This is a genomic window from Streptomyces sp. NPDC050121, assembly GCF_044460385.1.
Taxonomy (GTDB): domain Bacteria; phylum Actinomycetota; class Actinomycetes; order Streptomycetales; family Streptomycetaceae; genus Streptomyces; species Streptomyces soliscabiei.
Genome location: NZ_JBITJV010000008.1, coordinates 115,344 through 173,014, shown reverse-complemented (window position 1 = coordinate 173,014; position 57,671 = coordinate 115,344). Strand labels below are relative to the sequence as shown.

Sequence of the window (57,671 nt, the reverse complement as noted above, 5' to 3'; positions counted from 1 at the left end):
ATCGGGATGCGGGTGCCCGGGGTGAACCGGCCGTGCTTGTAGGGGTTGCGGTCGACCGTGTACGCGAGCAGGTCGGGCCGGATGCCGCAGTGGTTGAGCAGGGTGTTGCCCTTGCCCGGGGCGCCGTAGCCGACGACCGTCTCACCGCGCTCGGCCGCCTCGATGAGGAACCTGAGCAGGTCCCGGCGCACCTTGGCCACCCGGGCGGAGAACTCGGCGTACCCCGACAGCTCCTGAAGACCGGCGGCCTTCTCCCGGGCCAGCACGTCGGCCACCCGCTGCGTCGGCTCGCCGGCCGCCTCGGCCGGCCGGGCCCACAGCCGGATGGAGCCGCCGTGCGTGGGCAGCAGCTCGACGTCCACGAGCGCGAGCCCGCCGCTGGCAAGGGCCCGGATCGCGGACGCGACCGTGTAGTACTGGAAGTGCTCGTGGTAGATCGTGTCGTACTGGTTCTCCTCGATGAGGGTCAGCAGATGCTGCACCTCGATGGAGACCCAGCCGTCGTCGGCGACCAGCGCGCGCAGCCCCTGGGTGAACCCGACCACGTCGGGGATGTGCGCGTACACGTTGTTGGCCACGACCAGGTTCGCCGGGCCGTGCTCTTCGCGGACGGCCGAGCCGGTCTGAGGGCTCAGGAACTCCGTGAGCGTGGGCACGCCCGCGTCCCGCGCCGCGGCGCCGACGTTCACCGACGGCTCGATGCCCAGGCAGCGGATCCCCCGGTCCACCACGTGCCGCAGCAGATATCCGTCGTTGCTCGCGACCTCGACCACGAAGGCGTCGGTGCCGAGAGCAAGGCGCTCTGCGGCGTCGGCGACGAACGTACGCGCGTGCTCCACCCAGGACGTCGAGTACGAGGAGAAGTACGCGTACTCCTTGAACGTCTCCTCCGGCGTGATCAGCGGCGGGAGCTGCGCCAGCCAGCAGTCGGTGCAGACCCGCAGGTGCAGCGGGTACGCGGGTTCCGGCCGGTCCAGTTGGTCCGCGGCGAGAAAGCTCTCACATGGCGGCGTCGCCCCGAGGTCGACGACGCTCGCCATCGCTTCCGAGCCGCAGAGTCGGCATCGTGTCATCTACTGTCCCCATCCCCCCTGCTCGCGCGGGTGTCCCTGCCGCGAGCCGGTGCTGACCGACCCGCGATCGCGGTGCGGTACTCGTCAACCAGGCGGTCAAGGCCGACCGCCGGGCTGAAACCCTGTTCGTAACGGAGCCGGGCCGCCCGGCCCATCTCCCGGTTGTGGTCCGGTTCGGCCGCGATCCGGCGCAGGCAGGACGCGAGCGAGGCGGCCTCGCCCGGCCGGTGCAGCAGCCCGGTCACCCCGTCCTCGACGAGTTCGACGAAGGCGCCGTGACCGGCGGCGACGACCGGAACCCCGGCCGCCATCGCCTCCACGACCACCAGGCCGAACGCCTCCAGCCACGTCGAGGGAGCCACCACGGCGACCGACCGCGCGATGGCCTTCTGGCACTCCGCGGTGTCGTACAGGCCGACGTGGCGCACGTCGTCCCGGCCCGCCGCCCAGGCGGTCACCTCCGGCTCCAGCGGCCCCGTGCCGGCGATCACGAGCGGCACGCCCACACCGCCGCTCGCCGCGAGCTCGTCCCACGCCGCCATGAGCAGCCGCACGCCCTTGGCCTCCGCGAGCCGGCCGAGATAGAGCAGATGCTCGCCGGCGCCCTCACGGCGGGCGTCCGGGTCGGGCACGAAGTTGTGCTTCACCGCCAGTCGCTCGGCCGGCATGCCGGCCCGCACCAGTACGTCGCGCTGCGCCGCGGAGATGCAGAAGAACCGCTCCACACCGGACCACCACCGCCGCCGGTTGACCGCCAGGCTCACCGCGAGCGGCACCGTCGCCAGGCGGGAGTTCCGGTAGCAGCCGTGCCGGACGGCGGGCAACGGCGTCGACCCGACGCACTCGGTGCAGGGCCGGCCGTCGCGCTGCAGCGTGCCGGGCGGGCAGACCTGGGTGTAGTTGTGCAGTGTGGCGACGGCGGGCACGCCGGCGTCGGCGCAGGCGGCAAGGACCGCCGGCGACAGCAGCGGGAAGACGTTGTGGACGTGCACCACGTCCGGCCGCTCGGCGCGCAGCCGGGCGGCGAGCTCCGTGCGGACCGCCGGGTTCCACGGCACCAGCAGCGGCACCGCGACCTTGCCCGGCAGGGACCGGGCGGCGATGTCGTCGCTGCGCCGCTCGAACAGCTCGACCCGGTGGCCTGCCTCGCGCAGCAGCGCCACCTCCTGGTCGACGACCTTGTTCTCCCCGCTCGGCTGCGCCGAGGCGTAGCGGTTGTGCACCACGAGGACGTGCATGTTCAGGCCACCTCCGATCTCTGGGCCCATCGCGGGCCGCGTCGTCGAGGCATGTCGGGTGTCGAGGGGGCAGTGGCCGCCGCAGGCGTCGCCAGCAGCGAGGCGGCCACGGCCAGATGGAGCAGATACGGCGAGGCGTCGCCCAGCCCGGCCTCGGTGTACGAGGCGATCGCGCAATAGCTGATCAGGAAGATCGCGCAGGCCCTCGACAGCGACGGCGGCCGCAGCAACGCGACGCCGCCCAGCACGATGATGATCGCCGCCACCAGCGCGACGCCGGTCATGCCCTGCTCGTTGTAGACGGCCAGCCAGCTGTTGTCGATCGGCAGCCCGCCGAACGACTTGTCGCCCAGGCCCGCGCCGAACAGGTACTCCGAAGTCGTCCGGGGCGCTGCCAGCAGGGCGTGCCAGACCTTCTCCCGACCGGTGAGACTGCTGAAGTTCTCCTGGCTCTGCCCGCGCAGGAACCACGCCTGTAGCGCGGAGCCGAACCCCACCGCGGCCACCGCGGCGCACACCACCGCCCAGGAGAAGAACCGGCGGGCGGCGGCGCTGGTCAGGATGAGCGACGAAATCGCCAGCGCCAGCCCGATGAGCAGGCCCAGCGTGGCGGTGCGGGTATGGGTCAGCGCGAGCAGGACGAGTGACGGCACGATGACCACCGCCGCGCTGGTCCTGTCGGTGCGGCGGCCCAGCAGGAGCAGCACGGTGAGCCCGATGATCACCGCCGCGTACTGTCCGATCTGCGGCGGGGTGAGCGGCCACAACGCGCCGACCAGCCGCCCGCCGTAGAGGTCGGGCAGGGCCGCGCCCGGTGAGACGACAAGGCCGGCGGCCACCGACCCGAGGACCGCGAAGTACATCCGGATGTGGTGCCGGACGAACGTCGGGCCGCCGTCCCACCAGCGGCTGAGCAGCCACAGCGTGCCGACGAAGAGAGCCAGCCGGGCGCACCGGAACAGCGCCCCGAAACCCGACTCCAGGTTCGCGCTGGAGATCACGCTCAGCACCAGCAGCAGGGTGAGCAGGAACAGGAAGGCACTGGCCCGGATGCGCAGCCGGAGATTGACCGCGAGCGCCAGGGCGAACGCGGCGACCAGCGCGCCCATGGTGACCATCTGGATGAGGGAGCGGGGCAGCGGGACGATGGTCTTCGCCCCGGCGGAGCCGAGCGTGTTGAGGACCAGCAGCCCCCAGACTGTCCCGACGATCTTCGGCGTGTGGTCCGTGCCCATCTCAACCACCGTCCCCTGCGCGGAAGGTGCTGCCGGCGTCCTGCTGGTACGGCGCGGCCTGCCACTGCGCGGAGTCGAGTGTCCGGCTCGGGTCGTGGGCGACGAACGTCCACGGTCCGACGTAGACGTTGTCGTGCCAGTGGTTGTCCTGCTTGCGGGTGATCGCCTCGGCCACCCGCTCGCCCTGGTACGGCGACCAGTCCGGATAGGTGCCGTAGTTGGCCAGCACCGCCATGCGGTCGCACTTGACCGTGCAGTCGACGACGGACTTGTCCAGCACGAAGCGGTTGCCGTTAATGTCCACCCGCTGGGTCTTCCACCGGCAGTCGGCGTAGAGCGGTGCGGTGGCGATCGCCGGCCGTGCGCAGCTGCCGGTCTTCTTCACCAGCAACGTGCAGTCACCCGAGGAGGTGTTGGCCGGGCTGTTGCAGAACCGGTCGGCGTTCTCCCACAGGGTGATCCCGGACCAGTTGTTCTCCAGCACGTTCCCGTAGATCTCGATCCTGTCCGTGCGGGCCCGGATCCGCGGTTCGCCGCCGGACTCGGACAGGTAGACGGTCGCGAACGGGAAGTTGTCGCCCTTGTCTGCGTACCGGCGGCCCTCCACCCAGTTGTTCCGGCGGATCGTGTTCTTCCGGATGATCGCGTTGTAGCTGGTCTCGTAGATCAGCGCGGCACCGTCGTTGGCCTCGAGCACGTTGTCCTCGATGAGGAAGTCGTTGTTGTTGGTGTCCGCCCACAACCCGGGCCCGCGGTTGTCGTGCACCCAGTTGCCGCGTACGTCGGCGCCGTCGACGGCCCAGAACTTGACGCCTCCGGTGCAGCCGCAGCCCGGTCGCCGCCGCTCCCAGTCGCCGGTGTTGTTGCCCACGATCTCGTTGCCCTCGACCACCAGAGCGGTGACACGGCCGCCGCTCTTGTACGCGTTCATGCCGTACTGCCCGTTGGCGCGCAGACAGTTGGCGCGGACCTGCTGGTGGGCGCCGGCCATCAGTCCGGCGCCGGAGTTGTTCTGGATCGTCGAGTGCTCAATCACCCACCCGTCGGCCGAGTCATGGTTGACCACACCCTCGTCCTGCGGCGCGACGAAACCCTGCACGGTGAGGTGGCCGATGGTGACGCTCCTGGCGGTGCCGCCGAACGCGTACTGGTTGGTCTTGCGGCCGTCGAGCACCGCGCCCGGCGCGCCCAGGTAGCTGTCCCCCTCCTTGGGGATGACCTGGGCGTAGCGGTCCGGCTCGAGCGTGTGCCTGCCCGGTCGAAGCCAGAACGTGGTGTGCGGGGGGCTGCTCCTGGTCTTCGCCGCCAGGTCACCGACCACCGCGGGGTCGACCGGCACCGCGCCCTTCGGCGCCTTCGCCGGCCCGGCCGCGGGCTTGGCGCACACCCGGGCCACGGACGTGGCCACGGACGCGGAGGGCGCGGCGGTGTTCGGCTTCGGCGCCGCGCCCGGCGTGCTGCTCTCACAGCCGGTCGCCGTCGGCAGGACCAGCGCCAGCAGTGCCGCCGGCACCGCCCGGTGCCCCCACTTGATCCCCACACGTCCTCCCTAGCCGTGGAACCTGAGTACGGTGGTGAACCCCTGCGCGCCGTCGACGAAGCCGGTGCCGATGAGCGTGGTGGCGGGTTCCTTGCGCCCGAAGCCGGGGGAGTACCAGCCCAGCGGCGGGTCGCTCTCGCCGCGATGCGCCCGCCAGGACAGCTGCCCGGGCAGGTCGAGAGTCGCGGAGCGGTCCTCGCCGTCCCGGGTCCAGGTGAGCACCGCCCGGTGTCCTGCCAGCTCGGCGACGATCGCCGGGCCGAGGTGGAACGCCAGTCGCGCGGCCCGGCGCGGGCCGCGCACCTCGTCGACCACCGTCAGCTCCTGGCTCGCGGCCGACAGTTCCACCCGGCGGCGGTGCACGGAGCGCTGGTAGCCGTCGTGCTCGGCGCACCAGCGGGCCGTCCCCCCGTCGAAGGCGCCGGAGGCGTCCGCGACCAGGACGCGGCTGCGGGCCTGCCGGGTCCACAGGAACGGGCCGCCGGAGACGGACTGGTCACCGCCGTCCAGTTGCAGGGTGTTGTGGCCGAGGGTCGACCGGAAGTACTGCCGCCACTCGGGCTGCCCGTGGTAGCAGTACGTCCCCGGGTCGGCGAGCACGTCGACCCCGTCGTGCCGGACCTCCACGGCCAGCGCGTCCGCGTGGGCATGCGCGGCGATGGACAGGAACCCGTGCGGACCACCGTCGCAGCGGCACCAGATCTCCGCCGTGTCCGTCGTCTCTGTCGGACCACGCAGGATGGTCATGCCCGCGTCGGCGAAATGACCCGGTCGGCTTGCCGGGCGGGACACGGCCGGTGCGGTTCCGTTGCGCGGGTACGGCCGGATGAGCGCGGTCAGCAGCGGGGTGCGCACATCGGTGCCGGTCACCGTCGGCCACCAGGCGAGCCGGCCGAACACGGCGTCCCCGGTGGCCAGCAGCGAGCCCCAGCGGTCGGTGCCCGCACCGTCCACGACCAGACCGTGCCCGTCGTCCGAGTCCCCCTGACGCGGCGGCCGCAGCCGGCTGTCCACGACGGCCGCGAGCGCGTCGGTCATCCGCAGCAGCACCAGCCGGATCGACGCGGGCACCGGCACGCCTGCCGCATCCGCCTCGGCCAGCGCGGCCAGGCCGAGCTCCAGCACCAGTCCGTGGTACTCGGTGGCCAGCTCACGGTTGAGGCCGGAGAGGAAGGTGTTGCCGCGCAGGTGCCGCTCCAGCGACCGCAGGGCGTCGGCCCGCCAGCGCTCCGAGGAGGGGAACCAGCCGAACGCGCAGGCCGCCGCGAACTGTCCGGCGGCCTCGGCGATGACGTGGTTGTTCGCCGAAGACCCCCGGCTGGGGAAGGCGGCCAGCCACCGCTGGTGGTGCCAGATCTGGTTCAGCGCCACCGGGTTGCCCTCGAACAGAGCGCCCACGCCCGGCCAGCCGTCGAGCAGCCGGCGGATCCACACCCACGACAGCAGCCGGATCCCCAGCTCGATGCCGCTGGTCCAGTGCACCCCGCGCAGCGGCGCGTTGCCCGCCCACCACGACCGCAGGTGCTCGGCCACTCGCTCGGCGTACCGCTCGTCCTCGCTGATCGCGTAGGCGGCGGCGAGCACGGTGAGGTACTGATGCCGGGACAGCTCCCAGATCTGCTTGACGTCCCCGACCGCGTCCTCGTTCCGGTACGGCACGTCGAAGGCGTAGCCCCACGGAGCCCGCCGCCCGGTCTTCGGGTCGTACCACCAGTCCGGGTCGGTCAGGTCGTCGCGGACCACCCCGAAATACTCGGCGTGCCCGGCCATCAGCCGGTCCGCCTCGGCGAGGAGACGTTTCGCGGCGTCCGGCGGCACCGCCTCGATCGTCCCCGCGGGCAGCACCGCGGTGAACCGGGAGCTGGTCACGCTCGGGCAGTCCGGCCGCGCCGACCGCCAGCGCCGCCTGCGCACCGTGTCGCCCACCCGGCCGCCGACCTCCCGCGGTCCCATCCGGGACAGCCGCCGCAGATACCAGCCCGGACTCCCCGAGTTCACAGTCATCGCGTTCTCGCCAACGTCACCGGCGCTCCGCCGACCAGGCCGGCCTGCACGGCGAGGGTGGCCGCCGTGGTGGCGACCAGCGACTCCAGCGGCACCGGCATCGGCCCCCCGGTCCGCACGGCCTTGACGAACGCCGCCAGTTGGGCGTTCTGGCCCTTGTCCCGGGCCTTGGGCAGCCGCGAACTGACCCACCGCTTACGGCCGGCTGTGCTCTTTTCGAAATACAGCGAGGCACGGACGAAGTCGTCGAGCCGGAGCACTCTGCCGTCCGCGATCAGGTCCAGCGTCTCCTTGGGGAAGCCGGCCGAGCCGGTGGTGACATAGCTGATGGTGGCGGTGGACCCGTCCGGGTAGCGCAGCACGATCTGCAGGTCCTCGTTGCCGGACGTGGCGGCCGCGTACACCGAGACCGGGTCGGCTTCGAGCAGCCAGCTCGCCGTGTCGATGAAGTGCCCGCCCTCGCCGGCGAACCGCGAGCCCTCGGTGCCCTGTCGCAGGTACCAGCTGCCGTGATCGAGCCGGCCCGCGTTGACCAGGTAGCGCAGGCTCGCCGGCCCGGTCCGGGCACCGAACTGCTTCCTGGCCTCCTGCAGCAGCGGCGCGAACCGACGGTTGAAGCCCACCTGCAGCCGGTCGTTGCCGGACTCCTCCACCGCCGCGAGCACGCCGGCCAGCTCGTCCTGGTCAAGCGCCAACGGCTTCTCCACGAACACCGTCTTGCCGGCCAGCAGCGCCTTTCGGGTCAGCTCGGCGTGCGAGCTGTGGCGGGTGACGACGAACACCGCGTCGATGGACTTGTCGCCAAGCACGGCGTCGAGGTCGGTGGTCGCCTCGGCGAAGCCGAACTTGCGCTGTGCGTTGGCCGCGGACAGCGCCGTCGTGGTGACGACCGTCGACAGCTCGACGCCCTCACGCTGTGCCAGGTGCGGCAGCAGCATCGACGTCGCGTAGTTTCCCGCGCCGACGAACGCCAGCCGCACCGGCGAGTTGGCGGCCCGGGCCGACGCGGGCACTGCGCCGCTGGACCGCTTCACCGCGGGCACGGCCACCGCCGGGGCCGCCGTTCCCGCCGTTTCCCCCGTTTCCTCCGCTTCCTGCACGTGTTCGGGGTAGCGGAACAGCACGGCCACGGCCTTCAACTCGCCGTCCTTGAGGCGCTGGTACGTCTCGACGGCGTCGTCGAAGTCCGCGATGTGGGAGACCAGGGGCTCCACGTCGACGCGGCCGCGGGCGAGGAGATCGAGGAAGCAGGCCAGGTTGCGGCGCTCGGTCCAGCGCACATAGCCGATCGGGTAGTCCCGCCCCTCGAGCTCGTACTCCGGGTCGTAGCGCCCGGGGCCGTAACTGCGGGAGAACCGGACGTCGAGCTCCTTCTCGTAGTACGCGTTCCACGGCAGGTCCAGGCGGCACTTTCCGATGTCGACGACCCGGCCGCGGTCCCGGCTCAGCCGGGCGGCCAGCTCGACGGGCTGGTTGCTGCCGCCGCCGGCGGCCAGGTACACCTGGTCCACGCCCAGGCCGCCGGTGAGCTCGGCGACGGCGCTCTCCACGGCCGCGGAGCCGGGATCGCCGCAGGCCGCCGCGCCCAGGCGCTCGGCGAGCTCGCAGCGCGCCGGGTCGGGGTCGACCCCGACGACCAGGACTCCCGAGGCGGCCAGCAGCTGCACCACCAGCTGCCCGATCAGCCCGAGGCCGATGACCAGCGCCACCTCGCCGAGCCGTGACTCGCCCTGGCGGACGCCCTGCAACGCGATCGACCCGACGGTGCCGAAGGCCGCGTGCCGCGGCGCGAGGCCGTCCGGCACCCGGGCGTAGAGGTTCTTCGGCACCCAGTTCAGCTCGGCGTGCAACGCGTGCTCGTTGCCGGCGCAGGCCACGAGGTCGCCGACCTTCACCTCGTCGATCCCCGCGCCGACCTGCTCGACCACCCCGCACAGCGAGTAACCCAGCGGCGTGTAGGAGTCCAGCTTGCCCATCACCTTGCGGTAGGTGGCGGGCACCCCGTTGGTGGCCACGCTCTGCACGACCTTGGCCACCTGGTCCGGCCGGGAGCGGGCCTTGCCCAGCATCGACATGCCGGCCTCGGACACCTTCATCAGCTCGGTCCCGGTGGAGATCAGCGAGTAGGCGCTGCGGACCAGCACACCGTCCGGCTTGCACCCCGGCACCGGCACGTCGAGCAGGGTCAGCTCGCCGCTCTTGTAGTTCTGCACAACCTGTTTCACCCGAAGTCCTCTTGTCTCTACGCCGTCAAGGACGAGTTCTGGCCGGCCCGGGAGGTCGCGCCGCGATACCAGTACTCGAGGGTCAGCACATGCCACAGATGCTTGGAGAAGTCCCGCTGCCCGGCGGCGTCCTCGGCGACCATCCGCGCCAGCGCGTCGCGGCGCAGGAACCCGGAACGGACGAGCACGCCGTCGTTGACCACCTCGCGCACCAGCGGCGCCAGATCCCGGCTCATCCAGGCGCGCAGCGGGGCGCTGAACAGGCCCTTGGGCCGGTACACGATCTCCCGGGGCAGGACCGAGACGGCCGCCTCCTTCAGGACGGCCTTGCCCTGCCGTCCGACGATCTTGCGTTCGCCCGGCACGGCGAACGCGGCCCTGACCACCTCGACGTCCACATACGGCACCCGCACCTCGGTCGACGCGGCCATGCTGGAGCGGTCCGTGTACGTGAGGTTCAGGCCCGGCAGGAACATCCGGGCGTCGCCCAGGCACATGCGGTTGACGAAGTCGTCGAGGTCGTTGTCCTGGTAGACGTCCGCGTGCTCGGTCAGCACGTCGTCGACCGTCCCCGCCAGGTCCGGGTCGATCAGGGCGAGCAGCTCGCCTCGGTCGTACATGGTGTAGCTGCGACGGAACGCGGTCTCCTCCGGCAGATCGGCGAAGGAGAGGAACCGCTTCGCGAAGCGCACCGACCGGTACCCCCGGCGGGCCGAGGCGACCGGCAGCCGGTCCACGGCCGCGGACAGGCCGCGCCGCAGGGGCCGTGGGACGCGCTGGTAGCGCAGCGCGAGCAGGTTGGCCAGGTGCTTGCGGTATCCGGCGAACAGCTCGTCGGCGCCCATCCCCGAGAGCATCACCTTGACCCCGGCCTCCCGGGCGGCCGAGCAGATCAGGAACGTGTTGATCGCCGCGGGGTCGCCGATCGGCTCGTCCAGGTGGTACGTCATCTGCGGCAGCAGGTCGAGCACGTTCGGAGCGATCTCTATCTCGTGCAGGTCGACGCCGAACTGCTGGGCCACCTGCCGGGCATGGCGCAGGTCGTCCGGCATCGCCTCGAACCTGGCGTCCTCGGCGCGGAAGCCGATCGTGTAGGCGGAGATCCCCGGTTGGTGGCGGGCCGCCAGCGCGGTCAGATAGCTGGAGTCGAGGCCGCCGGAGAGGAAGGTCGCCACGGGCACGTCGGACATCAGATGGCGCCGGGTGGACTCCTCGACGACGGCAGCGAGGTCCGGCTGCTCGCCGCTGCGGGCCCGCTCCCGGCCCTCGGCGGCGACGTCCCTCAGGTTCCAGAACCGGCCGCGCTCCACCCGGCCGTCGGGCCGGCACCTGAGCCAGCTCCCCGGCGGCAGCTTCTCCGCTTCGCGCAACGCGCACCGCGAGTCCGGCACCCAGTAGTACAGCAGCGAGGCCACCAGCGCCGCGGGGTCCACCTGCAGCGACCCGCCGGTCACGGCGGCGAGCGCCTTGAGCTCCGAGGCGAACACCAGACCCTCGCCGCGCCGGAGCAGGAACAGCGGCTTGATGCCGAGCTGGTCGCGGGCGAGCACCAGGTCACCGGTCCGCTCGTCGAAGATCCCGAACGCGAACATGCCGCGCAGTCGGGGCAGGCAGTCCGTGCCCCAGCGCCGCCAGGCCTCCAGCAGCACCTCGGTGTCGGAGCTGCCGCGGAAGCGCACCCCGGTGGCCGCCAGCTCGGCACGCAGCTCGGGCGCGTTGTACAGCTCGCCGTTGTACGTCAGGGCGAGGCCGTCCGAGACCATCGGCTGGGCGCCGGTCTCGGACAGGTCGATGATGGCCAGCCGGCGGTGCCCGAGGTGCACTTCGCCGTCACCGGCGGCGTGGCCGTACCGTCCCTGCGCGTCCGGACCGCGGTGGGCGAGGGTGTCGGTGAGCCGGTCGGCCACGGCCTTCCCGTCCGGCCATCGGTAAGTGCCTGCGATTCCACACATGTCCTACCGCGCTTCCTGGTCGTTGTCCGGGACCCGTGCCGCCCACATCGGCAGCCGCTCCGTCTGCCGTCGGCCCTCTTTCACTGTCTGAACGGCGTGGGAGGCACCCCCACCGTTGTGTCGGGCCGGCCGCTCGTGCTGGCCGCGCAGCGCGGTGTGCAGTCCGTCCCACAGGGTGCCGTCGGTCCGGTCACGCGGATCGGGGTCGATCAGCACCACACCGATCACCGCGATGCGCTGGTCGGCGAGCTGCCGCGCCACGGTGTGCAGCCAGGCGGCGCTGCCGTGCCCGGCACGCACGACGAGCACGGACCGAGTGCCGAGGTACTGGAGGTCGGTCCACGCCGTGCCGGGCGCCACCGAGCCGACACCGAGCCGGAGTTCCTCGTGCGAGACGGCCGCGGCATGTTCGCCGCTGACCAGGGTCGGGTCCCCCGGTTTCGGACGGCGGCCGGCGAGCTGCCGGCCGGGCAGAGCATCGATGACCACGACGGGCCCGTCCGCCGCCAGTGCTCCGGCGAGGTCCAGGGCGATCACGCTCGTGCTGCGCGCACAGCCCAGCTCCAGCAGCGACACCGGTTCCGCGGAGCCGCGCACGGTGCGGGCCAGGGACGCGGTGAGCCGTTCGCGTGCGGCTCGGATCCGGCGGCGCTGCCACGGCCCGGCCGACCGGCTCGGCAGCTCCGCGATGACGGAGACGCCGAGGTTCGCCGCGATCTCCCGGCGCAGCACGGGGCGGTCCGCCACCACCGTGGCGACCGCGGCCACCGCGAGCCCGAGGGCGAGCCCGAGGACGAGTCCGATCGCGGCGTCGGTGGCAGCGGTCCTGGGCAGGGAGTGCGCCACCGCGCGCGGAGCGTCCACGATCTGGGTGCCGGCGATGAGCTGCGGCGTGCCGACGCGCGCCTCCGCGGCGCGCTGGCCGAAATCGGTGATCCGAGAGGTGAGCTCGGCCCGGCGGGCGAAGAGCGACTCCAGGTTCGCCGACCCCTTCGGTCCGCTGTCCGGCGAAGCGTCTCCGATCGACGTGTTGACCTGGGCGAGTTCGTCCTGCAGTCGGTCACGCTGGGCGAGCAGGGCCTTGGCCTGGGCGTCCGCGGCCTGCTGTATCCGCCTCACATGGTCAGCGATGAACGCATCGGCCAGGGCCTTGGCGCGGGCCACCGCTTCCGCGTCGCTGGCGCCTGTCACATTGATCTGCAGCAGGTTGTTGGTCAGGCCGGCGCCCCCGTAGTCCTGCATGAAGTCCTCCGATTTTTCCGGGGACTTGAGGGACTGCAGGGCCGCGTCGGCGATCCGCGTGGTCTGCAGCAGCGCGACGTCGGTGCGGATCAGCGTTCCGGGGTCGTTCGGCTGGTCCTCCTGATGGGCGACCAGAACCTTGGTCACCGCGCTCGGCGGCGGCGGCAACAGGACCGCCACCGCCACGCCGGCGAACAGCCCCAGCAGCGCCATGGAGCACCAGAGGCGGCGGCGCCTGCGCACCGCCACCACCAGTGACTGCAGGTCCAGCAGCGGAGCGGCGGTCGACGACTGCGAAGTCGTGCTCGTGGTCACCTTGTACCTCCCGTCGCGTCGTTGCCGATCGCGAGCGCCGGCGTGGCGGCATGCCGTGGATGGCCGGCAGACTGCGTCGGGCGGGCCCGGACCACGCCGGCGAGGACGATGCCGACGATTTCGTGCCCCGCGTCGGCACACGCCTCGGCGAGGCCGGCGAGCTCTCCCGCGGTCCAGTTGCCCGCGCTGAGCACGACCAGGGCGCCGGACTCGAGGTCGCGGTCCGCCACCATCGGCTGGGACACCGAAATCTCCACCACCCGCAGCAGCGGATCGCCGCCGGCTTCGGCGGCGAGCTGCCCGGCGGCCAGGTGTGCGATCTCGTCGCCGTCCGGTACGACGACCAGCAGCCGCCGGGGAGCCGGTAGTCGGTCCCGGATACGGGCGCACACCCGCCGGTAGCGGATCTGTCTGCCGGCCTCGTCGCCGGAGGTCTGCGGGGTGGGTAGGTCCCACCGGACGTCGGTGCCCAGCAGTCGGCGGATCCGGGCTCGCGCGCCACGGCCTCGCGGCCGGTGCGCGGGCTGTTCACCGGGCACGTCGACGGTGCCCAGCAGCGCCGAGCCGAGCGCCGCCGCGATCTCCCCTTCGGTGCGCGGTCGGCGGCTCATCCGCGCGGCGGTGAGATGGCCGATGACTGCGAGCAGGAAGAACAGCAGTGCCCCGCCGGCGATGAGCTGCACCCTCGTCGGCGGCGCCTCGCCGGTCGGCAGGGCCGCCGGCCCCATGACGACCATGTTGGCCTTGCCGGCAGCCGGGTCGGCCGCCTGGTTCAGTTTGTTGACGGCGTCCTGCAGCGCGGTCCGCAGCTTGGCGAGCTCGGTGCGGGTCTGCACGCTCTCCACGGTCCGCCCCGGATCGGTGGCGTCGGCCAGCTCGCTGATGCGGCGGCTGGTCTGCGTCACCAGCTGCCGCAGTGCCTCGGGCTGGGCCGTCCTCTCGGGGTTGGTGTTGTCGCCCGCGATCTGCGCGGCGAAGGCGACGAACTGGCGGGCCACCTGGTCGGAGAGCTGCTGTGCGCGCTTCGGGGTGTCGGCCGTGCCCGAGATCTTGATGATGTTCCCGTCGGCGGCCGCAGCGCTCACCTGATCCCGCAGCTCGCTGCCGCTGACCCCGGTCCAGCGCAGGGTGGCGGCCGCGCGGTCGACCACCACCGAACTGGTCGCGATCTCCGTCTGCGTCAGCAGCTCGCGTTCCTCCCATGCTCCCGGCAGCAGGACCGACGCCGACGTCGTGTAACGCGGCGGAATCAGCAAAGAGGTGCCGTAGCCGACGAGCGCACCCAGCACGGCGAGAAGGGTGAGAAGCCGCCGGCGCCGACGGATGATCCGCCCGATCGTGGCCAGGCGTATGGTGTCATCGCTCAACTGTGCGGCCTTCTCCCTGCTTGGTACGGGTTGCCCGCCGACGCCGGAGCGTGGTCCCGGCAGGCAGCGGTGTAGGCGGCGAGCAGCGACGCCTGTGAGTTCCGCCAGGAGAGCGGCCCGTTGACCCGCTCCTGGCCGATCTTGCCCATCCGGGCCCGCTGCTCCGGGTCGTCCAGCAGCAGCGCCACGAGTTCGGCGAACTCGGTCTCGTCGTCGGCGGGCGCGTAGAGGGCGGCGTCACCGGCGGAGACCCGCGCCTCCTTCAGATCGAACGAGACGATCGGCCGGCCCATCACCATGTACTCCAGGACCTTGTTCATGGTGGACACGTCGTTGAGCGGATTGTGCGGGTCGGGGGAGAGGCATACGTCCGCGGTGGACAGGTAGCGCACCAGGTCGGCGTCCGGGATACGTCCGGTGAACTGCACCTGCTCCGAGAGCCCGAGCCGCCGGGACAGCTCCACCATCGCGTCGAAGGTGTCGCCGGCGCCGACGAACACCGCGTGCCAGTCGGTCCGCCCGACCTCGTCGCGCAGTTTCGCCAGCGCCCGCAACGCGTAGTCGACGCCGTCCTGCGGGCCCATGACGCCGAGGTAGCACAGCAGATGCGGCTTGCCGCGCTTCAATTCCGGCTCCGGCGCCACGGGATGGAAGCGGTCGACGTCGGGCGCGCTGCGCACCACGAAGACATCCGCCGGCCGCTTGCCGCCACGGCGCACCGCGACGTCCCGGTAGCTCTCGTTGGTGGCGAGCACGATGTCCGCGGCCCGGTAGGTCCGCCGTTCCAGCGCGCACACGGCGCGGTAGAGCAGGTCCTTGCCGCGGCCGAACCGGGAGAGGTACAGCTCGGGCACCAGGTCGTGCTGGTCGAAGACGAACCGCGCGCCGCGCCGCTTCAGCCACAGGGCCGGCAGGAACAGCAGGTCGGGCGGGTTGCAGGCGTGGACCACGTCGACCGGGCCGACCTTCCGGGCCAGCCGGACCGTGTGCCACAGCGCCGATCCGTACTCCCGCAGATAGCCGGCCGGCCCACCGGTGGCCGCGCGCAACGGGTAGCGGTGGATCCGCACCCCGTCGATCAAGGCCTCCGGTTCCGTGTCCCGTTTGCTCCCCTGGGGACAGATGACGTGCACCGTCCAGCCCGCGTCGCGCAGCGTCGTGCACTCCTGCCACACCCGCCGGTCGAACGGCACCGACAGGTTCTCCACCAGGATCAGCGCGCGCCGGTCCGGCCGGTCGCCGCTTCCCGCGTCACCAAGCAAGGCCCATGTACCCCGGTTCGGCCCGCCGCGCGTCGGCGTCGGGAAGGTGGATGAGGTCGACGATCAGCGGGCCGTCGGTGCCATGGGGCAGCGCCGACAGCACGGCCGGATCCCTGGTCCCGACCAGGCACACCTCGGCGTGGTCGAGCACCTCCTCGACGGAGTCCGCGAGCAGGTGCGCGAGATGCGGCAGCCGGGTCTCGATGTACTCGCGGTTCGCGCCGAGCAGCCGCGAGAGGCTCACGTTGGCGTCGTAGATCTTCAGGTCGTAGCCCTTGCCGAAGAGCCGCTCCGCCAGCTCGACGAGCGGGCTCTCGCGGAGGTCGTCGGTGCCGGGTTTGAAGGACAGCCCGAACAGGCCCGCCCGGCGCTTGCCGGTGCGCTCGACCAGCTCCACCGCGCGCTGCAGATGGTCGGAGTTGGAGGGCAGCACATGGGCGAGGATGGGCACCGAGACGTCGGCCCGCTGCGCCGCGTGGACCAGGCTGCGCAGGTCCTTGGGCAGGCAGGAGCCGCCGAAGGCGAAGCCGGGCCGCAGATAGGCGGGGCTGATGTTCAGCTTGCGGTCGGCCAGGAACACGTCCATCACCTGGTGCGAGTCCACTCCGAGCGCCTGGCACACCGCGCCCAGCTCGTTCGCGAAGCCGATCTTGAGGCCGTGGAACGCGTTGTCCGCGTACTTGATCGCCTCGGCCGTGGGGACCGGCACCCGGAACACCTCGCCGGGCAGGCCGTCGTACAGCGCCAGCACCGCGTCGCCGCTTGCCGGGTCGAGCTCGCCGATGACGGTCTTGGGCGGGTCGAAGAAGTCCTTGACGCTCGTGCCCTCGCGCAGGAACTCCGGGTTGACCGCGACCCCGATGTCCACCCCGGCCGTGCCGCCGACGTACTTCTCCAGGATCGGCACCAGCAGGTTCAGACAGGTGCCCGGGAGCATGGTGCTGCGGAACACCACGGTGTGCCGCCCGCCCCGCTCGGCCAGCGCGGCGCCGATCTGCTCGGTGACCCGCTCCAAGTATGTGGTGCACAGGCTGCCGTTGGGCTCCGACGGCGTGCCCACGCAGACCAGCGACACCTCGCTGTCCATGACGGCCTCGCGGACGTCGCCGGTGGCGCGCAACGCTCCGGTCCGCACGACCTCGGCGATGAGCTCGCCGATCCGCTCCTCCACCACCGGGGCCTTGCCGTCGTTGACCAGGTCGACCTTCACCTGGTTGACGTCGACCCCGATGACCTCGTGACCCATGCTGGCCAGGCACGCGGCCGACACGCAGCCCACGTAGCCGAGGCCGAAAACGCTGACTCTCATGCCTTGTTCCTCCCCCCAGGCAGGCCCTTGCGGCCTGCGGTCCGCCTCTCGGCGGGACCGTCGAGTTGCAGCCCTCCGCGCATCAGTAGGCCCCCTGCCCCGAGAGCACCGCACGCAGCGTCTTCCACAAGATCACTGTGTCCAGGGCGAGTGACCAGTCCTCCACGTACCGCAGGTCGAGGCGCACCGCCTCCTCCCAGGACAGGTCGCTGCGTCCGCTGATCTGCCACAGACCGGTGAGGCCGGGCTTGACCAGCAGCCGCCGCCGGATGTCCGGGCCGTACGCGGCGGACTCCTCCGGCAGCGGGGGCCGCGGACCGACGAGCGACATCGATCCGGTGAGCACGTTGAAAAGCTGCGGGAGCTCGTCGAGCGAGTACCGGCGCAGCACCGCTCCCACCCGGGTCACCCGCGGATCCCGGCGGAGCTTGAACAGCAGGCCGGCGCCCTCGTTGCGGTCGGCCAGTTCGGCACGTGCCCGGTCGGCCCCGGCGACCATGGTGCGGAACTTGAGGATGGTGAACTCGCGGCCGTCCTTGCCGACCCTGCGCTGGCGGTAGAACGCCCCACCCCGACTGTCCACCAGCACGAGCAGCGCGACGAACATCATCAGCGGCGCGAACAACATCAGCAGAAACGTTGCGCCTATTCGATCGACCACCCCTTTGACCGCCCGGCGGCCCCCGGTGAAGGTCGGCATGCTGACCCGCAGCAGCGGGATCCCGAGCACTGCGTCGACGTGCAGCCGCGGGCCGGCCACCTCCATCAGTACGGGGGCCACGACCATCTCGGCGTCGCTGCCCTCGAGGTTCCACGCCAGCCGCTGCAGCCGGTCCGGTGACCAGTGCGGGTCCGGGGTGACCGCGACGACGCGGTAGCCGTCGCGGTGGACGTGGTAGGCGACGTCGGCCAGACGGCCCACGATCGGCACGCCGTCCACATGGTCGCCGTCGAGCGCGAGACCGTCCGTCGTGCACACCGCGTCCACCCGCCAGCCGAGGTGCGGGAATTTACGGGTCCGGGTGATCAGGTCGCGCACGGTGGCCGGGCTCCCGGCGGCGAGCACCGGTCTCAGACAGCGGCCTTCCTTGCGCTGTTTGTGCAGTGAGAGGCGCAGCAGATACCGCGTGGTCATGGTGACGATCGCGATCGCGGGGATCGCGACGAAGATCCAGAGCTTGATGTTGCGCGAGGTGAGAGCGATCCCGCCGAGCGCCAGTACGACGGTCGCCGTGAACAGTGAGCGTCCGAGCCGGCGGAATTCCTCGGCGCCCTGGCCGAGTACGGCCGGAGCCCACGACCGGCTCACCGCGAGTGCCCCCAGCACCAGCAGTTCGGTGCCGAATGCGAGAATCACCCACTTCTCATGCCAGTTGGCCGCGTCCCGGGCTCCGAAGAAGTTGCCGATCGCCACCACCACGAACGCGGTGGCCACGGTGTCGCTGGTGATCACGGTGCGGCGGTACCGCTGCTCCCATTCGATGGCGGGTCCGCTGATGGCCCCGTTCGCCAGATGTTCGCGCGCCGACGGAAACGGGCTGACTACACCCCCTTGCCGTACAGAACCCCCCAGGTTCCCCAGTGGTTCGACGTGTTCGCCCAACACTGTTCCTCCCCCCGGGAGGCCCCCGCCTCCCGTCCTGTTCCTCCCCTCGGGAGGCCCCCGCCTCCCGTGCCGCGCTCCTCCTCCCCTCGGGAGGCCCCCGCCTCCCGCGCACGACATGCCAGCTGTTGCAGAGTTACTTGGACAACCCACCCGGGCGGCAGCGGACTCGCAGGTCCTGCCGGTCTCCCGGGGTACGGGGGATCCCGTCGAAACCTCGGGTGCTCCCCGCACCCGAAGCCCCTGTCGGGCTCCCAGAGTTGATCACCCCCACGTCGGTGCCGGGGACGAGACTGCTGGTTTTCTGTGGCACCGGACGTATGGTCATTAGCGGTCGCTACTGCTCGAACCGCTGAAGCACGGTCAATCTAGACCATGCGGCACCGTAATGAAGAGAGGATGTGTGTAATTTGTGTTCAAGCTTTGAGAGTTGATCCACCGGCCGGTGACGGCCTGCGGATGCCTTGACACCACCGCGCGGCTCCGGCAACTCGCCGGGCCTCCGGCCGCGGCTTCTGTACGGCGGTGATCTACGAGCCGCGGTGACCCTTCTGCGACGCCCGGCTCGGCATCGGCTTCTCGCTGGTCGGCGGCATGTCCAAGGGCGGGCGCAGCCGCCTGGGGGTGGGGTGCACGGCGCGATGCCGATCCCCGCGCTGAGAGAAGGGTCGCGTACACGGTCAGCCGGAGCTCGAAGGATGAGGGGCGGACCTGACCGAAATCTGGTTACGCCGATTTGACGCACATCGACTCACGGCGCCTGACCGGAGGGCCCAAAACCGGGGCACCGGCCTGGCTCGGCCCGGCTCGTGGCGGCCGTACCTCGATGCCTTTCGATGCCGGTGTACAGGGGAAGGGGCTGAGGCGCTTGGAGAGGGACGTGCGCATGAAGGCGGCGTGTCGGAGCCGGGAGCCGGGAGCTGCGGTCGAAGCTTCGACGGAGCGGTCGTCGGCCGGATGACCGCGTTCCGGAGGTAGCACCGCATGCTTGTTCTCGGGCGATCACAGGTCGAGGCTCTGCTCGACGTGGACACACTGATCGATGCCTTGGCCGCGGCGATGGCGGACCTCAGCGCGGGCCGCGCGTCGGCACCCGACCGTGTCGCCGCCCTGGTGCCCGGACGCGACGGGTTCCTGGCGGCCATGCCCGGCTTCGTGCCGTCGGCCGGGGTCCTCATGAGCAAGCTGGTCTCCCTGTTCCCGCGCAATGCCGGGACCGGACTGCCGACCCACCAGGCGCTGATCGTGGTGTTCGACCCGGACACCGGCGAGCCTGCGGCGTTGCTGGACGGTACGGCCATCACCGCGGCGCGGACCGGCGCCTGCTCGGCGCTGTCCGCGCGGCTGCTGGCCCGCGAGGACGCCTCGGTGCTGGCGGTCCTGGGCACTGGCGTGCAGGCCCGGTCCCACGCCCGCGCCATGTGCCGGGTCCGCCCCATCCGGCAGATCCGCGTGGCCGGCCGGGACCCGGCGAAGGCAGCCGCCCTGGCCGAGGAACTGTCGTCCGAACTGGAGACGGACGTCAGGGCGGTGTCCACCTACGCCGAAGCGCTCGACGGCGCCGACATCGCCGCCGCGACCACCCACTCCCTCGAACCGGTGATCCGCCGCCCCTGGCTGGCGCCCGGGGTGCACATCACCTCGGTCGGGTACAACCCGGCCGGACGCGAGGTCGACGACGCCACGATCGCCCAGTCGCTGGTGTGCGTGGAATCGCGGCAGGCAGCGCTGGCCCCCTTCCCCGCGGGCAGCAACGACCTGCTGATCCCGATCCGCGACGGTCTCATCACCGCCGAGCATATTCACGCCGAACTGGGCGAACTCGTCTCCGGCAGCAGAACGGGACGTGCCTCGACGGACCAGATCACCCTCTATAAATCCGTCGGCGTCGCCGTGCAGGACGCCGTGGCCGCGGGCCTGGTCGTCACCGCTGCCCGCCACCGGGCCATCGGCGAGGAGATCACGTTGCAGTGACGCCGTTGTCCGGCTCGCGGCCCCGATGGCCGGTGCCGCACGGGCGTCGCCTGCCGCGGCCCGGTGGCGTCAGCTTTGTTTCGCCGTGTCGGAGGCCGTGGCTGTCGCGGCGGCGGAGCGGGAGCCGACCAGGAGCAGGCACAGGACGGCGACGCCCGCGATGACGCCGGCCAGGACCAGCAGCGGGTCCAGCGGGCGGGTCGCGCCGACCGGCTGCACACCTACAATCACCACCGCGGACACACCGCGCTGAAAGGCCAACCACCCGCCAGCCGCGTCCCCAACCTCACAGGGCAGTACACCTAGCGCAGGACTGCGCAGGAGACGGCGACGGAGCCGGGGGGAGGAGGGAGGGTGAATGCGAACACGCCGGCCATTTTTTCTTCACCGAGTTCACTTGCCTGCAGATGCGGCCGTGCGCGCATTTGAGTGCGGCGGACTCGGTAATCGCATTCACATCAGCTGCCGCCGATACCGAGGGCGGTGAGCAGAACCAGGACGAGGGTGGCCACGGCGAGCAGGCCGTGCGCCAGGACCACGGGCAGCGGGAAGTGCCGTTCGGCAGGAACGGTCGCCTCTGTCCCCGCAGCGGCGGCGGCCGGGGCGGCCATGACCGAGGAACGGGACCGGTGGACGGGGATCCAGCGGGCCAGCATCGTGAAACCCAGCAGGGCGACCGGCAGCAGCAGGCCGAAGGCGGTCCAGGCCAGGGCGTCCTTGTCGGCCACGATGTAGATGATCCACACCACCAGGCCGATCGCGGCCAGCGCGAAGTGCCCGAAGACCACCGGTGCGGGCAGGCGGCTGGCACCGGACTGCTGCTGCCGGATGCCGCCGCGTTGGATCCACGTACCGAGCAGGTAGAAGCCGCCCAGGGCGGTGACCACCCAGGCGATCAGTGCGGCGATGTCCATGACGAACTCCTCAACGATGGATGGTTGGCGGGCAGCCGACCGGCACCGGACGTCGAGAGAGGGGTGCGGGCGGGTGTCATCGGGCCCGGCCGGCGTCGCCCGGCCCGTATCCCTCGGCCTGCGTGCTCTCGTCCGCGACCCGCACGCCGTAGCGGTAGGCGAGCTTGCCGCCCAGGAACCCCGAGAAACCCAGAGCCGCCAGGCTGACCGCGGACAGGACGAGCTTGCCGACGCCGACGCTGCCGCCGTCGGCGTACGTGCCGTAGCGCCACACGAAATTGACGACGTAGGCGGCGGTCACGGCCAGGTTCAGCGTCATGTGCACCAGGCCGGTGCGAAACGCGCGAGTCCCGGCGGGAATGGCGAACAGGTCGAGGAAGCCGACCACGGCGGCCAGTAGCGCGCCGATCACCCCGATCGCGATCAGCCACTCCGAGCCCCGGGTCAGGAATGCCGGATCGTGCACCACGTGGGAGGCGATGTCGAACACCAGGCTCGCCACCCAGGCGCCGATCGGCACCGTCACGAGGATCGGGTGGAACGGATGGCCGTACGGGCCGGCGAGCGCGGCACTGACCGGCCGCTTCGCCTGAAGCTGAGACTCACTGACCATCGCGACCTCCGTAGTTTCACCAACGACTCTTGGACTTATCAAGTCTATGCGTCAAGCCCTCCAGGTCCAGGCATGCAAAGGACGGTGATGCCCACGAGGGCAGGAGTTATCGTGATCCCGTGTCTTCCGATCCGATACCGCCGACCCGTGCGGCCGACGCCGCCATCGACTCCGTGAGCGTCCTGGGGGAGGACTCCCGACGGCGCATGTTCGCCTTCATCCGGCGCGCCGGCCGGGCGGTCACCCGCGACGAGGCCGCCGCCAGCGTCGGCATATCCCGCAAGCTCGCCGCCTTCCACCTCGACAAGCTCGTCGACGCCGGCCTGCTGCGCGCCCGCTACGAAACGCCCGGCGGGATCCGCAAGGTCGGCCGGCAGCCCAAGGTCTACGAGCCCACCGGCACCCAGCTCACCGTCAGCATCCCCGACCGGCGCCACGAACTCCTTGCGGACCTCCTGCTGGACGCCGTCCTGACCGAGGGTCCCGAAGAGAGCGCCACGCAAGCGGCCACCCGCACCGCCGGAGTACGCGGTCGGCAGATGGGCGAGACGGAACGGGAGCGGACGCGTCCCGGCCGACTCGGCGCCGAACGCGGGTTGACCACCTGCGAGCGCATGCTCGAGGAGCATGGCTATGAACCCGTTCGTGAAACCCCCACGCACATCCGGCTGCGCAACTGCCCCTTCCACCCCTTGGCCGCCAGGGCCCCCGACCTGGTGTGCGGCATGAACCACGCCTTCCTCACGGGCTACCTCGACGGCCTGCGGATCAGCGGAGTGCAAGCCGTCCTGGCCCCGCAGCCCGGAGCATGCTGCGTCCAGCTCACCCCGGCCGGCACGGATCCCGACGACGGGACATCCGAAGCGGCTGGCGGCTGACGGCTGAAGGCGGTGGCGCGACGGCAAACTCCGAGCCGCGCCGCGCCGAGCCGCGCCGCGCCGAGCCGAGCCGAGCCGCGCCGAGCCGCGCCGCGCCGAGCCGAGCCGCGCCGCGCCGAGCCGCGCCGAGCCGCGCCGCGGGGCGGGGCGGGGTGGAGCGGGGCGGGATGGAGTGCAAGGAACAAGCCAAGCATTTCTCAAAATCGCCTACAGGGCCTGTTAGGTAAGGCTTACCTAGCCTAGTTTTAGAGGTGTACTTCTCCGCTCATCCCACTGGAGTCCCCCTATGTCCGGTTCCCAGGTGGCCCTGCTCGGCGCCATCGCAGGGTTCACCATCTACCTCGGCCTGCCCCTCGGCCGACTGCGCAACCCGGACCCGCGGCTGCGCGCAGGTCTGAACGCCGTGGCCATCGGCATCCTGATCTTCCTGGTCTGGGACGTCCTGACACATGCCTGGGAGCCGGTCGACGACGCGCTGGGCAAGCACGACTGGGGCACCGTGGCCTCCGGGGGCCTCACCCTCGCCGTGGGTCTCGGAGTCGGGCTGATGAGCCTGGTGTACTACGACGGCTGGATCGCCCGCCGTGCGGTCTCCGACCGGCGGCCCGTCGGCCCCGGTGCCGCCGCGTCCGCCGAGCTGGCCCCCGGAGTCCGCAGCCAGGCCGGCTCGCTCGCGCTGATGATCGCCATCGGCATCGGCCTGCACAACTTCGCCGAGGGCCTGGCCATCGGCAACTCCGCCGCCCAGGGCGAACTCTCCCTCGCCGTACTCCTCATCATCGGCTTCGGCCTGCACAACGCCACCGAAGGGTTCGGCATCGTCGCCCCGCTGGCCGCCGAGGGCGAACGCCCCTCATGGGCCACGCTGCTGCTGCTCGGCCTGATCGGCGGCGGTCCGACCTTCCTCGGCACCGTGGTCGGCCAGCACCTCGTCAACGACACGGTGTCGATCGCCTTCCTGGGGCTGGCCGCGGGGTCGATCCTCTATGTGGTCGTCGAGCTGCTGGCCGTCGCGCGCAAGGCCGCCCTGAAGACCCTGACCACCTGGTGCGTCCTGCTGGGCCTCGTCCTCGGCTTCGCCACCGACGCCGTCGTCACCGCCGCCGGGGCCTGATGAATCGTCCAGCACGGCGCCGGGTCGCGGTATGGAGGGAGTTGCGCAAGGCCGCCGCGCTCTCCCTCGGCCAGGCCCCAGGGCGCAGCGCCGAGGACGCGGCCCGCTTCCAGGTGCTGTTCACCGCCGCCCGGTCCGCGGCCTGGGCGGAGTCCCTGGCCGACTGCGGCCGACGGCTCAAGCAGTGTGCCGCAGCCTGTGAGGACTACGCCGAGCGGGTCTTCGCCGCTCCGCACCAGACACCGGCTCCGCGCCGGACACCGGCTCCGCGCCGGACACCGGCTCCGCGCCGGACACCGGCTCCGCGCCGGACACCGGCTCCGCGCCGGACACCGGCTCCGCGCCGGACGCCGGAGGGGCGACAGTGAGCGGGCGGGCCGCTCCGCCCCGGCAGATGTGGCCGTTGTACGCGGCCGGGTTCACCACCGCCTTCGGCGCGCACGGCATCGCCGCCAACCTCGGCGGTCACACGGAGGGCGCGGTCACCTCCCTGTTGGTGCTCGGTGGGCTGCTGGCCCTCTATGACGGTGCCGAGGTGCTCCTCAAGCCGCTCTTCGGCACGCTCGCCGACCGCGTCGGCGCCCGCCCCGTGCTGCTCGGCGGGCTCGCCGCTTTCGCCGTCGCCTCCGCGCTGTACGTCGTCGCGGACAGCCCGGGCTGGCTGTGGGCCGCCCGTCTGGGCCAGGGGGCCGCGGCCTCCGCGTTCTCGCCGTCCGCCTCCGCGCTGGTCGCCAGGCTCAATCCGGCGGCGAAACACGGGCGGGCCTTCGGCAGCTACGGCTTCTACAAGTCCATCGGCTACACCCTCGGTCCGCTGCTCGGCGGCGTCCTGGTGTGGGCCGGGGGTCTGCGGCTGCTGTTCGCCGTCCTCGCGGGGCTCGGCGCGGTGGTCGCCGCCTGGGCCGCGCTCGCCGTTCCCGTCGTACCACCGCTGCCAAAGGCCCGGCAGACGGTGCTGGACCTGGCTCGGCGGCTGGCCGACCCGGTCTTCCTCGCCCCGACGGCCGCGCTCGCGGCGGCGACCGCGGCCTTGTCGGTCGGGGTTGGCTTCCTGCCGGTCTCCGGCCGCGTCGCCGGGCTGGGCACGGTCGCGACCGGGGCAGCCGTGTCGGTGCTCGCCGCCTGTGCCGCTGTCGTCCAGCCGCGCGCTGGTCGTGCTCTGGACGACGGCCGTCTCACGACTCGTGCCGGCCTGGCGGCGGGACTGCTGGCCACCGCTGCGGGTCTGGCCTGCGCGATGCTGCCCGGTCTGACCGGCATCCTCCTGGGTGCTGCCCTGATCGGCGTCGGCACGGGGCTGATCACCCCGCTCGGCTTCGCCGCGCTGGCGACGAGCACGCCTGCCGAGCGACTCGGCCAGACCATGGGCGCCGCCGAACTGGGCCGCGAACTCGGTGACGCGGGCGGGCCCTTGCTCGTGGCCGCCGTCGCCTCGTTCGCCACGCTCACCTACGGCTTCGGGGCGCTCGCGGCTCTGATCGGGACGGGGGCGGTGGTCGCGTTCGTCCACCGTCGCTCTGTGCCGGCCGTGCCCGGCCCCGGGGCGGAAGGGTGAACGGACTTACGGGGTAAGTCAGTTGTGATGCCGGTGCCGTAGCAGATGTCGGGCGAGGAACGCGGCGGCCAGGGCGCCGAGGGCGATGAGTGCGTAGAGCTGGTAGCGGGTGATCTCGTCGTAGAGGGTGGTGATGTGGGTGCCGGCTGCGTAGGCCAGGGTCACCCACAGGCCGACCCAGAGTGCGGCGCCGAGGGCGTTGAAGGCGAGGAAGCGGCGCCAGGGCATGCCGCTGGTGCCCGCGATGATGCCGTTGACCTGGCGCAGTCCCTCGATGAAGCGGGCGACGGTGACGATCTGGCCGCCGCGGCGGGTGAAGAACTCCTCGGCCGTGTGGAAGCGCTGCGGGGTCAGGAACACGTAGCGGCCCCACCGGTGGACGAAGGCGCGCCCGCCGGACCGGCCGATCAGGTAGCCGACGTTGTCGCCTGCGACCGCAGCGGCGAACGCGAGCACCGTGACAGCGACGACGTTCAGCCGCCCGGCCCCGGCGTAGACGCCCGCGGCGATCAGGATCGTTTCGCCCGGGGCGGGGAATCCGAAGTCCTCCACGAAGATCACGGCACCGACGGCCCAGTAACCGTAGTGGCTGAGGAGAGGAGCCAGGTGGGCCAGCGGGCCCGGGAGGGGCGGGGCCATGCCCCCATCGTACGTCCCCGGTGCGAGGCCGAGCCCTGCGCGCCGGCCGAGGGAACGAGTCCCGCAGCCCCGGACGGCCGTCGCTCCGAGCCACCGTCGGCCAGGGTGCCGCGCGCGTTCACGCGCCGGCGCTCCAGGGGACGGCGAAGTGATCAGTACTCCAGCTCGGGGCGCAGCGGCCCGCCGACGGCGTGGAGGTGCCGCAGTACTTGGGCGTAGGAGTTGAAGAGCCCGGTCTCGTGGTAGGCGATGCCGTGCCGGGCACAGTACGTGCGCACGAGTTTCTGGGCATGGCGCAGGCTGGGCCGCGGCATGGAGGGGAACAGATGGTGTTCGATCTGGTAGTTGAGCCCGCCGAGCGCGAAGTCCGTGAACCGGTGACCGCGGATGTTGCGTGAGGTCAGTACCTGCCGGCGCAGAAAATCGATCTTGTCGTCCTTGGCGAAGATGGGCATGCCCTTGTGGTTCGGGGCGAACGAGCACCCCATGTAGAGACCGAACAGTCCCTGGTGTACGAGGAGGAAGCACACGGCCTGGACGGGGGACAGGACCACGAACAGGGCGGCGAGATAACCCCCGAGATGCGCCGTCAGCAGTCCCGCGTCGGCCAGCTTGGTTGTCCGCGAGGTCGCGGTGCCGGTGCGCTCGAGCAGTGCCCGTACGCCGGCGACGTGCAGGGCGAGTCCTTCGAGGAGCAGCATCGGGAAGAACAGCCAGGCCTGGTGCCGGGCCAGCCAGGCGTACGCCCCGCTGCGGACGCGGGCGTGATCCTGGGTGAAGGCGATCGCGCCGTCGGCGATGTCGGGGTCGCGGTCGACGTGGTTGGGGTGGGAGTGGTGCCGGTTGTGCTTGGCGATCCACCAGCCGTAGCTGAGGCCGATCAGGAGATCGGCGTGCACGCGGCCGAGCAGGTTGTTGACGCGTTTGGAGGCGGCGATCTGGTGGTGCCCCGCGTCGTGGCCGATGAACCCGGTCTGGGTGAACATCACCGCGAGGAACGCGGCGGTCAGCAGCTGCCACCACGACTGCCCGATCAGCGCGAACGCGGTCCAGCCGGCGCCCAGCAGAAGCAGGTTCGCGCCGACCTTGACGCTGTAGTAGCCCGGTCGTCGCTTCAGCAGCCCGCTCTGCCGGACCTCGCGGGAGAGCGCGGCGTATTCGCTGCCTCGGCTGCCGGGCGGGGGCTTGGTCATCTCGGCGTGGCCCGCCGGATCGAAGCTCCGGTCGTTGACGTCAATGGTCACAGTGTTCCCTTCGGGATGTATGGCGCTGCCCACGGCGCGAGGGGCGGGGTGCAGGACGCCGCACACGACGGGAATCCTGCGGAAGACCGCGTGCGGCAGGCCCGCGGTGCGGCCTGCCTCAGCAGGAGGGGAGCCCTCGGAGTGCGCGGAAGCGGACGCCGTCGGCGTCGGTCGCCGAGTGGTGGTCGAAGAGGTCGGCACCGGCCTCGTCAGGGGCCGGCAGGCCGAGACCTATGCCCACAACGTCCGAAGTGTCGGGAAGGTTCCCGGACCAGCCGGGGAGAGCCCGGTGACGCGTCGGCGAGCCGGCCCGGGGTCCTGCGTCCGGCATGTGACGGGGTCCTGAGGGGGTACGGTTGCCGCACCGGACGCACCGGACGCACCGGACGCACCGGACGCACCGGACGCACCGCGCGTTTCGGCGTCCCCCTCGGGCAGGGCACAGGCCGGCTTACCTCGGATCCGGCCGGAAAAGAGCCGCACCATGCGTCGTGGCCCGCACCGTCACACCGTCTTCTGTATCCGCTCCCGCGCAGCGCGGTAGCGGACTTCCCGGCTTCCGGATTCCCACGAGGCGCCGGCGCATCGCGCGCACGGCTGGACCACTCGGCACGGCTGGACCACCGGACCGGCGGACCACTCAGTACGGCTGTGAACCGATCAAGAGGATGTGAGATACATGTATTCACAGGACTCGATCTCCGGCCGTGGACCCTCACCGACGCGGGCAACGGCTACTACGAACTCAAGAACGTCAACAGCGGCCTCCACGCCGGCGTCGCCCAGTCCTCCACCGTCGACGGAGCTTCCGTCGTCCAGTGGAACGACCTGAACGTCGACGACCAACTCTGGAAGATCGTCCGCATCAACTGATCGGCTGACCCCCACTCGTCGTCGACTGCGCGCAGGGCCCTGACCCAGCCAGTCTGGAAGCGATCGCCTTGCCTTCCCGGCCGTGTCGGATGTCGGAGAGCTGTGCTGAGGTGCCCGCCTTGCATGCGGCTGATCTGTGGAAATAGCCTCTGCCAAAGCCGGGGGAGGGTTGCCGGCCCGGGAATGGTCCGGATGATGGTCGGAGACGCGATCCGACTCATGTCCGTAGTCCGCTTGGGTAGGAGGCGGCCCCAGCCCGAATCCCCCACCGATACCGGAGTGGTTCAGTGCATGATGTCGGCCTCTTGGCGCTGGCGCTGTCAGCAAGTTGCGCAGTCCGCGCAGCGTGGTTCAACACTGCCGCGGCGGGCGGGAGGCGAGCTGATACGGGCGTGCTGCGCGACGGCGTCGGCGAGTCGACCGATCGGTCCGGGCGTGCGGTGGCGGCACGCGGGAGAGCCGGCCTACGGGCCGAGGCGCTGAAGTGGTGCGCGACAGGCGAGTGGGCGCGAGGGACGGGAGAGGCCCGGCCGTGACGCCCGCGCAGGTCCGCGACTTTGAGGAGCCCTCAGGGCAACGAAATTCCTCGGCGGGCTCGCACGGCGTCCGTACCGCACCGGGAAAGCTGATATGTCCATACAGTCCTCCACTCTGTCCGCCCCCGCCTCACTGCAACCACCGCCACCGCCACCGTCATCGCTACCGGCACTGCGCCGGTCGCCCGGACCGGCGAGGTACCGTGTCCCGCTCCTCGTCATCGCCGCCGTCCTCCCCCTGTACTGGGGGTGGGACGCCGTTCTTGCGACGGACGGCGGCGACCTCGCCGCGCAGTACGCGTGGGCGGGGTTCGTGGGCAGGCACCCGGACACGCCGTACGGGCTTTTCTGGTTCGGCGGGATCCACACCGTCAACTACAGCGTCATATCACCGCACTTGATGGCGCTGCTCGGAGTCCGTGCCGTCTCCGTGATGTCCGGGATCAGTGCCACCTGGATGCTGGCCGTGCTGCTGGAGCGCACCGTCGCGCGCGTGCCGCTGTGGCCCGCGCTGGTCGGTGCGTTGGGCCTCTGGTACAACGTCGTGCTCGGCCGCACCACGTTCGCCCTCGGCCTGGCCTTCGCTCTCGCGGGTCTGCTCGCCGTGGCCGACCGTGCGCCCCGGCCCGCCCGGCTTGCCGTCGCCGCGTTCGGGGCGCTGTTCGCGACCATGGGCAGCCCGGTGGCCGGGCTCTTCCTGCTGGTGGCGGGCGCCGGATATCTGGTCGCGCGGCAGTACGGCAAGTGTCTCGCCCTGACTCTGCCGCCCGTCGCCGTCGTCGGCTTGACGACCCTGCTGTTCCCCTTCCAGGGCGAACAGCCCATGGCCGCGGGCCGCATGATCCTGCCCGTGCTGCTTTCCGCCGCCGTGGTCTGGGCAGCCCCGCGCAAGTGGCGGGTGGTGCGGGCAAGCACCGCCCTGTACGCCGCCGGGGTCGTCCTGACCTGGCTGGTCCCCTCTCCGATCGGCAACAACGTGGAGCGGCTCGCCCTGCTCTTCGCCCCCGCGGTTTTGCTGGCGGCCGCGCTGCACCGCCGCTCCGGAGCCACCCGGAACGGTGTACGTCGAGCCCATGTGCGCGCGATGACGCTGGTGACCGCTCTCTCCGTCTCCTATCTCTGTGTGACGTCGCTGATGCATCTGCGGAGCCCGGACCCCGTGCCGGGCTGGGTCACGCACACCGACGGAGTGCTCGCCGCGCTCGCCCGGCTGGGCGCGAACCGCGGCCGGGTCGAGCTGCCGACGGATCGCGACCATCGTGGAGCCACCCTCCTCGGCCCGCACGTCGAACTGATGCGGGGCTGGAATCAGCAGTTGGACGTGGAACGGGGACGCCTGTTCTACGAGGGCGAGCTCGACGGGCCGCGTTACCACGCCTGGCTGCGTCAGTGGGCGGTGGGCTACGTCGTCCTGCACGACGGCACACCAGACCGGTCCGCGGAGCGTGAGACCGCTCTGATCAAGGAGGGACAGGACTGGCTGGAGCTCGTCTGGCAGGACCGCTACTGGAAGATCTATCGAGTTCGCGACACTCTGCCGTTGGTCTCCGCCCCGGCCGAACTGGAGCAAGCGGGAGAGGCGGAGCTGACACTGAGGATGCCTCGCGCTGGGACGAGCACCGTGCGGATCGCGTATTCGCCGTGGTTGCGGGCCGAGGGAGCGTGCGTCAGCGCGGCCGGCCCGTGGACCCGGCTGACCGCGCCCCGGGCGGGCGTCTACCGACTGACCTCGGACTATGCCGCAGGGCCTGTCGACGAGCGCGGCTGCCGGCCGGCCGAGTGAGGGACACCCGTCTCCGCCGGGTACGCATTCCACGGGTCCAGAACAGGCGCCCTGGCGGCTCGGGTCGGAAGAAGGATGCCCAAGTGCCATGAGACACGGGGAGCGGCGTCGGGCTGCCGGGAACCGTCAGGCGTTCCGCGTCTCACGTTCCACCGGAAGGTGTGGAGCGAACCGATTCCATGCAAGCGCTTCGACGGGAAGCTACGACTGGTGCAGTGCGGGGTCGATGGCATGCCGCGCGGCGAAGGCGGCGCCGGCGCGTGGGCCGAGGAGCCGGCGCTTCGGCCAGTGCTTTCCCGACCGGCCTTCTGTCATCTGCGTTCGGCGGCTGCATTCCTGTTCACCGGGCGTGATGGGCAGGGGCCCGGTGGGCCGGGCCCGGCTGCCGGACCGCTGTGGCCCAACCTGCGCGGCGGGAGGTCACACCACCATCCGCATGCCCGCACACCGAAACAATTCGAGCGACCGATCGGTTCGGAACCGCAGGAATCAGCCGTCGAACCGATTCCGCGACAAGGTTCGCAGCGGGAACCTCCACACCCTTGACAGCCCGTGAAGCCGAGAGCACCGTCTCCCCCCGAAACCTCTCTGCAATCTCGCCGCACACGCGGCACCTCCAAGCGCTTCCGGATTGTCAGCGCCACCAACACGACCCGTTCGGGTTGCGTCGGCACGGTAGGGAGATCGGATGGGAACCACACGTACGAGACGCCACCCGCTGTCCGGGCGCGGTGGCCTGCGACGGTTACTCGCGGGGCTACGGCGCCGTGGCAGGCCGGACAACGCGCCGTACCGGGCACACGTCCCTGTGCCGGCGCGCTCGCCCGGCTCCCGTCCGAGAGTGCTCGCCCGTGCGGGGGCCGCAGCCGTGCTCGTGGTCGGCACACTGGCCGGCGCCACGGCCACGGCGGGTACGGCCCTTGCCGACACGTCCGGGCCGTGCGACATCTACGCGGCAGGCGGTACACCCTGCGTGGCGGCGCACAGCACGACGCGAGCCCTGTACGCCTCGTACGCCGGGCCGCTGTACCAGGTCCGGCGTGCCTCGGACAACACCACCCGGAACATCGGCGTTCTGAGCGCGGGCGGATACGCCGACGCCGCCGCCCAGGACTCGTTCTGCTCGGGGACCACCTGCCTGATCACGATCATCTACGACCAGTCCGGCCGCGGCAACAACCTCACCCAGGCGCCCGGCGGCGGTGCCGCCGGCGGCCCCGACAACCTCGCGAACGCGACCGCCGCGCCCACCACAGTGGCAGGTCACAAGGCCTACGGCGTTTTCGTGGCGCCCGGCACGGGTTACCGCAACAACCACACCAACGGCATCGCGACCGGGGACAACCCCGAGGGCATGTACGCGATCTTCGACGGCACGCACTACAACGGCGGCTGCTGCTTCGACTACGGCAACGCCGAGACGGACAGCAACGACGACGGCAACGGCACCATGGAGGCCATCTACTTCGGCAACATCAAGGTGTGGGGCTACGGTTCGGGCAACGGCCCATGGATCATGGCCGACCTGGAGAACGGCCTGTTCTCCGGAGTCAACCAGCACTACAACGCGGGCGACCCGACGATCAACCACCGGTACACGACCGCCATCATCAAGGGCGGGGCGAACCACTGGGCGATCCGCGGCGGCAACGCGCAGTCCGGCGGCCTTTCCACCTTCTACGACGGTGCGCGCCCCAACGTCTCGGGCTACAACCCGATGCGCAAGCAGGGGGCCATCATCCTGGGCATCGGCGGCGACAACAGCAAGGGCGCCCAAGGCACCTTCTACGAGGGCGTGATGACCTCCGGTTACCCCTCGGACGCCACCGAGAACTCGGTCCAGGCCAACATCACCGCGGCCGGATACAGCAACTCCTCCGGCGGGACGAGCACCGGCGCGCTGCACGCGGTGGGCGCGGGCAAGTGCCTGGACGTGCCGAACTCGTCCACCACGGCCGGTGCGCAGCTGCAGATCTGGGACTGCAGCGGCGCCGCCAACCAGACCTGGACCCGCACGTCGTCGGGCCAGGTGACCGTATACAGCGGCAGCAGTCAGATGTGCGTGGACGCCTACAACAACCAGACGTCCGCCGGCACCAAAGTGGTTACTTGGCCGTGCAACGGCGGTGCCAACCAGCAGTGGCAGCTGAACTCCGACGGCACCGTCACCGGCACCCAGTCCGGACTCTGCCTCGACGTCACCGGCGCTTCCACGGCCAACGGCGCCCTGGCCGAACTCTGGACGTGCAACGGTCAGTCCAACCAGCAATGGAGCCTCAGCTGAGACTGAGCGGCTCCGGCCGTGGCCGGCTCACCCCCGGCCACGGGCCGCCGCCACCGGATACAGGCCCCCACCGCCGGATACAGGCCCCCACCGCCGGATACCGGCCGCCCCGCACCACAGGCCCTATGCGTCCCCACTGGAGGATCACGATGTCCGGAGCCAGAGCGCTCCACGGCCTCTGGGCCGTCCCCTTGGCCCTGCTCGCCCTACTGGCCCAGTGCCTGGCCATGACCGGGGCCGCGCACGCCGCACCCGCCGAGCGTCAGATCGCGGCCGCCGCCCTGTATGTGTCGCCGGGTGCGGCTCCCGGCGGGAACGGCACCGCCGAGCAGCCATTCGCCACCATCGAGCAGGCGCAGCAGCCCGCGCACCGGCTCTCGGCCGACGCGGACGTCGTGGTCTACCTGGCCGGTGGCACCTATCGGCTGTCCAAGCCGCTGACCTTCGGCTCCGACGACGGCGGCCAGAACGGCCACACCATCACCTACCAGGCCATGGCCGGGCAGCAGCCGGTCGTGAGCGGCGCCCAGCAGCTCTCGGGTTGGCAGGTTCATGATCAGAACAGCAATATCTGGTCGGTCCACGTCGGCACCGGCGTGAACACACGTCAGTTGTACGTCAACGGCAAGCAGGCACCGCGGGCGGCGATCCAGGTGCCCCGCTCCAGCTTCACCTTCACGCAGACCGGCCTGACCATCACCGACTCCTCCCTCGACTACCTGGCCGGCCTCTCGGACCAGAAGCACATGGAAGTCGAGAGCATCAACTCCTTCACCGACCGCTACGCGCCGGTCCAGTCGATCAGCGGCAGAACGATCACCATGCAGCAGCCCGCGTGGAACAACAACTCCTGGGGCTACGACACGATCAACGCGCCGTTCGCCGGCGGGACGATGTACCTCGAGAACAACTACGCGTTCCTCAAGCAGGCCGGACAGTGGTACCTCGACTCGTCCACCGGCGACCTCTACTACCGGCCTCAGCCCGGGCAGAACCCGAACAGCCTCGACGTCCAACTGCCCCGGCTGCAGAGCCTGCTCGGCATCAGCGGCAGCTACAGTTCACCGGCGACCGGCCTGGGATTCACCGGCATCCGGTTCACCGGGACCTCCTGGCTCGGCCCGAGCGGACCCGACGGCTACGCGGACCAGCAGAGCGGCGCGCACATCACCGGTGCCTACGCGATGCCCGCCAACTGGCTGAGCACCTGCAAGTCGGGGTGCACGCAGTTCGAGGCCACCCGTAACCACTGGGTGCAGATGCCCGCGGCCGTACAGGTCTCGGCCGCCGGTGGCATCACCTTCTCCGGCAACACGTTCTCCGAACTCGGCCAGGCCGGACTGGGCGTGGGCAACGACGGCGTCGCCACGGCCTCCGGCACCGGACTCGGCGCCAACGGCGTCACCGTCACCGGCAACACCTTCACCGACATCGCCGGCAGCGGCATCCAGGTCGGCGGCATCCAGCCGGACGCGCACCACCCCGGAAACCCGCAGATGACCAACCAGAACATCACCATCAGCAACAACAAGGTCAGTGGAACGGGCACCGACTACAAGGAGACCGCGGGCATCCTGTCCACCTACGTCACCAACGCGACGATCACCCACAACCAGTGCGACCACCTGCCCTACGACGGGATCGACATCGGCTGGGGCTGGGGGATGAACGACCCCGGCGGCAGCCAGGACTACGCCAACCGGGGCACGTACAACTACCAGCCCGTCTACAGCACTCCCACGACGCTGAAGAACAACACCGTCTCCCACAACCTGGTCTTCGACACCAAGAACGCGATGTTCGACGGCGGCAGCATCTACAGCCTGTCCGCGATGCCCGGCTCGGTGATCTCCGAGAACTACATGTACGACAACAATCGCACCACCGCGCTGTACCTGGACGAGGGCTCCCGGTACCTGAAGGTGTCCAACAACGTGGTGCAGGACGCCGGCAACTGGGCGCTCACCAACGCCAACGCGAACAACCACACCGACGACAGCACCTTCTCCGGCAACTGGTACAACGGCGGCAACACCTACGTGGCCACCGGTCCTCCGCACAACAACGTCCTCACCGGCAACGTCCTGGTCAGCGGTACCAACTGGCCGCAGGGCGCCAGGCAGGTCATCCAGCAGGCGGGCGTGCAGTCGTCGGGCGGCGGTGACGGCTTCCCCACCGGCTACCACCGGTTGGTGATCGGCAACAACGGTCTGTGCCTGGACGTGTACGGCAACTCCAGCAGCGCGGGCGCCGCGATCGACCAGTGGACCTGCAACGGGCAGAGCAACCAGCAGTTCGAGTTCGTGCCGGCCTCGGGCGGTTACGGGCAACTGCGGGCGCAGCACTCCGGGCAGGTCGTCGCGGTGGCGGGCGGCTCCACGACCGCAGGTACGCCCGACATCGTGCAGCAGGCCCCGGACCAGGCGGCCGCGAGCCTGTGGCTGCCGGTACGGCAGACCGACGGCTCGTACTCCTTCCAGAACAAGAACAGCGGCCTGTGCCTCGACGTCCACGGCGGCGACAGCAACCTCGGCCAGCAGCTCGACCAATGGCCCTGCAAGAACACGGCCGGCAGCAACCAGGCCTTCACCCCCCGCTGACCGGCTCTCGTCCTCGTTCACCCCACCCACTGTCCCGCACCAGTGAGGAACGCTGATGAAGTACTCGTTACCCCCGCCGGCTGTAGGGCTCGGCAAAGAGCCCCGTCCGGACCTGGGACTCCAACGGCGGCGCCACCAGCACTGGAACGTCAGCTGAGGTGATCGGCGCGCAGCGCGCGCTCCTGCCCCCGGGCCGCTGAGGAGCACCGGTCGGGGCACCCGGAACGAACACCCGCGCCCGGCACGGCGGCCGTCGCCGGACGCGGGTTCCGGCGTGCCCTCGTGACGGTCTGACCAGACAAAAACATGGGATGGATCGAATGTCGAGTCGTTCCGATACCGCTATTGACAGGGTGCAGAGCCTGTGGAATCACTATGCGACATGGGATGTCTGAGGGTCTTCTGTGGATGCGCCGTGGCCCGTCGGCCACGCTTATCGGCCGCCGTCGTAGGCGTCATGGCACTGCTCGCCCTGTCGCTGGTGACCGCTCCGACATGGTCGGCGTCGGCGACGGCCGCACCGCTGGTGAGCTCGGCGTCGGGGCGGTGCCTGGACGTCAAGGGCAATGTCGACACGCCGGGAACGACGCTGGAGATCTGGGACTGCAACGGCCAGGTCAATCAGGCGTTCGAGTTCACCGCGGCGGGTGAGCTCAGGACGATGAACGGCACCCGGTGCGTGGACGCCTACGACGACCGGACGGCCCCGGGAGGCCCGGTGGTCATCCGGGCGTGCGATGGGCGGGCGACCCAGATGTGGCGACAGAACTCTGACGGGTCCGTCACCGGTGTCCGGTCCGGCTTCTGCCTGGACGTCAACGGAGCCGGCACGGCCAACGGCACCGCGGTCATCCTGTGGACCTGCAAAGGCCAGAGCAACCAGAAGTGGAGCATCTCGACCGCTCCGCCCCCGCCTCCGCCCGTGCCCAGCGGGTCCGGTCCGTGCGACATCTACGCCGCGGGCAGCACCCCGTGCGTGGCCGCGCACAGCACGGTGCGGGCGCTCTACGGTTCGTACGACGGCTCCCTGTACCAGGTCAGGCGCGCCTCGGACAACGCGATCAGGGACATCGGCGTGCTGGCGCGAGGGGGCTTCGCCGACGCGGCGGCGCAGGACGCGTTCTGCGCGGGCACCTCCTGTGTGATCACGGTCGTCCGCGACCAGTCCGGACACGGCAACGACCTGTGGTACCAGGGCTCGGCCCAGGTCCCGGGGTCGAGTCAGAGCAGCCCCGCGAAGGCGACCTCCGAGTCGCTGACCGCTGGGGGCACCAAGGCGTACTCGCTGTACATCAACCCCGGAAACAGTTACTGGCGCGACGGCCACCTGACGGGCGTGCCGACCGGTGCCGCGCCCGAAGGGGCGTACATGGTGACCAGCGGCACCCATGTCAACGCCGGCTGCTGCTTCGACTACGGCAACAGCGAGACGACCCGGAAGGCCGACGCCGCCGGGGCGATGGACGCGATCAACTTCGGTACCGAGTGCTGGTTCGGCGGCTGTTCGGGAAGCGGTCCCTGGGTGCAGGCCGATCTCGAATGGGGCCTGTACTCCGGCGGCAGCCAGTCCTGGAACACCAACCAGCGGGCGTTTCCGAGCAAGTTCGTCACCGCGATGCTGAAGAACAACGGCACGTCGAGGTTCGCCCTCAAGGGTGGCAACGCCCAGTCAGGGAGCCTGACCACCCTGTGGGACGGCGGGCTTCCCGGCGGATACAGCCCCATGAAGAAGCAAGGGGCCATCGTCCTGGGCAGCGGCGGCGACTGCTGCAAGCCCGGCGGCGGCGCCAACCTGAGCGCCGGCACCTTCTACGAGGGAGCCATGGTCGCCGGCTACCCCTCCGACGCCACCGACAACGCGGTGCAGGCCAACATCACCGCCGCCGGCTATCGCTGAACTCAGAGCTCAGCTCCTCAACTCGGCCCAGGAGTCGATGACGTATGCCCAAGACCACCGTGAGAGCCAGACGCCTTCGGCCGCCGACCCCGCTGCTGTCGCTGCACAGAACCCTGGCGCTCACCTGCTCGGCCGTGCTGCTCACCATCGCCGGCGCCCTCCTCTCCCTCGGCACGGCGCCGCCCGCCGCCGCGCTCGGCAACGGGCTCGCGCCGACCCCGCAGATGGGCTTCAACGACTGGAACGCGTACGGCTGCAACGTCTCCGAGTCGCTGATCAAATCCACCGCCCAGGCGATGCACACCAACGGCATGCAGGCGGCGGGCTATTCGTACGTCAACATCGACGACTGCTGGATGACCCACAACCGCGACTCCGGCGGCCACCTGGTACCGGACCCGGCGAAGTTCCCCGACGGCATCAAGGGCACCGCGGACTACGTGCACTCGCTGGGCCTGAAACTGGGGATCTACGAGGACGCGGGCACCGCGACCTGTGCGGGGTATCCGGGCAGCCTCGGGCACGAGACCACGGACGCACGGTCGTTCGCGTCGTGGGACGTGGACTACCTGAAGTACGACAACTGCAACAACAACGGCGTGCCGGCGCGGACCCGGTACACCGCGATGCGTGACGCCCTGACGGCCACCGGCCGGCCGATCCTGTACAGCCTGTGCAACTGGGGCCAGGAGAACGTGTGGACCTGGGGCGCGGACGTGGGCAACAGCTGGCGCACCACCGGGGACATCAGCCCGAGCTTCTCCAGCATGCTGTCGATCTTCCACAGCAACGTCGGACTGGCCTCCTACGCCGGACCCGGCCACTGGAACGACCCGGACATGCTGGAAGTAGGAAACGGCTCGATGACGGCCACCGAGAGCCGCAGCGAGTTCAGTCTCTGGGCGGAGATGGCCGCGCCGCTGATCGCGGGCACCAACATCCCCTCGGCGAGCGCGGACACCCTGTCCACACTGACCAACTCCCGGGTGATCGCGGTCGACCAGGACCCGCTCGGCAAACAGGGCACCATGGTGTCGTCCTCGGGCGGCCTGGACGTGCTGGCGAAGCCGCTGGCGGGCGGGGACGTGTCGGTGGCGCTGTTCAACGAGACGGGCTCCACGGCGACCATCACCACCACCGCGGCCGCGATCGGGAAGACCGGGGCATCCGCCTACACTCTGACCGACCTGTGGTCGGGGGCGTCCTCGACCACCTCGGGCACGATCAGCGCCCGGGTGCCGGCCCACGGCACCGTGATGTACCGGGTCGCCGGCGGTACCAGCGGCGGCGGCACCGGCGCGACCGGTGAGCTGCACGCGGTGGGCGCGGGCAAGTGCCTGGACGTACCGAACTCGACCACCACCGCCGGTACCCAGGTGGCGATCTGGGCCTGCCACGGCGGTGCCAACCAGACATGGACGCACTCCGCGTCCCACCAGCTCACTGTCTACTCCGGCAGCAGCCAGATGTGCCTGGACGCCTACAACAACCAGACCACGCCGGGGACAAAGGCGGAGATCTGGAACTGCCACGGCCAGACCAACCAGCAGTGGACGCTGAACGCCGACGGCACGATCACGGGCGTCCAGTCCGCCCTTTGCCTGGGCGTCATCGGAGGGTCCACGGCTGACGGAGCCCTGGCCGAGCTGGAGACCTGCAACGGCAGCAGCAGTCAGCGGTGGACGCTGGGATGACTCCCCCTCCCACGGTCACCGGCAGCTTCAGTGCCGTAGCGCGACGGCACCGCGACAGAGGAGGTTTCCATGCTCCACACAGCAACCCGTCGCCGGCGAAGGCGGTTTCCAGCCGTGCTCCTGGTCGCCCTGGCGATGGTCCTGGCCGCGTTCGGCGCACCGGGGCCCGTGTTCGCGGCGGACGTGTCGCTTCCCTGTGACATCTACGCGGCGGGCGGTACGCCGTGCGTGACGGCGCACTCCACGACCAGGGCGCTCTTCGCCTCGTACAACGGGCCGCTGTACCAGATCCAGCGGTCCTCCGATCACGGCTACCGCGACATCGGGGTGCTCGGCGCGGGCGGGTACGCGGACGCCGCGTCCCAGGTGTCGTTCTGCGCGGGCACGTCGTGCACGATCACGAAGATCTACGACCAGACCACCAAGCACAACGACATGCCGATCTCCTGGGGCGGCTTCTGGAAGGGCCCCGGTCCCAACGGGTCCGACGTCGGAGCGGACGCCATGGCGCTACCGGTGACCGCGGCCGGCCACCAGGTCTTCGGTGTCAAGGTCACCCCCGGCGTCGGCTACCGGATCGACCACGCGAGCGGCGTACCCACCGGGTCCCAGCCTGAAGGCATCTACATGGTGACCTCGTCGAACTACACCAACCAGTGGTGCTGCTTCGACTACGGCAGCGGTGAGAACTCCCACACCGACACCGGCAACGCCACCATGAACGCCATCTACTGGGGCAACGCCTGCTGGTTCAACGGCTGCACCGGCAGCGGCCCGTGGGTCGAGGCCGATCTGGAGAACGGCATGTTCCACACCAACACCGGCTCCAACAAGGACCCGAACAACCCGGGTGTGCACTACCCGTTCGTCAGCGCGTGGCTGAAGAACAACGGCACCAGCAACTTCACTCTCAAGTACGGCAACGGCACGAGCGGCGGCCTGACCACCACCTTCTCCGGCCCCCTGCCGAACGGCTACTCACCGATGAAGGTCGACAGCTCGGTCCTGCTCGGAACCGGGGGCGACAACAGTCCCAACGGCGTGGGCGAGTTCTTCGAAGGGGCGATGACGGCGGGTTACCCCTCCGACGTCACCGAGAACGCCGTCCAGGCCGCCATCACCGCTGCCGGCTACGGGGTGGGGAGCGGCGGCGGTGGCACCACGGGTGCGCTGCACGCGGTGGGCGCTGGCCGGTGCCTGGAGGTGCCGGGCGGGTCCACGACGGCGGGTACGCAGACACAGATCCGGGACTGCACCGGCGCCGCGAACCAGACCTGGTCCCGGACCGCCGCCCACGAGCTGACCGTCAACTCCGGCGGCAGCCGCCTGTGCCTGGACGCCTCCGGGCAGGGCACCAGCTCCGGCACCAAGGTCATCACCTGGACCTGCAACAGCCAGAGCAACCAGCAGTGGACGCTCAACACCAACGGCACCGTCACCAGCGCGCCCTCCGGACTGTGCCTGGACGTGACGGGCGCCGCCACCGCCAACGGCACCCCCGTGCAGCTGTGGACCTGCAACGGCCAGTCCAACCAGCAATGGTCACTGAACTGACCCGGTGAGGCACACGGGAGCCGGCCCCGTCCAGCACGCGCGCCGCACCGCAGCGGCGCCCCACTCAGGAGGATCGGATGAGGAAGAGAGCGAGACCCGGCCGTCTGGCACTGCTGGCCGGCAGCCTCCTGGCACTCGTGCTGCCGCTGCTGTCGCCGGCCCCGAGCCAGGCCGCCTCGGCCACGTCGCTGAGCGTGAACCTGGCGTCGACCCGCGGGCCGTCGACCGGCGTGGGGGAGGGGTTCCTCTACGGCTTCAGCGAAGACGGCAGCCGGCCGGCGGACCAGTACATCCAGCCGCTGGGGATCAACGCCTTCCGCGGCGGCGGATGGTTCTCCGGCGGCTGGATCAGGGACGGCTACCAGTACGGCTCGGCCACCCGGGCCGACATCGACTCGATCACCGCCCAGGCGAAACGGCTCACCAGGCCGCCCTACCACGCGCAGTACCAGGTGCTCGTCAGTGACATCTACGGCGCGAACGGCGGCCAGCCGTCGAACACCAGGTACCCGTGCGACAACGGCGACTGCTCCAACTGGATCACCTTCATCGACTCCACCGTGGGAGCGCTACAGGCCTCGGGGCTCACGTTCTCCTACGACATCTGGAACGAGCCGGACATCTCCGCCTTCTGGACCCGGGGCGTGAACAGCGCCCAGTACTTCCAGATGTGGGACACCGCCTACCGAGAGATCCGGCGCATCGCCCCCGGGGCGCAGATCGTGGGGCCGTCACTCGCCTTCACCCCGGAGCGCAACCCGGGCGAATGGCGGACCTGGCTCGCGCACGTCAAGGCGGCCGGGACGGTGCCGGACATGATCGCCAACCACAACGAGGGCGATGTCGACGACCCCGTCAGTGTGTCGCGGGCCCTGAACAGCGCCCTGACCGCGGCGGGCATCGGTCCGCTGCCGCTGTCCTCGAACGAGTACCAGCCGGCCGACCGGCAGACCGCCGGGGTGACGGCCTGGTACCTCGCCCGGTTCGCGCAGTCCGGGTACACCAACGCGATGCGCGGCAACTGGGTGTGCTGCGTCACCCCGAACCTGACCGGAGTCCTCACCCAGAGCGGGGGCAGCTGGCAGCCGACCGGCAACTGGTGGGCGCTTCGGGACTACGCCGACATGACCGGCACCCTCGTGGACACCTCCGGCCAGGTCGGCTCGACGGCGATCTCGGCCTCCGAGGACCCCGCGAACAAGCGCGCGGTCGCGGTCATCGGCGACTCCAACGGGTACACCGGCGCCATGTCCGTGACCTTCAACGGGCTGGCGTCCCTGCCCTGGCTCGCCGGCGACGCCGGCGTGCACGTCACCGTGCACCGCATCCCCGACCAGGCGCCCCTGGGCGCCCCGCAGACGGTGTACGACCAGAACGTGAGCAGCACGGGCGGCTCGCTCACCGTACCGATCACCTTCCAGGGCGCGCACGACGCGTTCTCCGTCTATCTGACACCCGCCTCGTCAGGAGGCGGCGGCTACCCCGACGGCTACCACCAACTCGTGGTCGCCCACGACAACCTGTGCCTGGACGTGTACGGCAACTCCGCCGACGCGGGTGCCGCGATCGACCAGTGGACCTGCAACGGGCAGGGCAACCAGCAGTTCCGGTTCGTGCCCGCCTCGGGCGGCTACGGCGAACTGCGGACCCAGAACTCCTCACTGGACGTGGCGGTGGCCGGCAGTTCCACGGCGGCGGGCGTCCCGGACATCGTCCAGCAGACACCCGGCACGGCGGCGGCCAGCCTCTGGCTGCCCGTGCGGCAGTCCGACGGCTCCTACGCGTTCCAGAACAAGAACAGCGGTCTGTGCCTGGACGTCTACGGCGCCGGCAGCACCACGGGCCGGCAACTGGACCAGTGGCAGTGCAAGAACGCGCCCGGCTCGAACCAGGACTTCTTCGTCCGCTGATCACACAGCCATGGGCCCTACCGCCGGATCCGCCACCACCGGCCACGGGGCACCTCCCACCTGCGAAAGGAACCCACCGTGTCAGCATACGGACGGCTGTTACGGCGTCTACGCGCCGTGGCGGCCGTGCTCGCGGGCCTCCTCCTGGCCGCCGGCGGCCTCGTGGGCACGGCCGCCGCACCCGCCCAGGCCGCCACCTCCATCACGATCAACGGCGCGTCCGGCGGCCGGACGTTCGACGGCGTCGGCGCGATCAGCGGCGGGGGCGGCAACAGCAGGCTCCTGATCGACTATCCCGAGCCCCAGCGCGGCCAGATCCTGGACTACCTGTTCCGGCCCGGCCACGGCGCCTCCCTGCAGATCCTCAAGGCCGAGATCGGCGGTGACACCAACTCCACCTCGGGGGCCGAGCCGAGCCACCAGCACACCCGCTCCGACCTGAACTGCGACCGCGGCTACGAATGGTGGCTGATGGAGCAGGCCAAGGCACGCAACCCCGACATCAAGCTGTACGGGCTCGCCTGGGGCGCGCCCGGCTGGATCGGCGGCGGGAACTTCTGGTCCACCGACATGGTCAACTACCTGGTCTCGTGGCTGGGTTGCGCCAAGCAGCACGGGCTGAGCATCGACTACCTCGGCGGATGGAACGAGCGGGGCTACAACGTCTCCTGGTACCAGCAGCTGCGCGGCGCGCTCAACAGCAACGGCTACGGCAACGTCAAGATCATCGCAGCCGACTCGGACTGGGCCGTGGCGAACGACATCAACTCCAACGCGTCCTTTGCCTCCGCGGTGAGCGCCATCGGCACGCACTACCCCTGCGGCTACCGGTCGGCCCAGACCAACTGCTCGGTGCCGTCGGCCGCCCTGTCGTCCGGCAAGCCCCTGTGGGCGAGCGAGAACGGCTCGGACGACTACAACGGCGGAGCGCAGGCCATGGCCCGTGGCATCAACCGTGGGTACATCGACGGACGGATGACCGCCTACCTCAATTGGCCGGTGGTCGCAGCGCTCACACCGAACCTGCCGTACCCCACCATGGGTCTCGCTCTGGCCTCGCAGCCGTGGTCCGGCGCCTACTCGGTCGGCAAGAACACCTGGGTGATGGCGCACACCAGCCAGTTCACCGCGCCGGGGTGGCACTACCTGGATGCCTCCAGCGGCTACATCGGCGGCAACCGCAACAACGGCAGCTACGTCTCGCTGAAGTCCACCAACAACTCCGACTACTCCACGGTCATCGAGACCATGGATGCCGGCGGCGCCCAGACGCTGAACTTCAACGTCACCGGGGGGTTGTCCACCGGGACCGTCCACGTCTGGTCCACCGACGTCAGGTCCGGCAACCCGGCCGACCACTTCGTGCACACCACGGACATCACTCCGTCCGGCGGCGGTTTCAGCCTCACCGTCCAGCCCGGCCACCTGTACACCCTGACGACCACGACCGGACAGGGCAAGGGCACCGCCACCGGGCCGGCCAAGGCCCCGCTGAAGCTGCCGTACAGCGACTCCTTCGACGGCAACGCCACCGGTACCGAGGCGAAGTACCTCATGGACTGGCAGGGCGCGTTCGAGGTGGTGGGCTGCGGCGGCGGCCGCAGCGGCAAGTGCGTGCGCCAGATGAGCCCGCAGAAGCCGATCACCTGGGACTCGCTGACCGATCCGCACACCCTGCTCGGTGACGTGGGCTGGGGCAACTACACGGTCTCGTCGGACGTGATGCTCGAACAGCCCGGATACGTCGAACTGATCGGCCGTGCGGGCGGGCACGACTACGACCGCGGCGGAGGGCAGAACGCCTACCGCCTGCGGGTGAGCGACACCGGCGCCTGGTCGATCCTGAACTCCAACACCAACGGCACCGTCTCCACCCTGGCCCGCGGCACGACCGCGGCGCTAGGCACCAACCGGTGGCACACCCTGGGTCTCACCTTCTCCGGCACCACGATCACCGCGGTCGCCGACGGTGCCACGGTAGGTTCCGTGAACGACAGCACCTGGGCGACCGGGCAGATCGGCTACGGGACCAGCCAGGGCGAGACGGCTCAGTTCGACAACCTGTCCATCACCCCCGGCAGCGGCGGAAACGATGGCGGTACGACCGGCGCGATCGTCGGGGCCGCCTCCGGCCGGTGCGTGGACGTGCCCAACCAGTCGCACACGGCCGGCACCCAGGTGGCGCTGTGGGACTGCAACGGCGGCAGCAACCAGCAGTGGACGAACACCTCGGCCGCTGAGCTGCGCGTCTACGGCAGCGACTGCCTGGAGGCCGCGGGCCAGGGCACCAGCCCCGGCACCAAGGTGGACATCTGGGACTGCACCGGTGGCAGCAACCAGAAGTGGACGCTGCACGCCGACGGCACGATCACCGGTGTCCAGTCCGGCCTGTGCCTGGACGCCACCGGCGCGGGCACGGCCAACGGCACCCTGCTGCAGCTGTGGACCTGCAACGGCAGCAGCAACCAGAAGTGGACACGCGACTGATCCGGTGACGGGCTGCACGACCACCGAGTCCGGCACCACCTCCGTCATCCCCCCGAGAGGCACCCATCCATGTCTTCCTCCTCCCTGCCGCTCAGCCGGCGCCGGCTGCTGGCGGCGGCCGGCGCGGCCTCGGCCTTCGGCCTGCTGCGGTTCGCCCCCGAGGCCGCCGCGACCGACGGCCCCAGCAGCTACACCCCGAGCTGGTCCTCCGTGGACCAGCACCCGCCGGCCCCGGCCTGGTTCCAGGACGCCAAGTTCGGCATCTACTACCACTGGGGCGTCTTCAGCGTTCCCGCGTTCGGCAACGAGTGGTATCCGCGCAACATGTACATCGGCGGTTCGGCCGAGAACAACCACCACAAGGCCACCTACGGCGACCCCTCGGCCTGGCCCTACCACAACTTCATCGACGGTGCGCGCGACAAGGCGGGCAACTTCGTTCAGTTCGCCCCCAAACTGGTCTCCCAGGGCGGCAAGTGGGACCCGGAGGCCTGGGCCCGGCTGTTCAAGGCCGCGGGCGCCAGGTTCGCCGGCCCGGTCGCCGAGCACCACGACGGCTTCTCCATGTGGAACAGCCGCGCCAACCCGTGGAACTCGGTCCAGCGCGGCCCGAGACTCGACCTGGTGGGGCTGCACGCGCAGGCCATCCGCGGGCAGGGACTGAAGTTCATGGCCTCGCTGCACCACGCCTACCACTTCAACGGCTACTACGACCACGTGCCGGCCCAGTCAGACCCGACGCTGCGCATCCTCTACGGCCAGCAGGGCTCGGCCGCGGAGAACAAGCTCTGGTACGACAAGCTGATCGAGATCATCGACGGCTACCAGCCGGACCTGGTCTGGCAGGACTTCGCCCTGAACCAGGTGCAGGAGTCCTATCGGCTCCAGTTCCTCGCGCACTACTACAACCAGGCGGTCGCATGGAACAAGGACGTGGTCGCGACCTACAAGGACGGCCTCAACAACAAGGGTGAGGTCTTCGACTTCGAGCGCGGTGGCCCCGCTGGGCTGCTCACCCCCTACTGGCTGACCGACGACAGCATCTCCTCCTCCAGTTGGTGCTACACGGTGGGCATCGGCTACTACTCGACGCAGGCACTGCTGCACTCGCTGATCGACCGGGTCAGCAAGGGCGGCAGCATGCTGCTGAACATCGCCCCGATGGCCGACGGCACCATCCCCTCCGGGCAGCAGTCCATCCTGCTCGCCATGGGCGACTGGCTCGGCCGCTTCGGAGAGGCGGTCTACGACACCCGCTCCTGGTCCAGTTACGGCGAGGGCCCCACCAAGATGGGCGGAGGCTCGTTCAGCGGACCGGTGGCCGGCAAACCGCAGGACGTCCGGTTCACCCGCAGCCGGGACAACAAGGTCCTCTACGCCACCGCGCTGGGCTGGCAGGGCGGCACCATGACCATCACGACGCTGAACTCGAACCAGATCAACCTCAGCAGCCTCACAGGCGCCAAACTGCTCAACAACACCGCCGGCACCTACATCGACCTGCCCGCACCGACCCAGGACGCCTCCGGCCTGCACCTCACCATGCCCTCGTCCAACCCGCCGTTCAGTGCCCTGGCGTACACGGTCAAGCTCACCTTCTCCGGTGAGATCCCCGTCCTGGGCGCGCCGGGCGGCTCCACCACCTGGGTCAGGATCGCCAATGCGACCAGCGGACTGGTGCTCGACAGCGGGGGCAACGTCGCCTCCGGCTCCAACCTCAAGCAGTGGAACTACGACGGGAGCACCAACCTGCAGTGGCAGCTGATCGACCTGGGTAACGGCTACCACCGCATCGTGAACCGCACCAACGGCATGGTCGCCGACAGTTACGGCAACTCCGCCAACGGCGCTCCCGCCCGCCAGCAGGCGTGGAACGGCGGCAACAACCAGCAGTGGTCGCTGACCGGCCTCGGCAACAACCGCTACCAGATCGTCAATCGGGGCACCGGCACGGCCCTCGACGGCAGCGGCAGCACCACGGCCGGCTCGACCACGGTGCTCTGGACGCCGAACTCCAGCACCAACAACGCATGGACCATCACCGCCGTCTGAACACCGGCGCTCCCTGTCCCTCCCCCGAGCACGGAAGAAGGAGAGCATGAAACGCAAACCGCTCTTAATGTCCATCGCGGCCGCGCTACTTCTCGTCCTGGCAGCCGCGGGCACCTCGTTCAGCAGCGCCCTCGGCGCACCAGCGCCGGCCACGAAGGCCGCCGCGGCGAGCGCCGGCTGTGGCAAGGCCCCGGCGCTGACGAGTGGTAACCACACGATTCAGAGCGGCGGCCAGAACCGCAGTTACATCCTGCGGGTCCCCGCCGGCTACGACAACAACCACCCCTACCGGCTGATCTTCGGCTTCCACTGGCGGGGCGGCACAGCCAACGACGTCGACTCGGGCGGAACGGACGGGTACAACTGGTCCTACTACGGCCTCAGGCGCCTGGCGGACCAGGCGAACAACAGCACGATCTTCGTTGCCCCCCAGGGCAACGGCAACGGCTGGGCCAACCCCGGCGGCCAGGACGTGGCCTTCGTCGACGCCATGGTCAACCAGATCGAAGCGGGCCTGTGCGTCGACACCACCCAGCTGTTCGCCGGCGGCTTCAGCTACGGCGGCGGGATGTCGTACGCCCTCGCCTGCTCCCGGGCGACGGTCTTCCGCGCGGTCGCGGTCTACTCCGGCGCGAACCTCAGCGGATGCAACGGCGGCAACCAGCCCATCGCCTACATGGGTCTGCACGGCCTCAGGGACAACGTGCTGCCCATCTCACTCGGACGGCAACTGCGCGACACCTTCGTCCGGGCCAACGGCTGCACCCCGCAGAACCCGCCCGAGCCGGCCAACGGAAGCCTGACGCACATCATCACCACCTACTCCGGGTGCAGGTCCGGGTACCCCGTCGTCTGGGCCGCGTTCGACGGGGCGGGCCACGACCCCGGTCCCATCGACGGTTCCACCGGTGACGGCTGGCGCACCTGGACCTCGGCAGCGGTGTGGCAGTTCTTCACCCAGTTCGGCTCGAGCACGCCCCCGCCCGACCCGCAGCCTTCCGGCAACCAGAAGATCGTCGGCCAGCAGTCGGGGCGCTGCCTCGACATCAACAACTCCACCACGGCCAACGGCACGCAGGCACAGCTGTGGGACTGCAACGGCGGCTCCAACCAGCGCTGGACCTACACCGCCGAGAAACAGCTGGTTGTCTACGGCAACAAGTGCCTGGGCGTCGGCCAGGCAGCGGGCAACGGAGCCCCGGCGGCGATCTGGGACTGCAGTGGGCAGGCGGACCAGCAGTGGAACGTCAAACCCGACGGCACGATCACAGCGGTGCAGTCGGGGCTCTGCCTGGACGCCAGCGGCCAGGGAACCGCCAACGGCACGAAAGCCCAGCTGTGGAGTTGCTCGGGCGGTGCCAACCAGCACTGGCGCCTGGAGAACTGAGTCCGCCGTCGGCTGACCACCCAGGGCCGGCGGGCGAGCCGCTTCTCGGCCCATACCGATCACCGGAAACGAGGTTCACTTGTGAGACGCACTCTGCGCGCGGTCCTGACGATGGTGTTACTGCCACTGGTCGCGGCCCTGACGCTCCTGGCGCCCCAGCCCGCGGCCGCGGCGAGCCTGACCCGCGTGACCGGCTTCGGGAACAACCCCACCAACCTCAACATGTACCTCTACGTGCCCAACCACCTGGCGTCCAAGCCCGCCCTGCTGGTCCTGGTCCACTACTGCGGGGGCTCGGCGGGGGGCATCTTCGGCGGCAACGGACACGATTACGTCACCGCCGCCGAGCGGTACGGCTACATCATCGTCCTGCCCGAGGCCACCCGTGACGGGCACTGCTTCGACGTCTCGTCACCGGCGGCGCTCAAGCGTAACGGCGGCAGCGACTCCACCGGCATCATGTCGATGGTCGGTTACACCCGGCAGCGCTACAACGTCGACCCGGCCCGTATCGTCGTCAGCGGATTCTCGTCGGGAGCCATGATGACAAATGTGCTGGCCGCCGAGTACCCCGATGTCTTCAGTGCCGCCTCCGCGTTCTCCGGGGTGCCGGCTGGCTGCTTCGCCACCAGGGACGGTTCCCAGTGGAACGGCCAGTGCTCCGGCGGCAATGTCATCAAATCGGCTCAGCAGTGGGGTGACCTGGCCCGTTCCATGTATCCGGGCTACACCGGAGGCTACCCGCGCATGCAGGTGTGGCACGGCACCACCGACACGACCCTCGCCTATCCCAACTTCGGCGAGGAGATCAAGCAGTGGACCAACCTCCACGCCCTGAGCCAGAGACCGGCCGCCACCGACCGGCCGCAGTCGGCCTGGACCCGCACCCGCTACGGCAGCACCGGCCCACAGTCCCCCGTCGAAGGCATCAGCATCGCAGGCACGGGCCACACCCTGCCGCAGCCCGGCATGCTCGCCTACGCCATCACCTTCCTCGGTCTTGGAAGCGGCGGCACCACATAACAACGCCACCAACCAGAAGCGGAACCTCGACTGACTCCACCACTGTCCGCTTCGGGGGCGAACCGGCGCCATGAAGGGCGCCTGACCGGCATCTGCTGGTCAGGCGCCCTCTTGCTGCCTCTGGAAGAAGCCCAGCTTCTTCGCCGAGTAGGACACCAAAAGAATTTTCGTCAACTGATGGTAGACGGGTGCCGCGCACGTTGACCTGCATAGATGACGCAAACCGGAGGCTCTGCCCAATGCTCGGTCCGCGAATGGTCCGGATCTTGAATCGGTAACGCTGTGTGTTTGGCGGGCTTCAGGCTCCCCGGCGGCGCGCAGACCTTGCCAGCGGGCTCGAAGGTGAAGGCTGCTCAGCCCTCCGGAGGATGCCCAAACCCGACCGGCAGGTCCGGACCGGTGGACGGGGATGCCCGGATCGCCTCGGCGGTGCCTCACCGGTCGCGTGGTGACGGCCTTGCGTGGAGACTGCGTCTGGCCGAGTCGAGGATTACTCACCAGTGCCCGTCGTCGGTGAAGGCGGTGCCGGCCAGTGGGCCACGCCGCAACAGCGACCAGACGCCCTCAACGGGGTGTCGATCCCGACTCGATACGCGCCGGAGGTTGGATGTCGTCTCGGGTGACGGCACCAGGGCGCGGCCGAAACCTGCTGAGAAGGACAGGGGGAGCCACGGCAGGCACGGCCTGGACCCTGGCATCAGCGTGAGCCGCTTCGCCGCAGGACCTGGTCGACGCCGACCGCGACGACGACGAGGGTTCCGGTCGCGACATCCTGGTAGAGACTGTCGATGCCCGCCTGAGTGAGACCGGAGCGGAGCACGTTGACGATGAGGGCCCCGATGAGCGTGCCGATGATGCTGCCCCGGCCGCCGAACAAGCTGGTGCCGCCGAGCACGACGGCGGTGATGCTCTCCAGGTTGGCCGTCTGGTAGGCGTTCGGGTCGGCGTTGGCGATCCGGCCGAGGGCCTGCCAGGCGGCGATGCCGTAGAGGAATCCGGCGGTGACGTAGACCGAGAGGACGGTGCTCCACACGTTGATGCCGGTCAGGCGGGCGGACTCGGGTGCGTCGCCGACGGCGTAGACGTGCCGGCCCCAGGCGGTGTTGGCAAGTACGTACCAAAATAACCCGTAGAGGCCCACGAGCAGGAACGTCCCCCAGGTGAGGCGCATCGCTCCGAGCTGGATGCCGTACCCCCAGAACAGGAGCAGATCGGAGGTCACCTGATAGCTACGCGAATCGGAGTAGAGCCTGCTCACCGCGAAAACGACGGTCAGGGCGCCCAGGGTCACGATGAAGGGGGGCAAGCCCAGCCGGGCGACGAGCAGGCCGTTCACCAGTCCCAGGAACGTCGCCACGGCCAAGCCGAGAAGCAGAGCCACCCCGGGGTTGCCGCCTTCGAAGGCGAGTTTGGCCATGACGATCGTGCCGAGGACCGCGATGGCGCCGTTCGAGAGGTCGATGCCGGCGGTGAGGATGATCAGGGACTGGCCCAGTGCCAGAGTGCCGATCACGATGGACTGCTGGAGCACCAGCGAGAGGTTCTGCGGCGTCAGGAACGTATCCGTGATGATCCAGAAGACCACCACGGCAATGAACAGAGCAGTGAGAGGGCCGATGGCCGGCGTGCGCAGGGCGTACCGCAGTCTCTCCCGGAGCCGGGCGTGCCGTTCACTTCCGACGGCGTGGCCGGTGACAGATGCTCTCATCGGTCAGCCTGATCCCCTTCGATCGCTCGACGTCGGTACGTCATCCCCAGCAATGCTTCAGTCCCCAGTCCGTATTCTGAGACGCCAGTCCGTCCACCGGCTTGTCGGTGATGAGTACAGTGCCCGTGTCCGAGAGTCCGTGCGGCTTCTTCCCGCTCTTGACGTACTCGACGACCGAGTCGACGCCTCGCCTGGCCATCCTGACCGGGAACTGCATGACCGTGGCCGCGTACTTGCCGGACCGGACCTCGCGGACGCCGTCGCACCCGCCGTCGATGGAGCCGATGGTCACCTTCTGGGTGAGGCCGCGGGCCGCCATGGCCGCGGAGGCGCCGCCCGCCACCGGCTCGTTGATCGTGTAGACCGTGTTGATGTCGCTCGTGCGCTCCAGAAGGTTCTCCGTCGCAGCCTGTGCCGGATTGCGTTCTCCATTGGTGTTCGCCTGTCCGCGAATCGCCGGGGAGTCGTTCGCGATGCCGAAGCCCTTGAGGAACCCCTCGTGACGCTGCTCGCTGACGGTGGAGTCGTCCGTGCCGTCGAGCATGATCACCTTGGGCGGCCGGCCGGCGAGAGCAGCCCTGAGGTAGGCGCCCTGGAGGCGTCCCGCCTTGACGTTGTCCGTCGCGTAGGTGGCGTCGGTCGCGCTCGGCGGCTCGGTGGTGGAGTCCAGCGCGATCACCGCAATGCCCTGTCGGCGGGCCTCCGCGATGGCGCTCAGGAGCCCCGTGCCGTTCGACGGGGTGATGAGGATGCCCTTCACACCGCTGGAGATGAGACTCTCCATCGCGGCGACCTGGCCCTCGTTGTCCCCGTCGAACCGGCCGGCCAGGGCGATGAGCTTGGCGTCGTTCTCCGTCGCCGCCGCCGCGGCGGCCTCGCGCAGAGTCACGAAGTACGGATTGGTCTCGGTCTTGGTCACGAGGCCGATCTTGACCTTCCCCGACCCCGTGCCACCGCTGTCGCTCTGCCCCCCGCCGCATCCGGCGGCCCCGAGCAGAAGGCCACCCGCCATGAGGAGCGCCGCTCTCCGTCGGCAACGCCACTGACATGCGCGCTCGCGGCTCGAACGGTCGTGTGTCATGGTCACGCCCTCCTCTGGCCGGCCCAACGCCCCACGATCCCCACCTCTGCCTCATGTGTCGATATTATTGCGAAAGGTAACGTAAGCGAGCTTTGACCTACCGTTGACCACGGGGCGGATTTCCGCCGAGACCTTGCACTCTCAGCGCCGCCGCACGGAGGAGGCGAGGTACGCGTGACCGGTTCGCCGCTGCTCGCACTGCGTGGCATCTCCAAGCGGTTCGGTGCCGTGCAGGCCCTCAAGGACGTCGAGCTGGAAGTCCACCCGGGCGAGGTCGTCGCCCTTCTGGGGGACAACGGCGCTGGCAAGTCCACTCTCGTCAGGGTCATCGCGGGCGTCGCACCGGCCGACACCGGCGTCATCGAGTGGGAGGGCCGGGCGGTGCAGATCAGGACCCCTCAGGTCGCCCAACACCTCGGTATCGCGACCGTGTACCAGAACCTGGCGCTGTGCGACGGCCTCGATGTGGCCGCGAACCTTTTTCTCGGCCGGGAGCGGAGAAGCCCCGGTGCCCTGGGCCGCCTCTTCCGGCACATGGACAAGAACAGCATGCGTGTGGAGGCACGTCGGCAGCTGGACGCACTGGGCATTCGCGTCCCCGACGTGCGCACCCCTGTCGCCACGCTGTCGGCGGGCCAGCGGCAGACGGTCGCGATCTCTCGGGCGCTCCTGGGCAAACCGAAGGCCCTCCTACTCGACGAGCCCACCGCGGCACTCGGCACACAGCAGGCAGGCCATGTCCTCGACCTGGTCGACGAGCTCCGCGAACAGGGGATCGGGGTGATCCTCATCAGTCACAACATGGGAGACGTCAAGGCCGTCGCGGACCGGGCCGCGGTGCTGCGGCTCGGCTACAACAACGGTTTCTTCCATGTGCCGACCACATCTCAGGACCGGATCATCTCCTCCATCACAGGGATCTCGAGCAGCCCCTGACCCACGCAGGATCCGCAACCCCACGCGGGACCGGAAAGCCGTGCTGAGCTTGTCCCACCCGTTCTGGTACTCCAGCAACGTTTTACTGTCTGGCCTGGTCAGAGGCATCGTCCGGAGTGTAGTTGGCTGGTGTGCGTCAGGGGGGTCTTGCCGGACCACCCCTGCAACGAGTGGGTTCGTTGCTGACGCAGCGGGGCGTCGCTTTCGGTAGGCGGGCCGCAAGCTGTTGCCGGACCGGGAGGTGCTGTGCGGGGTCTCGTGCGGAGGCGCTGCGGGACGCTGGCGGCGTTCTACGCCCGCAGCCCCGGTCAGCAGGTCATGGCCGAGCCGCAGACCAGCTCCTGGTGCGTCGCCGATCCCGGCGGCCCCAGATGTCGCCCTCCGCCTGCGCGAGGCACGAAATCGGACTCGACTCAAGATTCGTTGGGCTTTCCCCCGATGGTCTGATTCGCCATCCGACCAGGTTCGCCACCTTGCCCAGTTGCAGTGAGCGTCGAGGCGGGGGCGCGGTCGCAGGTATCGGCCGAGTGGGTCGGGGCGGCCTCCGGTATTGGGCGGGCAGTTCGGGCTTGGCTGCGGTCAGGGCGACTGAGGTGGTGGGCGGGGCCCAGACACTGGGGGACGGCCGACCTCGACCGCGCCGGACGCACCCCTCGGAAGTGGTCCAGGAGGGGCGCTACTTGGCTCGCTGCCAACCCGGGGCGGTTCACCTGGAGTCGGAGCGTGACACCTGTATCGCATTGCCTGGAACGCAACGATGCGTCCAGGCAGCCGAGTTCAGGCTCTAGCAGGACTCCGTTAGGTCTGTCTCGCGGGCCTGTTTGGGGGCATGGTGGGTGTGTCTCTGTGCGGTCGGTCCAGGGAAACGGAACGGCAGCAATGCCGTCACCGCGCCCTGGGCCGACCGCACAGAGACAGGCGGCACTGACAACGGCCTTGTTCACGCCGGGAACTTGGGGGAGGCCTTACCCGCGGCGGTCTTCTTGCCCGGCCATTTCTGGTGTCTTCTGTCGGCGGTTCGGGCGCTGCCTACCGGCATTCGGCGGGGCGCTGCGCTCATGAGTGGGCGGCTCGCGGGGTGATGTTCTCCGACACAATTTGGTCCGCGACTGGTCCGAGTGGAACTCCACTGGACGCCAGAGAGTAACGAGAAGAACCCGACTGATTGCATTGGGCAGCGATCGTGTCGCGTTGCCTGGAGCGTAACGATGCCTCCAGGCAACCGACTTCAGGCTCTAGAAGAACCCAAGTTTCTTCGGACTGTATGAAACAAGAACGTTCTTCGTCTGCTGGTAGTGCTCCAGCATCATCTTGTGCGTCTCGCGCCCGATCCCGGACTGCTTGTAGCCGCCGAAGGCAGCGTGGGCCGGGTACGTGTGGTAGCAGTTCGTCCATACACGGCCCGCCTGGATCGCCCGGCCCGCGCGGTACGCCGTGTTGATGTCCCGTGTCCACACGCCGGCCCCGAGGCCGTACGACGTGTCGTTGGCGATCTTGATGGCGTCGTCGAAGTCGTCGAACGAGGCCACTGAGACGACCGGACCGAAGATCTCCTCCTGGAAGATCCGCATGCGGTTGTCACCCTCGAAGATCGTCGGCCGGACGTAATATCCGCCCTTCAACTCGCCTTCGTACTCGGCACGTTCACCACCTGTGAGGATCCTCGCGCCCTCCTTTCGGCCGATGTCGATGTAGGAGAGGATCTTCGCGAGCTGTTCGCCGGACGCCTGCGCGCCGATCATCGTGTCCGTGTCGAGGGGGTGGCCTGGCTTGATGAGCTCGGTGCGGGCGACGGCCGCCTCGAGGAAGTCGCCGTAGTTGCCGCGCTGGATCAGGCCGCGTGAGGGACAGGTGCACACCTCGCCCTGGTTCAGTGCGAACATGGTGAAGCCCTCGAGGGCCTTGTCGCGCAGGTCGTCGTCCTTGTCCCACACGTCGTCGAAGAAGAGGTTCGGCGACTTGCCGCCCAGTTCCAGCGTGACCGGCTTCAGGTTCTCCGCGGCGTACTGCATGATCAGCCGCCCCGTGGCCGTCTCGCCCGTGAACGCGACCTTCGCCACACGCGCACTGGACGCCAGCGGCTTGCCCGCCTCCTCGCCGAACCCGTTGACGATGTTCACCACGCCCGGCGGCAGCAGATCCGCGATCAGGCTCATCCAGTAGTGCAGCGACACCGGAGTCTGCTCGGCGGGCTTGATGACCACCGTGTTGCCCGCGGCGAGGGCCGGTGCGAGCTTCCATGTGGCCATAAGGATCGGGAAGTTCCACGGGATGATCTGCGCGACGACACCGAGCGGCTCGTGGTAGTGGTACGCCACCGTGTCGTCGTCGAGCTCGCTGAGCGAACCCTCCTGGGAGCGGACCGCGCCGGCGAAGTAGCGGAAGTGGTCGATGGCCAGCGGGATGTCCGCCGCCAGCGTCTCGCGGACCGGCTTGCCGTTCTCCCAGCTCTCCGCGACGGCGAGGGGCTCCAGGTACGTCTCCATGCGGTCGGCGATCTTCAGCAGGATGTCGGAGCGCTGGGTCGACGAGGTCCGGCCCCAACTCGGGGCGGCCGCGTGCGCCGCGTCGAGCGCCCGCTCCACGTCCTCGGCCGTGCCACGCGCCACCTCGGCGAATATCTCCCCCGTCACCGGAGACGGGTTCTCGAAGTACTGCCCCCGAGCCGGGGGCACGTACTCGCCTCCGATGTAGTGGTCGTAACGCGTCTGGTAGGAGACGATCGCGCCCTCGGTGCCGGGCGCCGCGTAACGGGTCATCCTGCTCTGCCTCCTTCAGCAGCGCTGCCCGCCATTGGACAGCTCTGCGCGGGAGGCTAGAGACCCAGACGTTGCAGTCACGTTGCGCTGCTGGTCGGGGGCGTCATCCCGGCGGGGCGACGGGCGCGTCGGGTGGGCGAGGGGGAGTTTCGGTTGGGTTGAGGGGAGGGCGGGGGAGGCGCGGGCGGTGGCTCGGCAGGCATGCGCAGCGCCCCGGCCGGCCGGGGAGGCGGACCGGCGGGTATGCGTCGGACCCCGGCCTGCGAATGCGGTGCTCCGGTCTATGGGTGTGGCCATCCGGCGGGTGCCGCCAGCTCTGTTTCCAGTGAGGCGAGGCGCGCGCGTATCGCCGCTGTCGGGCGGGCTGCCGCGAGCGCCCGCCACGCGTCGAGGTCGTCCTCGCCCCACGGCGCGTGCGCCCAGTCCGCCAGCAGATCGGGGTCACCGCAGGCGATCAGCGCGGCGCGCAGCCCCTCGGCGAGACGGTGCCGGAGCCGCACCACCGCCGGTGCCTGGGACGAAGGCAACGGCGGCCCGGTGTACGCCGTCACGGCCGCCGTGACGGCACCGGCAGCCAGCCGTCGTTCGACGACCGCCACGTCCGACTCGAACGGAACGGTGAGCCGGTAGGGGCGCGAGGCCAGCAGCCCGGGGCCCAACACCCCGCGCAGCCGGGCGAGTTCGGCGCGCAGCGTCACCGGTGTCACCGACTCGTCCTGGTACAGCGCGCACAACAACTCGTCGCCGCTCAGGCCCTCGGGGTGACGGGCCAGCAACACCAGGACCTCGCTGTGCCGACGGCTCAACCTGATGCTCCGGCCGCCGACGGCCAGACGCGCCTCATCCCGGCCCAGCACCGTCAGCCGCGGTGTCTCGGCGGCAGGCCGTGCGGGGGCGAGCAGCGCCAGATGGGCCTCGGCCGCCCGCGCGACCGCTTGCACGAAACCCAGGCTGTGCGGATGCGCCAGCCCGTTCCCGCCCGTGATGTCCACGGCACCCAGCACCCGCCCGGTCCACGGATCGTGTACTGGGGCGGCCGCGCACGTCCACGGCTGCACCCGCCGGATGAAGTGCTCGGCCGCGAACACCTGCACCGGCCGGTCCAGGGCGACCGCCGTGCCCGGTGCGTTCGTGCCGACCGCGCTCTCGGCCCAACGCGCACCCGGCACGAAGTTCATCCGCCCCGCGTGCCGCCGTGTCGCCTTGTGGCCCTCGACCCACAGCAGCCTGCCGTGGGCGTCGCACACCGCCAGCAGATGTTCTCCGTCGGCGGCGAACGTGCCCATCAGCTCGCGGAACAGCGGCATCACCCGCGCCAGCGGGTGCTCGGCCCGGTAGGCGCCGAGCTGACCGTCGGTCAGCTCCACACTCGCGGTGCCGTCGGGTCCCACGCCGGCCCGTGCGGAGCGCCGCCACGAGTCGGCCACGACGGCACGCACCGGTCGCGGCACGGTGCCCGCCTCGGTGAACGTCTCGTGCGCCCGTCGCAGGATCCGTACACGCTCGGCAGGGTCGGCCCCCGGCTCCAGGGCCACCCAGGGATCGGTCAAGTCGTCCTCCCGGAAGGGCATGCGGGGCGATACGGCTGGGAACATCGTCACGCCGAGTGCGCGGACCGACAACCGTTTGGACGTGGTCACCCGAAACCTGGGCGTCCGGTTCCGGTACCGGTCCGGTTCGCGTCAGGCAGTGTTGACGAGCCACACGTAGCGGCGCCAGTCCCAGTTCGGACCGGGATCGGTGTGATCGGTGCCTGGCACTTCCTGGTGGCCGATGATGTGCGCCCGGTCCTTCGGGATGCCGTGCCGGTC

40 protein-coding genes (2 of these 40 cut by a window edge) are annotated in these 57,671 nt (G+C 70.1%); 18 read left to right on the top strand and 22 right to left on the bottom strand.

The genetic code is table 11. The features are described 5' to 3' along the window. The 12 genes from ACIBTS_RS14890 to ACIBTS_RS14835 form a co-directional block, all read right to left on the bottom strand. Positions 1–1,073, bottom strand: the 5' portion of a protein-coding gene (locus tag ACIBTS_RS14890) for a class I SAM-dependent methyltransferase (protein ID WP_399319495.1). 178 nt of this gene lie to the left of the window's left edge; 1,073 of the gene's 1,251 nt are visible here — the first part of the coding sequence; its start codon is at positions 1,071–1,073; its stop codon lies beyond the left edge, outside the window. Further along, on the bottom strand, positions 1,070–2,311 hold the full coding sequence (locus tag ACIBTS_RS14885) for a glycosyltransferase (RefSeq protein ID WP_399319493.1): 1,242 nt from the start codon (positions 2,309–2,311) through the stop codon (positions 1,070–1,072). Before ACIBTS_RS14885 ends, ACIBTS_RS14890 begins: the two co-directional genes overlap by 4 nt. Positions 2,312–2,313: 2 nt before the next feature. Further along, on the bottom strand, positions 2,314–3,546 hold the full coding sequence (locus ACIBTS_RS14880) for an O-antigen ligase domain-containing protein (RefSeq protein WP_399319492.1): 1,233 nt from the start codon (positions 3,544–3,546) through the stop codon (positions 2,314–2,316). A 1-nt stretch (position 3,547) separates the two neighbouring features. Beyond that, entirely contained in the window at positions 3,548–5,086 is a 1,539-nt protein-coding gene (locus ACIBTS_RS14875; RefSeq protein WP_399319490.1) for a right-handed parallel beta-helix repeat-containing protein, read from the bottom strand. 9 nt (positions 5,087–5,095) lie between these two features. Further along, positions 5,096–7,090 carry an alginate lyase family protein gene (locus ACIBTS_RS14870; protein WP_399319488.1) on the bottom strand — a complete coding sequence of 665 codons (1,995 nt, stop codon included), beginning with the start codon at positions 7,088–7,090 and terminating at the stop codon, positions 5,096–5,098. After that, a complete protein-coding gene (locus ACIBTS_RS14865) occupies positions 7,087–9,315 on the bottom strand; it encodes a bi-domain-containing oxidoreductase (protein WP_399319486.1) in 2,229 nt (742 codons plus the stop codon). The genes ACIBTS_RS14870 and ACIBTS_RS14865 overlap by 4 nt, the downstream gene beginning before the upstream one ends. A 17-nt stretch (positions 9,316–9,332) precedes the next feature. After that, positions 9,333–11,267, bottom strand: coding sequence for an asparagine synthase (glutamine-hydrolyzing) (asnB, locus tag ACIBTS_RS14860; protein ID WP_399319484.1), 1,935 nt, complete (start codon positions 11,265–11,267; stop codon positions 9,333–9,335). A 3-nt stretch (positions 11,268–11,270) separates the two neighbouring features. After that, entirely contained in the window at positions 11,271–12,824 is a 1,554-nt protein-coding gene (locus ACIBTS_RS14855; protein ID WP_399319482.1) for a Wzz/FepE/Etk N-terminal domain-containing protein, read from the bottom strand. Continuing rightward, complete coding sequence (locus tag ACIBTS_RS14850) at positions 12,821–14,191, bottom strand: Wzz/FepE/Etk N-terminal domain-containing protein (RefSeq protein WP_399319481.1); 1,371 nt, start codon at positions 14,189–14,191, stop codon at positions 12,821–12,823. The genes ACIBTS_RS14855 and ACIBTS_RS14850 overlap by 4 nt, the downstream gene beginning before the upstream one ends. Further along, the gene (locus ACIBTS_RS14845) at positions 14,188–15,453 is read right to left on the bottom strand and encodes a glycosyltransferase family 4 protein (RefSeq protein WP_399319479.1); all 1,266 of its coding nucleotides are present in this window, start codon (positions 15,451–15,453) and stop codon (positions 14,188–14,190) included. The genes ACIBTS_RS14850 and ACIBTS_RS14845 overlap by 4 nt, the downstream gene beginning before the upstream one ends. Beyond that, a complete protein-coding gene (locus ACIBTS_RS14840; RefSeq protein WP_399319477.1) occupies positions 15,443–16,762 on the bottom strand; it encodes a nucleotide sugar dehydrogenase in 1,320 nt (439 codons plus the stop codon). Before ACIBTS_RS14840 ends, ACIBTS_RS14845 begins: the two co-directional genes overlap by 11 nt. Positions 16,763–16,844: 82 nt before the next feature. Then, complete coding sequence (locus ACIBTS_RS14835; RefSeq protein WP_399319475.1) at positions 16,845–18,368, bottom strand: sugar transferase; 1,524 nt, start codon at positions 18,366–18,368, stop codon at positions 16,845–16,847. A 981-nt stretch (positions 18,369–19,349) separates the two neighbouring features. Here ACIBTS_RS14835 and ACIBTS_RS14830 point away from each other — a divergent pair. Beyond that, positions 19,350–20,339: an ornithine cyclodeaminase family protein gene (locus tag ACIBTS_RS14830; protein ID WP_399319473.1), complete on the top strand. Its 990-nt coding sequence runs from the start codon at positions 19,350–19,352 to the stop codon at positions 20,337–20,339. A 69-nt stretch (positions 20,340–20,408) separates the two neighbouring features. On the opposite strand, the gene ACIBTS_RS14825 is transcribed toward ACIBTS_RS14830, so the two are convergent. The 3 genes from ACIBTS_RS14825 to ACIBTS_RS14815 form a co-directional block, all read right to left on the bottom strand. Beyond that, complete coding sequence (locus ACIBTS_RS14825) at positions 20,409–20,573, bottom strand: hypothetical protein (RefSeq protein WP_399319731.1); 165 nt, start codon at positions 20,571–20,573, stop codon at positions 20,409–20,411. Positions 20,574–20,797: 224 nt separating this feature from the next. Beyond that, positions 20,798–21,253 (bottom strand): hypothetical protein, encoded by a 456-nt coding sequence (locus ACIBTS_RS14820; RefSeq protein ID WP_399319471.1) that lies wholly within the window; start codon positions 21,251–21,253, stop codon positions 20,798–20,800. A 76-nt stretch (positions 21,254–21,329) separates the two neighbouring features. Then, on the bottom strand, positions 21,330–21,866 hold the full coding sequence (locus ACIBTS_RS14815; protein ID WP_399319469.1) for a DUF2231 domain-containing protein: 537 nt from the start codon (positions 21,864–21,866) through the stop codon (positions 21,330–21,332). 119 nt (positions 21,867–21,985) lie between these two features. On the opposite strand from ACIBTS_RS14815, the gene ACIBTS_RS14810 reads away from it, so the two are divergent. The 4 genes from ACIBTS_RS14810 to ACIBTS_RS14795 all read left to right on the top strand — a co-directional run bounded on the left by ACIBTS_RS14810 (position 21,986) and on the right by ACIBTS_RS14795 (position 25,413). Further along, positions 21,986–22,744 (top strand): helix-turn-helix transcriptional regulator, encoded by a 759-nt coding sequence (locus ACIBTS_RS14810; RefSeq protein WP_399319467.1) that lies wholly within the window; start codon positions 21,986–21,988, stop codon positions 22,742–22,744. A gap of 286 nt (positions 22,745–23,030) precedes the next feature. Further along, positions 23,031–23,858 (top strand): ZIP family metal transporter, encoded by an 828-nt coding sequence (locus tag ACIBTS_RS14805; RefSeq protein WP_319673589.1) that lies wholly within the window; start codon positions 23,031–23,033, stop codon positions 23,856–23,858. Between the two features lie 41 nt (positions 23,859–23,899). Further along, on the top strand, positions 23,900–24,226 hold the full coding sequence (locus ACIBTS_RS14800) for a Chromate resistance protein ChrB (RefSeq protein WP_399319465.1): 327 nt from the start codon (positions 23,900–23,902) through the stop codon (positions 24,224–24,226). A gap of 26 nt (positions 24,227–24,252) precedes the next feature. Further along, positions 24,253–25,413: an MFS transporter gene (locus ACIBTS_RS14795; protein ID WP_399319718.1), complete on the top strand. Its 1,161-nt coding sequence runs from the start codon at positions 24,253–24,255 to the stop codon at positions 25,411–25,413. A gap of 18 nt (positions 25,414–25,431) precedes the next feature. Here ACIBTS_RS14795 and ACIBTS_RS14790 read toward each other — a convergent pair whose 3' ends face one another. Then, positions 25,432–26,052, bottom strand: a complete 621-nt coding sequence (locus tag ACIBTS_RS14790) for a DedA family protein (protein ID WP_399319463.1) — start codon at positions 26,050–26,052, stop codon at positions 25,432–25,434. Between the two features lie 152 nt (positions 26,053–26,204). Next, positions 26,205–27,245, bottom strand: a complete 1,041-nt coding sequence (locus tag ACIBTS_RS14785) for a fatty acid desaturase family protein (RefSeq protein WP_399319717.1) — start codon at positions 27,243–27,245, stop codon at positions 26,205–26,207. Positions 27,246–27,947: 702 nt separating this feature from the next. On the opposite strand from ACIBTS_RS14785, the gene ACIBTS_RS14780 reads away from it, so the two are divergent. From ACIBTS_RS14780 to ACIBTS_RS14725, 12 genes are all read left to right on the top strand, one after another. Beyond that, a complete protein-coding gene (locus tag ACIBTS_RS14780) occupies positions 27,948–28,169 on the top strand; it encodes an RICIN domain-containing protein (RefSeq protein ID WP_399319461.1) in 222 nt (73 codons plus the stop codon). 630 nt (positions 28,170–28,799) lie between these two features. After that, positions 28,800–30,488, top strand: coding sequence for a hypothetical protein (locus ACIBTS_RS14775; protein WP_399319460.1), 1,689 nt, complete (start codon positions 28,800–28,802; stop codon positions 30,486–30,488). Between the two features lie 688 nt (positions 30,489–31,176). Next, a complete protein-coding gene (locus ACIBTS_RS14770) occupies positions 31,177–32,772 on the top strand; it encodes an arabinofuranosidase catalytic domain-containing protein (RefSeq protein WP_399319459.1) in 1,596 nt (531 codons plus the stop codon). A 149-nt stretch (positions 32,773–32,921) separates the two neighbouring features. Next, positions 32,922–35,372, top strand: a complete 2,451-nt coding sequence (locus ACIBTS_RS14765) for an RICIN domain-containing protein (protein ID WP_399319457.1) — start codon at positions 32,922–32,924, stop codon at positions 35,370–35,372. A gap of 457 nt (positions 35,373–35,829) precedes the next feature. Beyond that, positions 35,830–37,269 (top strand): arabinofuranosidase catalytic domain-containing protein, encoded by a 1,440-nt coding sequence (locus tag ACIBTS_RS14760; RefSeq protein WP_399319455.1) that lies wholly within the window; start codon positions 35,830–35,832, stop codon positions 37,267–37,269. Positions 37,270–37,313: 44 nt separating this feature from the next. Next, on the top strand, positions 37,314–38,963 hold the full coding sequence (locus ACIBTS_RS14755) for a glycoside hydrolase family 27 protein (RefSeq protein WP_399319453.1): 1,650 nt from the start codon (positions 37,314–37,316) through the stop codon (positions 38,961–38,963). Between the two features lie 69 nt (positions 38,964–39,032). Further along, positions 39,033–40,517: an arabinofuranosidase catalytic domain-containing protein gene (locus ACIBTS_RS14750; RefSeq protein ID WP_399319452.1), complete on the top strand. Its 1,485-nt coding sequence runs from the start codon at positions 39,033–39,035 to the stop codon at positions 40,515–40,517. 77 nt (positions 40,518–40,594) lie between these two features. Beyond that, on the top strand, positions 40,595–42,427 hold the full coding sequence (locus ACIBTS_RS14745; protein ID WP_399319451.1) for an RICIN domain-containing protein: 1,833 nt from the start codon (positions 40,595–40,597) through the stop codon (positions 42,425–42,427). A 78-nt stretch (positions 42,428–42,505) separates the two neighbouring features. Further along, entirely contained in the window at positions 42,506–44,914 is a 2,409-nt protein-coding gene (locus ACIBTS_RS14740; protein ID WP_399319450.1) for a ricin-type beta-trefoil lectin domain protein, read from the top strand. A gap of 69 nt (positions 44,915–44,983) precedes the next feature. Next, complete coding sequence (locus ACIBTS_RS14735; RefSeq protein ID WP_399319449.1) at positions 44,984–46,966, top strand: alpha-L-fucosidase; 1,983 nt, start codon at positions 44,984–44,986, stop codon at positions 46,964–46,966. A 67-nt stretch (positions 46,967–47,033) separates the two neighbouring features. Next, on the top strand, positions 47,034–48,353 hold the full coding sequence (locus ACIBTS_RS14730) for a ricin-type beta-trefoil lectin domain protein (protein ID WP_399319715.1): 1,320 nt from the start codon (positions 47,034–47,036) through the stop codon (positions 48,351–48,353). A 111-nt stretch (positions 48,354–48,464) separates the two neighbouring features. Continuing rightward, positions 48,465–49,376: an alpha/beta hydrolase family esterase gene (locus ACIBTS_RS14725; RefSeq protein WP_399319447.1), complete on the top strand. Its 912-nt coding sequence runs from the start codon at positions 48,465–48,467 to the stop codon at positions 49,374–49,376. A 697-nt stretch (positions 49,377–50,073) separates the two neighbouring features. Here the strand turns inward: ACIBTS_RS14725 and ACIBTS_RS14720 are convergent. Together ACIBTS_RS14720 and ACIBTS_RS14715 are read right to left on the bottom strand one after the other, a co-directional pair. After that, entirely contained in the window at positions 50,074–51,084 is a 1,011-nt protein-coding gene (locus ACIBTS_RS14720) for an ABC transporter permease (RefSeq protein WP_399319446.1), read from the bottom strand. A 40-nt stretch (positions 51,085–51,124) separates the two neighbouring features. Next, complete coding sequence (locus ACIBTS_RS14715; protein ID WP_399319444.1) at positions 51,125–52,096, bottom strand: substrate-binding domain-containing protein; 972 nt, start codon at positions 52,094–52,096, stop codon at positions 51,125–51,127. Between the two features lie 243 nt (positions 52,097–52,339). On the opposite strand from ACIBTS_RS14715, the gene ACIBTS_RS14710 reads away from it, so the two are divergent. After that, positions 52,340–53,101 (top strand): ATP-binding cassette domain-containing protein, encoded by a 762-nt coding sequence (locus tag ACIBTS_RS14710; protein ID WP_399319442.1) that lies wholly within the window; start codon positions 52,340–52,342, stop codon positions 53,099–53,101. 1,235 nt (positions 53,102–54,336) lie between these two features. Here the strand turns inward: ACIBTS_RS14710 and ACIBTS_RS14705 are convergent. The 3 genes from ACIBTS_RS14705 to ACIBTS_RS14695 form a co-directional block, all read right to left on the bottom strand. Beyond that, on the bottom strand, positions 54,337–55,860 hold the full coding sequence (locus ACIBTS_RS14705; RefSeq protein WP_399319440.1) for an aldehyde dehydrogenase family protein: 1,524 nt from the start codon (positions 55,858–55,860) through the stop codon (positions 54,337–54,339). Between the two features lie 281 nt (positions 55,861–56,141). Next, positions 56,142–57,410, bottom strand: coding sequence for a GAF domain-containing protein (locus ACIBTS_RS14700; protein WP_399319439.1), 1,269 nt, complete (start codon positions 57,408–57,410; stop codon positions 56,142–56,144). Between the two features lie 132 nt (positions 57,411–57,542). Then, positions 57,543–57,671: the 3' end of an N-acetylmuramoyl-L-alanine amidase gene (locus ACIBTS_RS14695; RefSeq protein WP_399319437.1), read on the bottom strand. 342 nt of this gene lie beyond the right edge of the window; the window shows 129 of its 471 coding nt (coding positions 343–471); the start codon falls outside the window, past its right edge — the gene reads right to left on this strand; the stop codon is at positions 57,543–57,545.

Coding starts and splice junctions, on each gene's coding strand:
- ACIBTS_RS14885 (WP_399319493.1), bottom strand. CDS start 2,311: ATGCACGTCCTCGTGGTGCACAACCGCTACGCCTCGGCGCAGCCGAGC.
- ACIBTS_RS14880 (WP_399319492.1), bottom strand. CDS start 3,546: ATGGGCACGGACCACACGCCGAAGATCGTCGGGACAGTCTGGGGGCTG.
- ACIBTS_RS14870 (WP_399319488.1), bottom strand. CDS start 7,090: ATGACTGTGAACTCGGGGAGTCCGGGCTGGTATCTGCGGCGGCTGTCC.
- asnB (WP_399319484.1), bottom strand. CDS start 11,267: ATGTGTGGAATCGCAGGCACTTACCGATGGCCGGACGGGAAGGCCGTG.
- ACIBTS_RS14840 (WP_399319477.1), bottom strand. CDS start 16,762: ATGAGAGTCAGCGTTTTCGGCCTCGGCTACGTGGGCTGCGTGTCGGCC.
- ACIBTS_RS14830 (WP_399319473.1), top strand. CDS start 19,350: ATGCTTGTTCTCGGGCGATCACAGGTCGAGGCTCTGCTCGACGTGGAC.
- ACIBTS_RS14820 (WP_399319471.1), bottom strand. CDS start 21,253: ATGGACATCGCCGCACTGATCGCCTGGGTGGTCACCGCCCTGGGCGGC.
- ACIBTS_RS14815 (WP_399319469.1), bottom strand. CDS start 21,866: ATGGTCAGTGAGTCTCAGCTTCAGGCGAAGCGGCCGGTCAGTGCCGCG.
- ACIBTS_RS14805 (WP_319673589.1), top strand. CDS start 23,031: ATGTCCGGTTCCCAGGTGGCCCTGCTCGGCGCCATCGCAGGGTTCACC.
- ACIBTS_RS14795 (WP_399319718.1), top strand. CDS start 24,253: ATGTGGCCGTTGTACGCGGCCGGGTTCACCACCGCCTTCGGCGCGCAC.
- ACIBTS_RS14790 (WP_399319463.1), bottom strand. CDS start 26,052: ATGGCCCCGCCCCTCCCGGGCCCGCTGGCCCACCTGGCTCCTCTCCTC.
- ACIBTS_RS14785 (WP_399319717.1), bottom strand. CDS start 27,245: ATGACCAAGCCCCCGCCCGGCAGCCGAGGCAGCGAATACGCCGCGCTC.
- ACIBTS_RS14775 (WP_399319460.1), top strand. CDS start 28,800: ATGTCCATACAGTCCTCCACTCTGTCCGCCCCCGCCTCACTGCAACCA.
- ACIBTS_RS14770 (WP_399319459.1), top strand. CDS start 31,177: ATGGGAACCACACGTACGAGACGCCACCCGCTGTCCGGGCGCGGTGGC.
- ACIBTS_RS14765 (WP_399319457.1), top strand. CDS start 32,922: ATGTCCGGAGCCAGAGCGCTCCACGGCCTCTGGGCCGTCCCCTTGGCC.
- ACIBTS_RS14760 (WP_399319455.1), top strand. CDS start 35,830: ATGGCACTGCTCGCCCTGTCGCTGGTGACCGCTCCGACATGGTCGGCG.
- ACIBTS_RS14755 (WP_399319453.1), top strand. CDS start 37,314: ATGCCCAAGACCACCGTGAGAGCCAGACGCCTTCGGCCGCCGACCCCG.
- ACIBTS_RS14750 (WP_399319452.1), top strand. CDS start 39,033: ATGCTCCACACAGCAACCCGTCGCCGGCGAAGGCGGTTTCCAGCCGTG.
- ACIBTS_RS14745 (WP_399319451.1), top strand. CDS start 40,595: ATGAGGAAGAGAGCGAGACCCGGCCGTCTGGCACTGCTGGCCGGCAGC.
- ACIBTS_RS14735 (WP_399319449.1), top strand. CDS start 44,984: ATGTCTTCCTCCTCCCTGCCGCTCAGCCGGCGCCGGCTGCTGGCGGCG.
- ACIBTS_RS14730 (WP_399319715.1), top strand. CDS start 47,034: ATGTCCATCGCGGCCGCGCTACTTCTCGTCCTGGCAGCCGCGGGCACC.
- ACIBTS_RS14725 (WP_399319447.1), top strand. CDS start 48,465: ATGGTGTTACTGCCACTGGTCGCGGCCCTGACGCTCCTGGCGCCCCAG.
- ACIBTS_RS14720 (WP_399319446.1), bottom strand. CDS start 51,084: ATGAGAGCATCTGTCACCGGCCACGCCGTCGGAAGTGAACGGCACGCC.
- ACIBTS_RS14715 (WP_399319444.1), bottom strand. CDS start 52,096: ATGGCGGGTGGCCTTCTGCTCGGGGCCGCCGGATGCGGCGGGGGGCAG.
- ACIBTS_RS14705 (WP_399319440.1), bottom strand. CDS start 55,860: ATGACCCGTTACGCGGCGCCCGGCACCGAGGGCGCGATCGTCTCCTAC.